Source organism: Candidatus Macondimonas diazotrophica (assembly GCF_004684205.1).
GTDB classification, from domain to species: Bacteria; Pseudomonadota; Gammaproteobacteria; order UBA5335; family UBA5335; genus Macondimonas; species Macondimonas diazotrophica.
On the sequence record NZ_SRIO01000001.1, the window covers coordinates 57672 to 113391 of the forward strand.

Sequence of the window (55720 nt, forward strand, 5' to 3'; positions counted from 1 at the left end):
CGCTGCTACCGGAATCACTACGGCGAGGTTCATCCGATGGAGCCGGACATGCGCACCAGTCTCGAGGCGCTGCGCGAACTGGGAATCACGCTCGGGGTCATTTCCAATCGCAGCCGGGAATTCATGAGTCACGAAATTGCCGTGGTGGATGGCAACGGGTGGGAACATCTGTTCGACACCATGGTTTGCGGCGACGACGTGCCACACCGCAAACCCGCACCGGATGTGATTCTCAAAGCCTTGGACAACCTCGACGCCGAACCGTCAGCCGCCTGCTGGTATGTCGGGGACAGCACCACGGATGTCGTTGCGGCGAAAGAAGCGGAAGTAACGTCGGTGTTCTACAACGGCGCGCACTGGGACGCCTCCTGGATCGACAAGATCTTCCCCGGAACCATCCGTCACCCGCATCGCCCGGACGCCGTGATCGACGATCTCCCGACACTGTTGCGTATGGCGCGGCGTTTTCTGATACCCGAAAGCGATTGAGCACATCGGTGACCGATGGGTGGCCAGGATCGGATGCCTTGACCCAGATCAAGCTGGCGCCACCCAATCCAGCCGACGCTGAGCAACGCGGCGCATCATCGCAATGGACTGAAACGGAGATGCTCAAGGAGGAGTCATGTTGTATCTGGCGCTGATCATCTTCGTGATGGTATTTCTGGGTGGCTTGCTGCTGGCCTATCGCCACTTCACACACGACACTGTTCCGATCACCATGGCCATGGGGCACGGTGCAGGCGGCGTGGTGGGCTTGGTCGTCCTTTATTTTGCCGCGGGCAGCATCGGCACCACGGCCCTGTGGTGGGCCTTCTGGCTCTATGTCCTGGCGGCGTTGGGCGGCTGTAGCGTGACGATCTATAGCCGGTTCCTTGGCCACGATGCGCCCCGATTCATGATCGTGGGCCATGGTCTGGTGGCCGTGCTGGGTTGCACCGCGCTAACCCTCGGTGTATTGGGCATCGTTACCGCCTGAACCGGGCTATCGGTCTTGACCGGCCGGAATCGGCGCCGTCCCAGGCAACCCGGATATCCGGCGCCCGACCCGAAGCCGCCGCTCGAACGGGCTGCCGGGAGTCAGTTCGAGCGCATATGGCACGGCCTGGCGAGCGCAGACGCGGCGCTCGTCCTCGGGTTCGAGCAACGCGCGCTGGACGATCGTTCCGTGCACATCGATGAAGACCAGGCGCAACGGAAAGACGGTCTCTTTCATCCAAAAGCAAGCCGCTCGCGGCCGTTCGAAAACGAACAGCATGCCGGTGCCATCGGCCAGTGCTGCTCGCCGGGCAAGTCCTCGCTTGCGCGCATCCGGGGTATCCGCCACCTCGACGTTCAACACGCGGTCGTCCATCATCAGCGTGCGCCGGAGTGGATCTGCGCTGGCGGCGGACATCGTCATGACCAGCAGCATGAGCACCACGACCCCCGCGGGGCTCGGCATGGATCGGGAACGGCTGCCGAGCGCAGCAGTCTTTCGAAGACAGCGAAGCGCACTGCCGACCTTCTCGTTCGACACCCCGCCTGCGCATGGAGGATTTTCGATGACCATTCCGGTTTTGCCCTGCTATCTTGCCAACCGCCCGACGCGAACCGACGACCATCTCGAGGTTCGGGACAAATACCATGGGACGCCACGCTGGGCTGTGAGTCGCGCCGATGACTCGATGATGGAGACAGCCATTGCCCGTGCCGTCGAAGCGGCGCCGGCGGTGGCCGCGATCGCGCCACATGAGCGTCAAAGAATCCTGCGCCATTGTCTGACCCGCCTGCACGAAGAGGCCAACGAACTGGCTGCCATCCTCGTCCAGGAAGGCGGCAAGCCGCTCGGGGCCGCTCGTACCGAAATCCACCGGCTGCTGACCACCTTCGAGCTGGCCGCCGAGGAAGCCGCGCGTCCGGCAGGCGAACTGCATGATTTGCGCGGGAATGCGCAGAGTGGAAATGCCCTGGCGTTCGAGCGCCGCTTTCCCATCGGTCCCTGCGCCTTCATCACGCCGTTCAACTTTCCGCTCAACCTGGTCGCGCACAAAGTGGCGCCGGCTTTGGCCGTGGGTTGTCCTTTCGTGCTCAAACCCGCTAGTTATACACCGGTCAGCGCCTTGCGGCTGGGCGCTATCCTGGCGCAAACCGATCTGCCCGATGGCGCTTTCTCGATCCTGCCCGCCACCCGTGAGGCGGCTGATCGGCTGGTGACGGATGCGCGGCTTCGGTTTCTCAGCTTCACAGGTTCTGCTGAAGTGGGTTGGGATCTCAAGGCCCGTTCGGGGAAAAAACGGGTCACCCTGGAACTGGGCGGCAACGCCGGTTGTATCGTCGCCGCAGATGCCGACCTCGATGCGGCCGTTGCCGCGCTGGTCCAGGGCGGCTTTGGGAATTCCGGTCAGAGCTGCATCAGCGTTCAGCGGATTCTGGTTCATCGTTCCCTCGAAGAGCCGTTCCGGGAGCGTCTGCTGGCCGCCGTTTCCACACTAGCCGCCGGCGATCCCGCCAAGGAAGACACGATCATCGGTCCGTTGATCGACGAAAAGGAGGCCATGCGTCTGGAAACGTGGGTCGAAGAGGCGTTGTCCCGCGGCGCACGGCAACTCTGTGGCGGCCCGCGCCAGGGCGCGGTCTTTCCGGCCACTGTCCTTCAGTCCGTCCCGGACACGTGCCGCCTCTGGGCGGAAGAAGCCTTCGGCCCGGTGGTGATTCTGCGTTCCTTCGATACGATCGAGGAAGCATTCCGAATCATCAATGACAGTCGTTACGGCTTGCAGGCAGGCCTGTTTACACAGAACATGGATGGGCTCTTCACGGCGTGGAATCAGCTGGAAGTCGGGGCTGTAGTGGTCAATGAGTCCTCGAGCTTCCGAGCTGACGCCATGCCCTACGGCGGCATCAAGGACAGCGGGCTGGGGCGTGAAGGGGTGCGCAACGCCATGCAGGAAATGACCGAACCGCGATTGCTGGTTTTCCCGCATGCCGTACCCCGTTGATTCCGGAAAGGGCGATCCATGGCTTTCGGCACTTTGCCACTGCGATTCTATCTGCCGCTTGCGGTCCTCATCATCACCATTGGCGGCGTCTTTGTCGGCCTGCCGATCTGGCTGGCGGCCAGCCATCTCTACTGGGGCGGCGCATTGGCGCAGGCCCCATACGACTACACCGGGACCTCGCCATCCACCTGCCCAGCCGGTGTTCGGCCGACCAATCCGGATGCGCAGGATCTACGCACACCCGGGGGGATCCCGATCCGGGTCCGCACACCGGAGAACTATGACGCCGCACAGTCGCATCCGCTATTGGTCGTCTTTGCGCCGGCCGGACTGGGTCCGGCGCTGAATGAACGTTATACCGGTCTGACGCATGCTGCGACCGCATCTGGATTCATCGTGGCCTATGCCGGCAGCCGAGGTTTGACCGAACGCACGATCCGGGATCTGGGACGCGTTCCCGGCCGGGTGGCCAGCCGCTACTGCGTTGATCTGGAACGCCTGATCTACACTGGGCATTCCGATGGCGGAACGGTGAGCAGCGCCTTGGCCTTCCTGCCTGATCTTCCCCATCGGCCAGCCGCGATCATCCCGAGTGCTGCAGGGATCCGAGGCGAGGACTTGGCGCGGGAAAACTGCCCCGCCCCGCTGTCGGTTCTGGTCCTGCATGGTGATCGGGATCGGCTGTTTCCGGGCTACGGCCGGGAAGCCGCCGATTGGTGGGCGCAATGCAACCACGCCCTTGGCCAACCTGAAGGGGCATCGAACGGCTGCCTCCGTTGGCCTCCTGGGGATGGCGGCAAGGAAACGCAGTACTGTGCCCATTCGGGGCGCCATCTGGACTGGCCGGATCGGGTCGACTACATGATGGCGTTTGCCCGCAAGGCGATCAGCCCGCCACCCGGCGCATCGGCCTCAACGGCGCCATAAAAACAACAACAAGCCAATCAGGGAAAAGCCCAGCCCGCCCGCGAACACACCCAGTAAGACGACCGGGTCGGTGTACCAGTCGCGGCGAAAATTTGCGGTCACACCGGGCACGCTCGGCAAGTCTACGCTTCCGCGCCCGACCACAAGCTGGCCTTTCATTCCCTTTTCCATGTGCTGCGCCAGGTCACAGTGCACCAGATAGGTCCGATTGTCGCTCGGGACAATGAAGGTACCGGTCTTGGTGGCACCACCAGCGGCCTCCAGGTGGAACATTCCCTGCGGGTACAGGTACTTCGGAAGCTGGTGCACCATGAACTGGTGACGAACCTCATCCTCGTTGATGAACGTGACGGTGATCCGGCTGCACGGCTCGACGCGGAACTCGTGCTGACTCATCCCGAAGATGGTTCCGTTGTAGGGCTCCGCGTACTTCGTCCCGGCGTGGACCTCGAACGCGTAATCACGACTGATCGCGCTGCAATCCTCCGGCAGCGTATCCTCGTTCCAATTCATGACCATGCCTTCGGCATCCAGGGTCATTTTGTGCCCTGCATGACCGCCGTGGCCCGAATGGTCCATCTGCGAATGGTCCATCTGCGAATGGTCCATCTGCGAGTGGTCCATCTGCGAATGGTCCATCTGCGAATGGTCCATCGCAGGCCCGGAGCGCGGCGCATCAACGGAGAACGCGCGGCTCGCCAGCAGCAAACACAACAGCCCGGCCAGAGCGACGGTTGCGTAACGATGCCCTTTCATGACATCAGCCTCCAATCGCAGATCGGCGACGGGGACGCCGCAAGAGGATGAAAACAACGGCAAGCCATGCCCCGCCGATAAGGCCCAGGAGCAGAAAACGCACAGCTTCACGCGAGCTTCCGGTGGTATCGGCTAACTGACTCAGGGGATCGTAGTCGAGCCAGACCGGTACTTCACGCTGGTAATACTCTGGCGTGAAAAACTTTTTCCACTCCACGCCCTGAACCTTCGGGAACCCCCCATCATCCAGATAATCTTCATAGACGATGGCGGTCATGCTTCCACCCGGACCAATACCGGCGTTGGTTTGCGCCACTTCCTGATGATCATGTGTCAGCCAGATGCCGGGACCATAGCTGTGCAATCCGTCATTCGTGGTATTCAGGACGACGTCCACACGTTGTGCAGAGTCGATGGTCACGACATCCCTGATGACTTGCGCGGCGGGCGGCACTTCGACCCCATCGAGATGCGTGATGGTCAGTTTATGACCATGCGTATGGACAGGAACGGTCTTGTTGCCACCGTTCAGCATACGCAACTTCACCTTCTCGTCAGGCTTCACGATGACCAGTGATTCGCGCATGGTGTAAGGGAATGAACGGCCATTAAGTAGAAAATAACTGGGTTTGGCCTGAGTAATATCGAACTGTCGATGTGCGTCGCGGATGATCAAGCGCGGATCAATGCGAGTCTGGATAACTTCGCCTAGGCCTTTGTAGATATCTTCAAAATGAAGGTCATACTCTCGGTCGAATGCTTCGCGCACCGCAACGGATGAATGCCGAACCTGTCCGGCCGCGATATTGAGCGTCTGCACCCAGTTGTTGGGCCGGTTCTCCTCGACGACGAACATGCCCTGCAAGCCCATCAGGATATGGATGTTGGACTGCACATGACAGTGGTAAAACATGGTGCCCGCGTGCCGCGGCTGGATTTCATAGGTATGGCTGCGCGCAGGCATCGGTGGAACTTCGCTGGTCTCCGGCACACCATCGTTGCCGACGGGCGCCGTGTGCCCGTGAACCTCATGCTCGGACATGGATTCGTCGTGTGGCATGCCGTGATCCTGCGAAAACGGGTGATCCACCCCATGCAAATGAATCGTATGCGGCATGTAGTGGGTGTTCTCGAGCGTCAGAAAGACCTTGTCGCCCTGCTCGACACGAATCACCGGGCTCGGCGCACGCAGCAGCGGGTTGGCCTTGACGGACTCGAAGTTTTCGGTCGACATGCCAACCGATTTCGGTGTGAATACCCACAGACCCGGCCGGATGCCCGGTGCGATATCGAATTGTGTCATGGGATCCGGTCGGTCCGGTGAGCTGCCGTTGAGCTCGGTAACCTCCAGGCGGATATGCACTTCGTCTGGATCGCCGTCGCCATCGAGGTCGCGGCCCATGACCACAGCATCGGGCGTCAATCCCGACTGCATCAGCGTCGTGGGCGACACATTATTGGTGCCCTTCACGGCGGCCGCGACCAGATACGGGTTGTCGGCAATACAATTAAGAGAGGGTGCAATCTCGACGCCGTCGATCACCTGCCCCTTGCGCCACCCGAAGACATCATCCGGACAGTATTCCTCTGCCGCCAGCTCTGGACCTGAATCACTGGGTGGCCGTTCACGGTATCCACCGGGACCAAACCATTCGTACCACTGGACCTGCCACGAGAGCGGATACCACTGTCTCGGAACCAACAAAGCGGCGGAAATCGACAACACTACGAAAACCACCCACAGCACACGTCTTTGCATGGAAAACCGTCCCTCACTCCCCGGAACGGCTTCCGACGCTATTCGTCACGCCCTAGGCGGTCCGGGTCAAGATCGTTGTTGGTCTGAAAGGCCCGACTCCCCGCGGTGTTGCGAGGCGTCTCACTCATTCATTGGGCCGCTCCATGGCCACAGAAGTTCTTTCAGAAAGCTCGCACGCAGCGCAACGACCGTTTGATCGAAGTCTACTTGCGCAATGCGCGCGTGATAAAGAATGCCGCAGCAGCACCCACCAAGACGATGATCAGGCCCAAACGGGTCACGATCGGACCCCAGCGAAAAATGCCGACGGCAAATGGAAACACCGAGACATATTCCTTTCCGGTTTCCGGATGGCGCGCTGTTACGATCCCAATGAAGTGACCTTTCTCCGGAAAGGTATGAGTCGCATTAAAGGTGCCTGTCGAAAGCTGCTCGGGCGGCTTGTAGTAGATGGTCGCCTGCTCGATATCGTCCTTGGTGCCCAGGTCGTCATAGGTGGCCTTGATCCCGATATTGTTCACATCTCGAATGATGCGAAAGTCGGTTTCCATCCGCCGCAGCTCATCACTAATGAAATCGATGGCGAAAATAGCCCGGCCCGTATCCGGAATGTCTTCGCAAAACTCCTGGGTCGCCCGCCGCTCGGGGACATAGCCGGTGAAGTGAGCGCGATACGGCCCCACCTGCATGATGCACATGTCATCTTCGATGGACACGCCACCGTGACCCCATGCAGCGCCGGAAATCAAGGCCATTGAAACGGCCATAACCGCGAGAGACCGCCGCCCGCTCCGCAACATCGAAGCAATTGTCGACTTCAACATCTCGCTCTCCTTGATGTCGTACGATCGATTGTCATTGGACTAATGCCGAAAAGGCTGGCGAGGCCATTCTATGACCTCGCCAGCCCGATCCGGTCACGGAATCATCCAAAGGACGGGATCATCGGCCCCTGGATTTCGTGCAGATAGCGGGTTCCCTGATCATCGTAGAACATCAGCAGAGCGGCGAACCGACCATCCGGCTCGTTGATCAGGCTGACCAAACGATAGGTTTCCCAGAGCGCATCATCGGCATAAATGGTGATCGTACGCGTTTCACCCGGCTGAATGGGCGAATTTTCCACCCGCAATCCGGAAGACGCCACCAAGTCATGCTCATCCTGCGGTTTGATGTCGAACATCTTGGCATTGATGAAGCGAATGTTCGCTGCGGCGAATTCGCCGACCTGAACCGGATGGTCGCTGCGGTTGGTGACGGTCATCTCCACCTGGAAGCTGCGGCCCGGAATCCGATAGGTGGCCTTGTTGACTTCCACTTCCACCAAGCGGGGAGGCATCGGCAGCGGTTCGACTTCGACCTTGCCGGTTTGCAACACCGCCGTGATGGGATACTGGTAGTTCGCCCAGAAGAAGCCGCCGGCGATCACCAACATGACAAAGCCAAAGAAAAGAACCGAGACGATCATGTCCGGGATGGTGATCAACTGATTCGCCTGATCGTCGCCCAGCTCTTCAACCTTGATATAGCGCGGCATAATCACGGGAAGCTTGCGGAACCACCAGCCAAGCCAAGCGATGCCGATGACGAACCACAGCGCGTTCCACCACAAAATGGTCGACATGGCATAGGTTTCGGGGTTGATCGTCTCGCCGGTCATGGTCGTGATGGTGTGCTCGAAATCCTTCTGATCACCTGTCACCTCGACCCAGAACGCCGGCCCGATGATGGGACCAGCCCCTTCCACACTGACGACCGGGTGGACATGGTAGCGGCCCGGGGCACGCCCCTTGAGCGTGATTTCGTACTCATAGGTCTTGCCCAGATGAAAGCGGGTCGAACGGATCATCGGCACGCCGTTGACCCGCGAGTCGACTCGAACAAACGCTGGACCCGGAACGCCGATGTTCAAAAAGGCGGCTTCCTCCACCGAGCGGATATGCTCCGGCCACGATTCGGACGGCATGAAGCGGCCACTGACTTTAAGCGTCTCGTTGACCGCAATCTTGCGAGGCTGAATCTCGGTATCGAACCAGTGCATGGTCCGCATACGCAAGCTTGCCTGCTGCGCACGCTCACCGTGCGCTTCAACCGAGGGGCTATAGAAAGGCCCGGCCAAGGTAATGAGCAATGCGAGTGCAAGTGCCCCCCAATTTCCAAACCTGATGTGCTTCATCGTCTTCATAATGTTCGGCAGTCCCCGAATGGACGAGTTACGCGCGGCAACCCGTTTGTTCCTTGACTTGAAGCCCGAGCGATTCTCTCACTGGGCTCGTCTATTCCCTGAGCGCGTCTCCGCTTCGGATCAGATCAAGCGAGTCAGCCAGCGATTCTGCGTCAGAATCGATCCGATCCACACCCAAAGGTAGTAATTCAGCAGCGTGACGAACCCGGCAAAAAACGCGGTCAGCGGTGTCACGGCCTCACCGAACGTCCGAAGGGTGGATTCTTCGATGATGCGGACATATTCCGGAATCGCGGTGCGGATGTACTGATAGCCCATCAAGTCAGCCACTGTCACCAGATACCCGTTGTATTCGACCGGCACATGGAACGGCGCCATGGTGATCCAGTTCAGCGGATAAAGCACAATGGCAAAGAGAAAGGCTCCGATGAAGCCCGTAATGAAGAAGCTGCGGCTCAAGGCCAGGGTGCAGTCAAGGACAAGACCCATGCCGATGAACGTCGAAGGAGAAACGAAGTTCATCGGGAAATTGGCGAAGATGTGAAAGTTCATGTAACGGCTGACCCAGACACCGAACATGTAGCCCAGAATCATGGCCGTTGCGCCAATGGGAAGGCGGAAACGCTTCCAGAAAAAGTAATTGAAGATTGCAGCAGGGATGATCAGGGAGAACGGCGTCACCAACGGCCACCAACGGCGGTCGCGCCAATCCTGCCAGTAATCCCAGTCCCCGACCGTCAAAGCGATGAGAAAAACCGTCACCCCGCCGATCAGGATCGAGAAGATAGGGATGAGGGTGTAGTCGATGTTTTTCCAGGCGGCCATCTGCTCCTGAACATTACGTACCGCCGACTTGGTGGGTGGTCCGGCGGTATCCGGAGCCTCGCCCTTTCCATATGCTCCAGTGACTGTATTCATTGCACTAAAACTCCCAATTGCCTGAAAAATACGCCCGAACTCCCGCTTTCCCTATTCCCCGGACTGGCTGTTCAGTCCGTTCTGCGGGTACATCTGGTTTTCCAATTCCGGATCTTCTCTGTGCTGGCCTCGTCAGCACGACAGGAGCGCCACGAACAAAGCACCGCCCTTCGCCGATCCTTCGGGTGAAATTCATTGTTTTCGTCAATGCAACGGCGAAGATCAATGCGGCTGATGAAGCCCAGCCTCGCGCCATCCTTACAGGGGGACAAATGTAATTGAATCGGCTCCCCGGCACAATCCCTGAACACCCGTTCAAGAGCGCGGCCCGATTTTACCGCCATAAACGCAGCCAATGGAACCCTGTGCCGCGTCATGGTACCCCGCTCACACCAACCGGACCCGTGATGGAAATCAAATTCGGATTATCGCAACCTGACGGGACGACCGGTCGGTCAGGGTCAGCCGGCCGGGCCACCATCGGACAGAACCGGCGACGATTCACCTGCCTGGAAGGCGGGCACTGCGCCCGGCTGATCCAGCGAGACGAAGTGACTGGTCCCCCGCGTTTCGATGACCTGCCAGCGGGCACCCGCACTGCGGGCACTGCGGAGCATCGCGGCGCGATCGAGAACCCGATCACGTGCGCCGATCAGGATGGTTCCGTTGGGGATGTGGGCAAATAGGGCCGAATCGCGGCGTGCGATCCATGTTCGCATCGAGGCCAGGTTGTCCAGGACCACCTGAAAGGTTCGGGGAGCGAAATACAGGCCACGCAACAGCTCGATCTTGCGCGGATTCAAGGGCGCAAAGACGAACCCGCCGAAGCGCACCACGTCGATCTGCCGGAGCAGGGTGAACGTAAAGGGCAGCAGATACCGTCCCGGCGCCGAGAAAGCCAGCTCCAACAGCGGATGTCCCCTGCCAGCCGGCAGAACCGGAGCCTCGAGGATCACCTCGACATCCCGGAAAAGCGCCGGATTCTGCCGCGCCGCTTCCAGAATCACGGCCCCGCCGCGAGAATGGCCGTGGGCGCGCACGCGGGCGCCGGTCACCCGATGGGTCAAGGCAAGGTTGAACACAAAGGCATCATGTTCGATGCTGCCCACAGGATAGGGGTTGTCCACCTCGCTCCAAGATGCGCGCGCTGCAGGCCAACCGATGACCGGGCAGTGATAGCCGCTGTTGTTGACCAGCACCAGTTCAAGCGAGGAATCGCGATACAGTGCGGTGAAATAGCGAAAATCCTCAAGAAATCCATGGATCGCAATGACGCTCTGGTGCGGCGAGGGCCCGGCCGATCGGTAGGCGACAACGGACTCGCCAACCTGCTCGATCACACCCTCGAAGGTTTCATGGTTGCGGGCCGGGAGCCGCTGGCGCAACAGCCTGGTTCGCAGACCGTGGACCAGCGTCACCAAGACCAGGATCACAATCACGCTTTTCATCGCATCACTCCGGGTTCCCGGAATCATGGCCTGATGGAGATCGATCGGTCGCACCATAGACGAGAAGAACATTCCCCGGCGCCTGACTGAACAGGCCGTAGCCCGAGTTGAGGATGACCTGATGTCCGGCCACGATCGCCCCGCCGGCATCGATCGCTCCCCCTTGAGCCGACCGGCCATCCACCGCCTGGAACTCTCGGGCGGTGGCACTTTCCCAGCGCAATTTGCCGGTCGCGATGTCATAGGCCTGCAATCGCCCATCAAGGGTGGCCGCCAGGACCAGATCCGACAGCGCGGTCACGGCTGCCGAGAGCCCCGGGTAGCACGCCGCCGAGTCCGCGCACGTGGGCCGGACCGCGGTGGCCCAGCGCAATTCGCCCGTGGCGGCCTCCAGCGCGTAGAGTCCCGGCATCTTGGGAAGCGTAGGATCCTCCGGCTGTGGCGCCTTCAAGCCGGGGATGGGGTTCAGGTAATCGGAGATCGGCACGAACACTACGCCGTCGCGCGCCGCGAGCCCCCAGTGCACGCCACCCAGCGGTCCACCGCGACCGAGTCGGCGTGACCAGCGCACAGCGCCATCTGCGGGATCGATGCCATAGACCATGCCCGATTTCTGACCTGCCACGAGCACGTCGCGGCCGTCGGCACCCCGAACCAGCACCGGCGAGGCGCCAAAGTCGAGATCGCGGCCAGCGCTTTCAGGACAGTTGATGCCGCCCGGCAGAATGCAGCTCATGTTCCACGCATCCTTTGCCGTGAACTGGCGTGACCACAGGATGCGGCCGTCCTCGAGATCTAGCGCCAAAACGGCATCGCTGAACGCATTGGTGGGCTGGCTGTAGTTTTCCCCGGTCCCGACATAGAGCCGACCGCGCGCGATATCGATGGTCGGTGCGCTCCAGATCGGTGCGCCGGATGGGCCCCAGCGCCGGATGAACAGCGCATTGCGACCGCGAGGCTCTGGCACCTCGGCGGTGAAGGTCTGCCAGAGGCTCGCACCTGATGCGGCGTCGAAGGCATGAACTGACCCGCGGAACGTGCAGCATGGATAGAGCGGAAAGGCGGGCACTGCGACTTCAATGGAAGAGACCGGCACAAACAACCGCCCCGCATACAGGGTCGGCGCACCGGTTATCGTGGCCAGACGATGCGCGTCGGCCGAAACCTTCCAGCGTCGCGCGCCCGTCGCCGGATCCAGCGCATGCACATTACCGGCGAAGTCACCGAAATACAGCAACCGCTCGCCGCCAGGGTGTGGCGCGCCAAGGGTCATCGCTGTGCGCACCTCAGCGCCGATGAAGGATTTCCAGCGGACGCAACCGGTCCAGCGATTGAGTGCATAGACCCACCCTCGCTGACTGCCCACGTAAAGTGTGTCCGTCGTCAATGCAGGCTGTGAGCGTGCCTTGTTGGTCCACCACGGGAAACGAAAGGCCCATTGCATACCGAGCCGGGACAGGTGTTGGGGCCGAAGGCCCTGGGCCTCCTCCGGTACCGCCCGTGTGTTGGCCGGATCGAAGCCCCAACCACTCAGGACAATGGGCGCCTGCGGATCAGCGATCGCATCATCACCCTGACACACCGGCGCGGCGTGAAGATCGACCCACCCGTAGATAACGACGCCGGCCAGTACCAGGGTCGCCGCCAATAGCAGCCATTTGAAATGGGGTTTCATCCGTGAAGATCCCTGGAAACATGATATCGGTGAGACCGGAGCCCACGCTGGCCTCCAAGACGCTCGGCCTCGAAATGGCGTGTTTGCCCGCTGTGCGGTCCGAGCGAGGCCTTAGCGCTGTCACCCCGTGCGCTTGAGCCGACTCGCCTCCAACCATAGTCCACTTTGATACTCATCACGGAAGGGACGAATCAGATCGAAATCCTGCACGTCCCAAGGGTGAAAGTCGCGCCGGTAAAACTGTTTGTAATGATTCCACGGCATGCGGAAGATGCCTTGTCTGCCATAGAGGAACGACAGACCATCGCGCCAGGTGCGCCAGTTGAACAGCACGCCGTCCCGGTACAGCAAGGGGGTCATGCGCATCGGCACCAACAGCACCACCATGAAGAACGTCGCCCCGATCATTGCGCCGATGCGCCGCCGATAACTGCCATCGACCTGCTGATAAACATCGAAAGCCACGGCCTTGTGCTCGATCTCCTCGGCAGCGTGCCATTCCATCAGCGGCTTGAAGTCTTCATGGGCCAGATCGCGGAACAGATCCGAACGCGCGATGGACTGATGGGCCAGCATGGCCGTGAAATGCTCCAGCGCAACCGTCAGCGCCAGCGCAAACCTGGGAGCGATCCGGTTGGCCAATTTGAGAAACGGATCGATGATGTAGCGATTTTCTCGCTCCAGGCTGGTGTACCCCTGACGGGAGAGAATATCCAGGTGATCCTGGTGAGCGTTCGCGTGCGTGCCTTCCTGCCCCGCAAAGGCATTGATCTGTTTCAGCAGCAAGGGATCGCGGATACGGTCACGATAATGCACCACGCTGCGGACGAAGAAATTCTCCCCCGGGGGAAAGGTCGTGAAGAGTGCATTGAAAAACTGCGTTCGGAATGGGTCGTTGGCAAACCAATATCGCGGGCTGGCATCGGTGATGTTGAATCGTATCGGCCGGGGCTCTATGGTGTGCTCCTCTGGCGGCGAAGCCTGTTGTGTCGAAGACAGCATGTCCATGATCCTCCTCCCCCTGATGGCTGCTTGGCGATCAGGATGCTTACGTTCATTATTTGGCCCGAACGCTTCCCGCAGGCGATCCCTTTCTCCCGCGACGCTTACTGACTGATTGTAGATGCCACAAACGCCTCCGATCCTGAGCTTGACTGAACTTCCTGTAAGCATTTCGCTTTCCCCCGAAAAAGGCGATTTCCCAATGCCACCGCGGACTTGCAAGGCACCTTGCGCTGTACTTCGCTTGAGGAAGCGTCCGTTTGTACTGGACATTCGCCGATCGGCAACGTCCGGCCGTCCACCAATACTATTGCGCCGGTACGAATCCCTTCCAGGCGCCTGAACCGTACCGATGGCGTCGAGGGGGTCTGAGCCATGGAACATTTCGATATTCTGATCGTCGGCGCCGGCCTGTCGGGCATCGGCGCGGGCGCACGCATGAACGAGCAGTGTCCGCGGAAGTCCTATGCGATCCTGGAAGGACGCCAGGCGATCGGCGGCACATGGGATCTGTTTCGCTATCCGGGCTTGCGGTCGGACTCGGACATGTACACGCTGGGCTTTCCGTTCCGTCCCTGGAACCATCGTCAGGCCATTGCGCCGGGCGAATTGATCCGCGACTACATCCGCGAAACAGCCCAGGAACACCAAGTGGACCGCCACGTCCGCTTCGGTCATGCGGTCAGGCATGCCAGCTGGTCGAGCAAGGATGCCTGCTGGACTGTCGAAGCTCAGGTGCAAGGCGAAGTCATCCGCTATACCTGCAACTTTCTCTATATGTGCAGCGGCTACTATCGCTACGACGGCGGCTACATGCCACAGTTTCCCGGTCATGAGCGCTTTGGAGGAACATTGCTCCATCCGCAGCAATGGCCGGAGGATCTGGACTACTCGGGCAAGCGCATCGTCGTCATCGGCAGCGGCGCCACAGCCGTCACGCTTGTGCCGGCGCTGGCGGAAAAGGCGGCCCACGTCACCATGCTGCAACGCTCGCCCACTTATGTCATCGGACTGCCCGACTGGGATCCGCTGACTGAGGCCCTGCGCGTGCTGCTGCCCGGCCGAATCGGGTCTGCCGTCAACCGGTTCAAGAACGTATGGCTGGCAACCTTGTTCTTTCAGATCTCCAGACGCTGGCCCAAACTCATTCGCAAAGCGCTTCGCCTGCACATGCGGCATCAACTGGGCAATGCCTGCAATGTCGACGTGCACTTCAACCCGCAATACAACCCTTGGGAAGAACGGCTGTGCATCGCTGCCAACAACGACCTGTTCAAGGCGATTCGGTCGGGTCGCACGGAAGTGGTCACCGACCATATCGAAGGCTTCACCGAAACCGGCATCCATCTCAAGTCGGGCCGGACGCTCGAGGCCGATATCATCGTCTCAGCCACCGGACTCGATCTCGTTCCCCTCGGTGGCGTAACGTTCAGTCTTGATGGACAACCCTGGGAACCGGGTCGGAGCATCACCTACAAGGGCATGATGTTCAAGGACGTCCCCAACCTCGCCCAAGCCACCGGATACACCAACGCATCCTGGACACTCAAGTGCGACCTCACCAGTCTCTACGTCTGCCGACTGATCAACCACATGGACCGGAATGGCTACCGGTTCTGCGCACCGCACAATACCGATCCGGACCTGACTGAACTGCCCTTCGTGGACTTTTCCTCGGGCTACATCCAGCGCGCCATCGACAAGTTTCCCAAACAAGGCTCCAAAGCGCCCTGGAAACTCTATCAGAACTACGCGCGCGACATCGTAAGTCTGAAGTTTGGCGCCCTTGAGGATGGCGTGATGCGATTTACGGACGACGGCGCAACGCTTCCCGGGACCGCGTCCAGCACGGTGCCCGGCTCCTGACAGTGGACCGGCACTTCTACCCTGGGGCCATGAGCACATGCCTCGGCGCGTATCGCACCGTCGACCCGTTTCATACCCAGCTCGTCTCCGGGAGACCAGACGCATCCCGCTGGGTTTCCGGCGCAGCGGCCTGGAACGCGGCCAGCGTCATGCACGTGGCATACACCTGCCGCACCAGGGGGAATTCGGAGAGATCGACGCCCTGCTCGATGGCTTCATGCACTTCTGGTACCAGACAGGCATCAGCCAGCGTCGGGTGATCGCCGTGGCAATAGGCACCGGTCTCAGTGCTGCTGCCGAGCAGGTGCTCCACGGCCGCCAGGCCTTCTGCGATCCAGTGCGCCGACCACTGCGCGACCTGAGCGTCGTCCTGCCCATGCTGCTTGCGCAGATAGCGCAACACGCGCAGGTTGTGCAGCGGCTGGATATCCGAGATGAACAGCTGGGCCAGCGCCCGCACCCGCGCCCGACCGGGAATGTCCTTGGGTAGCACGGCACGCGTCGGCCAACGCTCTTCCAGATACTCCATGATGGCCATGGACTGGGTAATGACGTGACCTTCATCCACAAGTACCGGCGCCAGCCCTTGCGGATTTAGCGCCCGGAATTGGTAACGCTGCAGCTTGTCGCCGGCAATGTCGACAAATCGGTACTCGCAGGAAAGACCTTTGATATTCAGGACGATCCGGACGCGATGCGCAGCAACACTGCGGTGATAGGTATAAAGTTCCATCGGCTTTTGGCCCTTTTTGGAGACAGCCCGTCTGATGCGGGCAGGTAGGAGCGTCTTGAGCGGGATCTGCCCGGTCAAGCTCGCGAAAACTGAAAATCCCCGCAGTGGACGGCGCCATGGCCGCTCTTACAACCATGCTGCCGGGCCGCTGGGATCGATGCATCAGGCCCCGGAACCGTCACCCGCAACCGTCATGGACTCGACGAGAATCGAGCCGCAATGGATGCTACCGCGGGCATCCACGTCGTCGCCCACCGCCACGATCCGCCGGTACAAGTCGGCTAGATTACCGGCAATGGTGACTTCCTCGACGGCGTGAACGACCTGTCCGCGTTCCACCCAGAAACCAGCGGCGCCACGCGAATAATCCCCGGTCACGAGATTCACGCCCTGCCCCATCAGCTCAGTGACCCACAGGCCGGTATCCAGCAACCGCAGCATTTCAGCTTCGCCGCCCCCACAGGTCGGCGCCACGGCGAGATTGTGCACACCGCCGGCGTTCCCCGTGGAACGCAGACCCAACCTGCGGGCCGAATAGCTATCCAGAACGTAGCCCGCAAGGAGACCGTCGCGAACCAAGTCCCGGGGGCTGGTGGCCACCCCTTCCCCATCAAACGCGGCGCTGGCCATGGCCTGTGGCAGGTGCGGCTGTTCATGCACATGCAAGTCGGGACTCATGATTTGCTGACCCAGCTTGTCCTGCAGGAAGCTCATCTGGCGATACAGCGACCCGCCGCTCACTGCACCGACGAAATGTCGAATCAGACTGCGAGCGACTTCCGGCGCAAACAGTACCGGTACGCTGCGAGATGACAGGGCACGCGCACCCAGGCGCGCCAAGGCGCGCTCGGCGGCGTGTCGACCAACGGCTTCGGCATCCGGCAATCGACTCGCAAGCCGGGCACTTTCATACCACCCATCTCGCTGCATCTGCCCACTTGCCTGCGTTACCACACTCAAACCGAGGCCGTGGGAGGATCCGCACCGCACGCCACGAAACCCTTGGCTGTTGGCCAGAACCGAAATCCCCAACCCGGTCTGGATTCCCGCGCCTTCAGAACTCTTCACCCGCGGATCGGCGTCCAGGGCTGCCGCTTCCATGGCCAACGCCCGCTCAATGGCTTCCTCCGGCGTCAGCGCCCAAGGATGATAGAGATCGAGCTCGGGAATGGTCCATGCCAGTGTCCCCGGATCGGGCAGCCCCGCTGCCGGATCGGCCTCGGTATGGTTCGCCAGGTCGCACGCAGCCTTCACCGTCTGGTCGATCGCCTCGGGACGCAGGTCCGTGGTGCTCGCGGCCCCTTTGCGCTGCCCAAAATAGACGGTGATGCCCAAACCGCGGTCGCGTTCGTGCTCGAGGGTTTCGACTTCCCCGCTGCGGACACTGACCGAATAGCCGACTCGAAGTCCGATCTCGGCCTGAACCGCATCCGCGCCGCCCGAGCGCGCACAGGCGAGCGCCCGCTCCACAGCGGCCTCCAGTGCGGGCAATTGTAAGCGGAGGTCGGGCAGCGACCCCGGCGAAGTCGAATCATAAATCACGATGCTGCAAACCCATCCATGTCCACTCCCGGTGAATTCTAACAGCCTGCCAGCGCACTGGGCGCACCGGATCGCCGATCCCCGGTTAGCTGCCCGAACATGCCAATACAGCGTTTTTCCTATTGCCTTTGGCGATCGAATCTCCTAGCCTGATTCGTTACTCCTGAGATGTGGAGTTGCGCGGGGAATCCAAGCCAATTCGGTCTTGCGCACCCGTCGCCGAGACGGGACGCCACAACCACAGGGAAGTACACTCACCCATTATAGGGACGTAACGATGGCCTACGATTCTAGGTATCTGCGCGGCAAGGCGGCAATCGTCGGCGCCGCAGACGAGGTTTCGCCGACCGGCGAGCTTCATCTGAGCGAGCGGGAGCTCGAAGTCAAAGTCATCCATGCTGCGTTGGAAGACGCCGGACTCAAGCTGTCCGATGTGGATGGCCTGTTCTGCACCGGCATGATGATGCCGAGCATGGAATTGGCGGAGCATCTGGGCATTCGCCCGCGCTACACCGACAGCACCATGACCGGAGGCTCGAGCTTCGAGGTCCACGTGGAGCATGCGGCTGCGGCGATCGCCCTCGGCCTGTGCGAAGTCGCGGTCTCGGTCTATGCCCAGACGCCGCGTTCCAAGGGCGGACTGACCGGCGGCATGGCGGCCATGATGAACGCCTTCGACCGCAAGAACCCGCCCCCCTTCCTGGAATGGGAAATGCCGGCCGGCCTCATGCTTCCCGCAGGCGCCTATGCCCTGGCCGCCAGCCGCCACCAGCATCTGTACGGCACGACATCCGAGCAGCTAGCGCAGATTGCCGTGTCCACCCGCAAGTGGGCGGAAATGAATCCCCGCGCGCGCTATCAGGATCCCATGACCATTGAGGATGTTCTGAACTCCCCCTTGGTCTGTGACCCGCTGCACCGCTATGACTGCTGTCTCGTCACCGACGGTGCCGGCGCGGTCGTCATCACCAGCGCCGAACGCGCCCGTCATCTGAAGAAAAAGCCCGTCTACGTGCTGGGCGCCGGCACGCACCACGATCACGCCATGATGGTCTCGGAAATGCCGGAACTCACCGTGACTCCGGGTGCCGTCTCCGCACCGAAGGCCTTCGACATGGCCGGTGTGGCCCCCAAGGACATCGATCTGGTGATGACCTATGATTCCTTCACCATCACCGTGCTGATGTCGCTGGAAGACATGGGTTTCTGTCCAAAAGGCGAAGGCGGTCGCTTCGTAGAGGACGGCAAGCTCGGCCCCGGCGGCGCACTGCCGACCAACACCAACGGCGGCGGCCTTTCGTACACCCATCCGGGGATGTACGGCATGTTCCTGTTGGTCGAAGCCACCAAACAGCTGCGCGGCGAATGTGGTCCCCGGCAGGTGCCCGATGCCAAGCTGGCCGTGGCGCACGGCGTGGGCGGAGTCCTGTCCGCCTGCTCCACTGTGGTCCTGGGTACGGAGGAAACGCTATGAGCCGCATGATGATGGGCACCTCGCCCCACGCCGAACCGTTCTGGAAGGCGACCGAAGAAAAGAAGCTGATGCTCCAGTACAGTCCGGAAACGGAGCGCTACTATCACTACCCGCGCGAAGCGGTCGTGATTTCGCCGAAGACCGGCGCCGTGGAATGGCGCGAATCCCAGGGGTTGGGCGAAGTCTATGCGTTCAGCATTATGCGCAAGCCCGGCAATCCCGCGATGGGTCCGCGCGTTCCCTACGTGGTGGCCATCGTGCAGCTCGAGGAAGGTGTGCGGATGATGACTAACGTCGTCAACTGCCCTCTGGAAGAGGTGCAAGTGGGCATGAAGGTAAAGGTATCCTGGGAAGAATTGCCCAAGGGGCGCCATTTCCCGGTCTTCGAACCCGCGTGACCGATCCAGCAGGCGGGACGATCGTCCCGCCTGCACTCTTATGCCGAGCAGAGACCGTGACTATCCGTGTCGCCACTTTGAATGAGCATACGGCCCCTCCGCATCCCGGAGAACTGTTCCGACAATGGTATGATGCCGCTCGGCCACTGCACCCGCCCGAACCGGATGCGATGGCTCTGGCCACTGTGGGAATGGATGGACGGCCGAGTATTCGCATCGTGCTGCTCAAGCAGTTCGATGAGGACGGGTTTGTCTTCCATACCCATTACGGAAGCCGCAAGGGCGAGGAACTCGCGCATAATCCGTCGGCTGCGCTCCTGTTCTACTGGCCTGCTCTGCTCAGGCAGGTGCGTATTGAAGGTAGTGTCGAATGTATCGACCCGGTTGAGTCCGATGCCTATTTTCGTAGCCGTCCACGCGGCAGCCAGATCGGGGCATGGGCCTCTCCTCAAAGCCACGTCCTGAAAGGTCGAGAGGATCTGGAGTCACGAATCGCACGTTTCACTCATGAATTTGCCAACAAAGACATCCCCCGCCCCCCTAATTGGGGTGGATACCGCCTGTTCCCCCTGCGGTTCGAATTCTGGCAGGCTCAGGCAGATCGGCTGCATGATCGTTTGCTCTACCAGCGCCGAACGGACCAGACTTGGTCTCTGGAGCGCCTTGCCCCCTGAGAACCCATCGCTTGTTGCCCTGACCCGGCCCTCTTGATTTGTTCATCGGGGTGAGGAATTATCACCCACTTTTTCATTCTTCCCCACGGGACAAACGCGACCTGGAGCCCGATGTGAGACCTTCTTCGCTGGATCTAGAAGATCTGTTAGCCTGCGGCCGCGGTGAGATGTTCGGCCCCGGCAATGCGCAACTCCCTTTACCGCCGATGTTGATGTTCGACCGGATCACGCACATCAGCGAAGAAGGGGGGGGGCATAATAGAGGACAGGTCATCGCTGAACTCAACGTCAGGCCCGACCTTTGGTTTTTCCAATGTCATTTTCAGGGTGATCCCGTGATGCCGGGCTGCCTGGGCCTCGACGCCATGTGGCAGCTGATGGGCTTTTACCTGGCGTGGCTGGGCGCCCCCGGCCGAGGCCGCGCCCTGGGTGTCGGCGAGGTGAAATTCACCGGTCAGGTATTGCCCAATGCCAAGAAAGTGATCTATCAAGTGGATCTGAAACGCGTCATCCTGCGAAAACTCGTGATGGGTATCGGGGATGCTACGCTGAGCGTGGACGGCCGCCAGATTTATACCGCCAAGGATTTGCGTGCCGGGCTTTTCACCTCGACGTCCGACTTTTGAGGACTCGAATGAAATCGCACCGCACCACAGTGGAGGAAGGATACCGATGAAACGCGTCGTCGTGACCGGTCTGGGGATTGTCTCCAGTATCGGGAACAACAAGGCCGAGGTTTTGGATAGCCTGCGCGCAGGCCGTTCCGGCATTACGTTCCAGGAGACCTATGCCGAACAGGGATTGAGATCCCAGGTGGCCGGCTCCATCGGGCTAGACGTTCAGGCGCTCATCGATCGCAAGCTGATGCGCTTCATGGCCGATGGCCATGCCTACGCGTGGGTGGCCATGCAGGAGGCCATCGCCGATGCCCAGCTGACTCCCGACCTGGTGTCCAACGTCCGCACGGGACTGATCGTCGGTGCCGGCGGCGCCTCCCATGCGAGCATTCAGGAAGGGATCGACACCTTGCGAGCCAAAGGCGTCCGTCGGGTCGGCCCCTACATGGTCACCAAGGCCATGTGCAGCGGAATATCGGCCTGTCTGGCCACCGGCGCGCAGATCAAGGGCATCAATTACGCGATCAGCTCCGCTTGCGCGACCAGTGCCCATTGCATCGGCAACGCCATGGAACAGATCCAGCTCGGCAAACAGGACATCGTCTTTGCCGGTGGATCCGAGGAAGAGAACTGGACCATGGCTTTCATGTTCGATGCGATGGGCGCGCTGTCGAGCAAGTACAACGACACGCCGGAGAAGGCCTCACGGACCTACGACGCCGATCGGGATGGCTTCGTGATTTCCGGGGGGGGCGGCATCCTGGTACTGGAAGAGCGTGAACATGCCCTGCGCCGCGGCGCCCCCATTTACGCTGAATTGGTCGGCTATGGCGCCACCTCGGATGGTTACGACATGGTTGCCCCTTCCGGCGAAGGCGCCGTACGCTGCATGCGCCAAGCCTTGGAAACCGTCGCGACACCCGTCGATTACATCAATACACACGGCACCAGCACGCCGGTGGGCGATGTACGCGAGCTCGAAGCCCTGCGGGAAGTCTTCGTCGATGCCATGCCGCCGCTCGCCTCCACTAAATCCCTGACCGGACATGCGTTGGGCGCCGCTGGCGTGCACGAAGCGATCTACAGTCTGTTGATGATGCGGGAAGGGTTCATTGCTGCATCGGCAAACATTGATCGACTCGATCCGCAAGCCGAAGGCCTGCCCATCGTCCGCGAACGACGCGACGGGGTGAAGCTCAACACCATCCTGTCCAACAGCTTCGGTTTCGGCGGCACGAACGCTTCGCTGGTGTTCTCGCGCCACGACTGCTAAGCCCCATGCAGGCCGCTACGAGCGGCCTGCAATTTTGACGTAAGTCATTGTGGAAATTGGGCTATGGGCTATCCTCACAGGGAGTTTCCCAAGAGGATGGTCATTGTCCATGACGCCCGCAGACATCTTCGATGCCGCGCTGGTATCGCGCTATGATACCCGCGGGCCGCGTTACACGTCCTACCCCACGGCGGATCGCTTCCATCCCGGATTCGGCGCGGGCGAGCATCAGCGCGCCTTGCGAACCCGCGCCGCGGCCCCCCTGTCGTTGTATCTCCATATCCCCTTCTGCCCCAGCCCGTGCTTTTACTGTGGCTGCCATCGGGAAATCACCCGGCAGCCCGAGCACATCCGCCACTATCTGGACAGTCTGGCGCAGGAAATCGCACTCAAAGCAGCGATGCTGGAGAACCCCGAGGCGGTGGTTCAGGTGCACTTCGGTGGAGGCAGCCCCACCTTTCTCACGACCGAGCAACTGGCACAGGTGGTTTCCGTACTGCGCGCGCATTTCCGATTTGCCCCGACCGTCGAGATGAGCATTGAAGCTGACCCGCGCAACCTCGATGCGATGGATCTCGGGACGCTGAGCAACATCGGATTCAACCGCATCAGCATCGGCGTTCAAGACTTCGATCCGGTGGTGCAATCGGCGATCAACCGCCACCAAAGCTACGCGCAGACCGAACAGATCATCAAATCAGCCAGGAGAGCGGGTTTCGACTCCGTCAGCCTGGATCTGATTTATGGACTGCCTTATCAGGAGCCAGAACGTTTCGACGTGACGCTGAATCAAGTGGTTGAGCTGAACCCGGACCGCGTAGCCCTCTACAGCTACGCGCACCTGCCCGGTCGTTTCAAGGCACAGCGCCGCATCCCGGTCGATGCATTGCCCCATCCAGACGCAAAGCTGCGACTGTTGGCGCAGGCCGTGGCGCGGCTGACGACAGCCGATTACCGCCACATCGGCATGGATCATTTCGCCAAGCCCCACGATTCGCTCGCGATCGCGCTACTCGAAGGTCGACTACACCGGAACTTCCAAGGCTATTCGACGCTCGGGGGATGCGACCTCATTGGCCTGGGCGTCAGCGCCATCAGCCAGATCGGCTCGTGCTATGCGCAGAACACCAAAGACTTGAAAGACTATACCGCGTGCCTGAACCAGCGTGACCTGCCGATACGGCGCGGCATTGCGCTGACACGCGAGGACTTGTTGCGCCAGGATGTGATTCAGCAGCTGATGTGTCAGGGGCGTGTCGCCTATGACGACATTCGGGCGCGCCATGGCATCGATTTCTCAGCATACTTCACCGACGAGCTGCGCGCGCTGGGATCGGCCGCCGCCGATGGCCTGGTGCGAATCACGACCAAGGCGTTGGAGGTGACACCGCAAGGCCGCTATTTGCTTCGCGCAGTCGCCTTCCCGTTCGATGCCTACCTCAATCGGAACCCGACCACGACTTCGCACTCCCGACTGATCTAGCCGCAACGGCAAGCCCGCGCCGGCACAAGCGGCTTACCCTAGTGCCTGAAGGCAGTGATTGGCTCGTTCATTCAGGCCGTCAAGGTCGAGGAGGCTGACTTCACGCCGTTCGGTGTGGATCAGGCTTTCTCGCTCGAAGCGCGTGATCACCCGACTGACCGTTTCGGTCGCAAGCCGGAGATAGTTGGCGATGTCGCGCCGAGGCATGGCTAAATTGAACACGCGGTCCGAATAGCCCCGCTCGCGGTAACGATTCGACAGATCAAGCAGGAACCCCGCGACCCGCTCCTCGGCGCTGTAGTCGCCAGCCAACCAGGCATAGGCCGAAAGATCCTTGCTCAGCAACCGGAAGATCTGTTCCTGCAAACGCGGAATCTGTGACGCAAGGCGGCTCAGATCGCTGTAGGGCAGCGCGCAGACGCCACCCATGTCGAGCGCCACGACGTTCGACTGATAGACGCCGGGGTAAATCGCATCAAGCCCGATCAGCTCCCCCGGAAGGTGGAACGCCAGAACCCGCTCGCGGCCTTCACTGTCCATCCGGTAACTCTTGAAACAGCCGGAGCGAACCGCGAAAAGCGTGGTGAAACGCTCTCCGACCCGACACAGATGGGCCCCGGACTCCAGCGGCGGCTGTCGTTCCACCAATTGATCGAGTCGTTCCATATCTGCCGGGTCCAAGCCGACGGGAACACACAGCTCGCTCAAGGAACAATTGACACACGTGCGCTGGATCGCGCGGTTGGGCACGGGACGATTGGGAAACGACGCCATTTTCGAATACTCGGATGAGAAAACTTGGAATCATTGTCCCCCAAGGGGATCGGCGGTTCCCTTGATGCAGGTCAATTTCCCGGAGCCTATCTCGCCTTAGTCTAGTTCACGGGAAGATTGCTCGGCTTAGGCTTTCGCCTCGCGGCCAGCATCTTCCCGCTCTCCGGAAAGATGGCGCATTGAACAGGGAGGGATCCCCCTCCCTGTTTTTTTGCTCGGCAGCCAAATGGGTATACTGCTGTTGCCGCCGCGCCATCGGGAGAATGCCATGCGCCATCTGCCCATACCCAAAGCGCATACCAAGCTGGTGTGCACCATCGGCCCTGCGTCCCGGCGGCCGGATATTCTCCAGCGCATGCTGCGCAGCGGAATGAGTATTGCGCGACTCAACTTGGCCCATGGCGATGCCGAGAGTCATCGCAGTACCATTCACCGCTTGCGGGATGCCAGCCGGCTGACCGGATACCGGCTGGCCATCATGGCCGATCTCCCTGGGCCCAAGATGCGCGTGGGACACCTCGATCCTTCACCCATCGCCCTGCGCCGAGACCAAGAGGTCCGCCTGATCGAAGGTTCCAGCAGCGACACGAGCGGTATTCCGTATGATTTTTCTGGCCTCGCGGATGCCATCAAGCCCGGAGAAGTCATCTATCTCAATGACGGCTTCATCCAGCTGAAGGTGCGATCGATCCAGGGACGTGAAATCACCTGCCGTGTTCAGGTTGGCGGTAATCTGCTCTCCCACAATGGCATGAATGTTCCCGGCATTGATTTGGGCCGCAGCGCCTTCACTAGCCGCGATGCGCAGCTCCTGGAGATGGCGCTCGAGGCAGGCGTCGATGCCATCAGCGTGTCCTTCGTGCAGCGCGGAGACGACGTGCGCGAGGTTCGTGCGCGCGCTCGACAGCTGGGCTTCGACCCCTTTCTGATCGCCAAGATTGAACGCGCAATCGCGGTGCAGGAAATTGACGATATCCTCACCACCTGTGATGGCATCATGGTGGCACGTGGAGATCTCGGTGTCGAAACCCCTATCGAATCGATCGCACTGACGCAGAAAACGTTGATCCGGCGGGCCAAGCAGTTCGGGCGCCCGGTCATCACCGCAACCCAGATGCTTGAATCCATGGTCGAGAATCGACGTCCCACCCGCGCTGAGGCCACCGATGTGGCCAATGCCATACTCGATGGGACAGACTGCGTGATGCTGTCGGAGGAATCAGCGATCGGGCAATATCCCGTCGAGGCCGTGCGCATGCTCACACGGATTGCACTGGCGACGGAGAAATCCCGTCCTGCGCTTGATTCGGCGTGGTTTGAACCCGACAAGAAGCGTGCTCAGAAGGTAGAAGAACTGATGGCGCCAGACCTTGCCGATCTGGTTCACAAGATTCGCCCACCCGTGGTCATTGCACCGACCGATAGTGGCGCAACAGCTCGCCGGCTTGCGCGCTTCAAGTTTCCCTGCCCCGTGATTGCGTTCAGCAGCGCCGCCAAAACCTGTCAGGATCTATGCTTTTCCTACGGTGTCGTTCCCGTTCAGGTCGACAGTACCGATGTGGTCTGGCGTGAAGTGGCTCGGGCGTGGTGCACCGAGCAGGGGATTCGTCGCGGCACGGTGGTCATGACGCACGGCCCCTCTCGGGCCCATCCGGACGCCAGCAATTTCGTTGAAATCTTCAATTTGGATGAAAAGCGGGGGGAAACCGCTGCATCCGTTGCTGACCGCTCAGGAAGTCCCTGAGCAAGTTGCGCTGCGCAATCTGAAGCTCATCGAATCGAGCGCCCATTCGCCACTGATCGTTTGCCTCTGCATTCGGAAGAACCGACCGAACCTCCAGGCAGGTTTCCAGTGTTCCCAGCGGAAAACGGAGCATCGCCGGATACCGTTCATGCGGCAGCGTCGGTAAAACCGCAGATGACAACAGTACCCCCATGCCACCGAGGGACAAATCCAGCACGTCTGCTCGAACCGCACTCGGCGAAGCCGGAAACAATGTCAGCTGCACGGGCGCGGCGTGACCGAGTTTGATTCGGCCTTCATCACGCATTTGCGCATACCGCATATAAGTCGGGCGGCCCAAGTGAAAGCAGCACGCCCGCTGGCTCGTCTGCCGACAACTGACCTCCAGGCGCTGCCCGCCTCGCTTCAATACGAGACGAGGCTGCGGGCCTTCCACCATCACGGCATCCGGAATTGCATCGAGCCGACGAATCACCCATTCATCTGCAAGCGGCACCAGCCTGGCGGGTAGCTCCGTCGAATCCTCCACACAAACGGTCACATTGGTAAGGTCGGAAGCCCACTCCGCCAACAGATCATGGATACGCTGCTGCCCTCGGATGACTTCGTAGCCACGCCCTCCAAGGTGTTTATGGCCTTGGCCCATCGCAACCATCCGAACTCGAACGACTCATTACGTCGAGCACCAAAAGACCATCACGTGGTTTCACTCCGTTGCTGATTCATGAATTTCGCCGCCATACGCTGCGCATCCGGCCGATAAGCCTTGGCCATCACCAGGTCGCGAAGATGTGCGATTCGCTGAGCCTCCGACCAACGCTCCCCCAATTGCTGCAACAGTGAAACAACCACCAGACCCCCAGCGGACTGAGGAGCAGTCGTGCACACCTGTTCCTGAATTCCGGCAGTTCCAACAATGCGTTTTCCTTGCATGGCCCTTGTCCTCAGTTAACCCAACCGAAGAGTGTATCGGTCAGCTTTCCGTCAACTTGAGGATTTCCGCGCCAATCAATTGTCAGTTCGCCAGTTTTTTGACAACCCGGGATTTTCTGTTGACGGTTACCTGACCCAATCCGCCATTCGGCTCCGGATACGCTTTACCGCCTGGCTGTGAATTTGGCAGGCGCGCGACTCACTGACTCCCATGACCGCGCCGATTTGGCGCAGATTCAAATCCTGCTCGTAGTACAACGACATCACCAGGCATTCCTTTTCCGGAAGACCCGCCATCACTTCTGCCAGAACCGCCCGAAAGCCATCCGCTTCGATCTGCTCAGCCGGATCGTCCCGATCGCCATCGCCGGGGATCTCGCCCGCATCGACAACGCCATTATCCGGCTCATCCAGGCTCAATACGCGACATCCGGCCGCGTCTTCGACGATCTGATAGTACTGATCAAGATCGATCTGCATGGCGGCCGCCACCTCGGCTGGCTTGGCCACGCGCCCCAGTTGATGCTCCAACTCATGCACGAACGTCGCCATCTCACGCGCTTTTCGATGTACGGACCGAGGTGCCCAGTCCACCTTGCGTGTTTCATCGAGCATTGCGCCGCGAATGCGGATTCCGGCGTAGGTCTCGAAGCTCGCACCTTGATTGGCATCGTAGTTCCGCGCAGCCTCCAGCAACCCGATCATGCCTGCCTGAATCAGATCGTCGATCTGGACGCTGGCCGGCAATCGGCTGGCCAGGTGTTGTGCAATCCGCCGTACCAGCGGGGCATGCTGGACAACGAGATCATGCTGTTGACGGGCTTCATTGTGAGCGGGCTGCATCATGGCTCTTCTCCATTTTGGAACCCCCTCTTTATTTCCAGTTTGCAGAGAGGGCTTAGGTTGTCTCCCGAACGCCGAATTTCCGACAGCAGTTGCTGTGGCTCTTTCGGCGGCCATCTAAAGCAGGAAACGTTCCAAGCAGAGAAGAAGGGCAAATGAAAAATATAATTTATTGTTTTTATTTATCTTTTATAGGGGCACTGCAAACCAAGCAAACGCCGATGGCGTGCGGACCGCCAGAATTCTGACGCGCTGGACGCGAGCACGAGCGCCAAGCGCCAAGTTTCGATCCAAGGAGAAGGCAGAACAGGAGGCGGAAGGAATCGTGGTCAATGATCGGTCGGGAGATCCGATCGCATCAGGCCGTACTTCCGTAGTTTTTCAACCAGCGTGGTTCGGCCAAGCCGCAACAACTTTGCGGCTTGGGATACCACCCCGTCACTGGCCTCCAACGCTTGCCGAATCAGGTGCATTTCCATATCCGCCAAGTGCTGCTTGAGGTCCAATCCTTCGCGCGGCAACCGCGGCATGGCCGATCCATCGCTGCCGGACAAAGACTCCAAGGCAGGGTGAATCGCGGGCAGTTTCTCGGCCTCATCGTCGCTCGCCACTTTACCGCGATAATTCTCCGGTAAATCGGCCAAGTCGACGCTACCGAAAGGATGAAGAATGGCGAGCCGCTCGACCAGATTGGCCAACTCCCGAACATTTCCGGGCCAGCGCGACTGGCACAACGCTATTACTGCGGCCGGCGTCAGGCGGACGGAGGTGCCGCGCTCATGCTCCAGGCGGGCAACAATCTCCTCCAGCAACAGCGGCAGATCCTCGATCCGATCGCGCAACGGCGGCATTTGGATTGGAAATACATTCAAGCGATAATAAAGGTCTTCACGGAACAGTCCTTTTGCAATCTGGTCTTCCAATACCCGATGCGTCGCCGCGACGATCCGAACATCGGCCGGAACGCTGCGATTGCTGCCCACGCGCTCGAAGACCCGCTCTTGCAAGACCCGCAACAGCTTGACCTGCATCGGCAAACTCATGTCGCCGATCTCGTCCAGAAATAGCGTCCCGCCCTGCGCTGCCTCGAATCGCCCCTCCCGGCTAGTCACCGCACCCGTAAAAGCACCCTTTTCATGACCGAAAAGTTCAGACTCCAGCAGTTCCCCGGGAATGGCTCCACAGTTCACGGCCACGAACGGTGCGTTGCGGCGCGTCGAGTAATAATGGATATTGCGCGCAACGACTTCCTTCCCCGTGCCCGATTCACCCAGAATCAATACATTGGCATCGGAGCCTGCGACCTGACTGATCAGCTTTCGGACATTGCGAATCGCCCGGGAATTACCGACCAGACTGCGGAACAACTCGACGTTACGCGGCCGCCCTTTCATATCGGTGCCTTGCCGATACAGATCGACCTGACGCAGCGTTTCGACCAACTGTTCGTGGCGCACGGGTTGTTTCACGGGCCAAAGTGGATGATTGGCTGGTCCCGGCGATCCTGAATCCAGCCAAAGGATCGGCAGGTGGGGTGCCTGCTGATGCAGACGAGCCAGAGAAGCGTCGCGCAGCTCAAGAGAATCGAGTTGGCCGACGCAAACCGCAGCCCATTCCTTGCGTTCCCACTGCGACCAGTCCCAATTGGCCGGGTCACGAACCTGTTCGGCCTGAAGATCGATGAAACCGAGGATGGTTTTCAGGAGTTCTGCTTGGCGCGGATCATCATTCAGAATTAGGATTTTTGCCTGACCCATGCCCCTTTTGCCTCCAGAACCCATCAACTGAACGTCTTGTTTTCAGAATTGGGGTTATCTTGGGCAGCGGGGGACGAAATTGTCAATTTTTTGTCTACTGCGATGTAGCCGCCTTCGCCCCACTGACGAGTCGCTCGGCGAGAATCAGTCAGTAGGCTACAATACGCGGGCCGAGCGCCCGGGTGGCGAAATCGGTAGACGCAAGGGACTTAAAATCCCTCGGGCTTGTCCCATGCCGGTTCGAGTCCGGCCCCGGGCACCAAAGTCGCCTCGGCTCCCCCATGCACCATGACTCCTGCGGCCACTCCGGCCAAGGCGTTTCAGCGCGCGGCTGTCCGACGTTGCGATCGCCACCTTGCGCCGTGCTGCGCTGCGGACCCAGTGTGCCGACACATCCTGTTCATATCCCGCTGGCATCTTGGAAGCGCCAGCCGGGCGAGCGAACTGGGCACGGCACGAGGAACCAATGCGTGCGCACCCTCGCAATGCGTCCTTCGCCGCATTCCCGGCCTTGCATTTTCAGTGCCGTTCTGACATACAAGGGCGAGCTTCAGGAAGAGACGGGTCTGCCGCCAGGGGTACCCCATGCACGACTTGAATCAACATGTTCTGCGCACCGACGCCAGTGGCATGCCGCTGGAATGGATCGATTACCAGCAGGCGGCGCGCCTGCACCACCTCGGAGAAGTGGCCTACGCTCTGGGGGCGTCGCTCTATTGCATTCGCGGCGGCTTCAACGCTCTAACCGGTCAGCGCAGCGTGATCGAAATTCATTCCATCCTGGCCACCTTTGGCCACAACCATGTCATTCACGAGCTCCGCGACCGCTACACGCCACCCCTCGGCAACCGCACTTTGTTTCGTCGCGATGGGCACCTATGCCTCTACTGTGGTGGGCGCTTCCCGGTCAGCGACCTGTCACGGGATCATGTCACGCCGATCAGTCAGGGCGGGAAAGACGTTTGGACCAATGTCGTTGCCGCATGCAAACGATGCAACAACCACAAGGCGGGGCGGACGCCGGAACAAGCCGGGATGCAGCTGCTCGCGGTGCCCTTTACGCCGACTCATGCGGAATATATCTATCTGAAAGGCCGCCGTGTGCTGGCGGACCAGATGGCGTTTCTGCGCAGCCACTTCCCCCGCTCGAGCCCTTTGCATGCACGGATGACACGCCATCCCTTCGACTGATCGTCACGCCCGCCACGGCATCGTACGGCAAGTCACCAGATCTGCAAGAAATTCCATGTGATCAGGCGCATCGTTGAGCGCCGGAATGTAGCGCAGCGTGCCGTTCATTTTTTGGAACTCCCCGGCATAGCGGATTGCGATCTCCTCCAGCGTTTCGAGGCAATCGGTCGCGAACCCAGGACACAGCGCATCCACAGTCCGCACCCCGTGAGTCGCCCATTCCACCAGCACGTCGTCGGTATAGGGGCCGAGCCACCGGGTGGGTCCGAAGCGGGACTGAAACGCCATCGTCCATTGATCCGGTTCGAGTGCGAGCGCCGCAGCTAGGGCCTGCGCTGTCATCTGGCATTGCACTGGATAGGGATCGCCCAGATCCGCGTAGCGCTGAGGAATGCCATGGAAGGACATCAACAGGCGTTCGCCCTGACCCATCCGGTCCCAATAGGCGCGGACACTGGCGGCAAGCGCCGCAATATAGCCGGGCGCGCAGGCATACTGGTTGACCCACTGCACTTCCGGGAGCGCGCGCTGAGCGCTCAGCCAAGCCCCGACCGAATCGATCACCGACGCGGTTGTCGTCGCCGAATATTGAGGATAGAGCGGCAGCACCAGAATGCGCTCGCAACCCGAGGCGCACAGGCGATCGAGCGCTACCGTCATCGGCGGGCTGCCGTACCGCATGGCCACGGCGACCTGATACACGCCCGGGGCTTGCCGGTCCAAGATCCCTTGTAGCGCAGTGGCCTGGCGCCGGGAATACACCAACAGGGGTGATCCTTCCGTCATCCAGACACTATCATAGGCCTCCGCGCTGCGACGCGGCCGGACGCGCAGAATCACGCCGTGCAAGATCGGCCACCATAACCAGCGCGGCGCCTCGATAACCCGTGGATCACTCAGAAATTCCGCCAGATAGCGACGGACCGCGCCGGCTTCAGGTGCCGCGGGACTCCCCAAGTTCACCAGCAGGACGCCGATCGGCGAGTGTTGCAATGGAGCAGCTGAATTCATGTTGATTTGCGCCAGTGGCCAACGGTCACATTCCGGAGATGAAAGATCGGCCATTCGTGGTTTAAGGTTAAGACGGGATCACCATCACTCGATGATCTCTTCGGGGCATGGATCGCCATCTGGTAAAATAATCTGGCACATGTCTTGCGTCTCAGACGCCAGCAAGGCTATACACAGAACACCGCGTGAAGCTTTGCGAAGACACCGACAGGAGTGCACCATGAAACCGCATTCTATCTTCCCTGTAGCGCTTTTGGCCGCCCCCGCCCTCGCAACCGCCCAGCCCGTCGAAATGAGCGATCACGAATTATCGGGCGTTACCGGACAGGCCTACATCATCGAACTCGGCCCGTTCCAGAAACCCGTCGCCGATCTCACCGAACGCGATGTGGTTCTGGTCAGCGATCTCGCCCGTGGAGTGGAAGCCGAAGCGCCGCTGTTGACATATGTGGCGCGCCAAAGCGCCGTCAAGGGCGTCAACCTGACGGTCACCGCCACCAAGACGACAGTCATCGCGGGTGTCGCCACGGTGCCGGGGGTCGGCACGGTAATCGCACCGATTCTCTCGCTGACGCCCACGCCGAAAGTTCGCTTCGAGTAATGGATTTGCAGGCCGGAGCCGTGCTGACCACAGCCCCTCCGGCCTCTTCCTAACGCCCCATCACCTGCCTCAAATCCACCTCCCAATGTTCGTATCCTGCCTCGGGCGGAATACGCATCCGCTTGCCTTGCGGCGTATCGACCAGCCGCGGCAACACGGTGACGATCGGGGCCGATCCGGTTGCCGCCCATAGGCTATCGATCGTCGGGTGACCGGTCAGTTTCTGTAGGTTCATCAACGTCGGCCAAATGATGGTATGGCGGCCATCCTGCGCCGCGACGATGGCGTCACCCGGAGTAATCCACAGAGAATCGACGGTCTCACCGCCATCGTGGCGCAACTGCGCATCGCCCCGCATCCGCGCCAGAAAAAAATGGGTATCGAACCGCTTGGGCATCATCTCTGGCGTGATCCAGTGCGCAAAGGGCAACAGCGCATCGAGTTCTAGAACAGCCCCAACTGCCTCAAGCAGCTCCTCGAAACTCGCCCCCGCCTGCGCCAGCTCCGTGCGCAGCCGGTCGACGGATGCATCGGCCTCTCCGTTACCTGCCGCGCGAGGCTTGGCCAGCAGCAACCCACTTTCCTCGAACAGCTCCCGAATTGCCGCGACCCGAAATGCTGCCAATGGATCATCCGGCGCCCATTTCCGGGCCAGCTGCTCGTCGTCCGGCGCCACCTTGCCGCCGGGAAACACCAATGCGCCGCCCGCAAAATCGATTTGATGGTGACGGCGCACCATGAACACTTCCACGCCTTGCGGGCCATCGCGCAACAACACGACAGTAGCGGCGGGATAGGGCTTGACAACTTCCATGCGTCCTCCTCCGCAGATGATTTTCCTCATTGAGTCTAGCGAGCTTTCGGTCCGGGGCGATCCGTAGCGATCCCCGCCGTCAACAGGAGTGCACCGGCAAACATGAATAAGACCACCGATAACCCGATCCGTTGACTACCGCTGGCGGCCGTAAGCGCGGCCACGAGAAACGGGCCCAGAAACGTTGTGGCCTTGCCCGAAAAAGCCATCAAGCCGAACAACTCGTTGCGCTGCGCCGCGGGCGCCATGCGCACCAGATAGGATCGGCTGGCGGCCTGCGCCGGGCCCACGAAAATCCCCAGCAACGCCCCCCAGACCCAAAAGGATCGAGCATCCGGTGCCAACAGGAGCGCACTGCCCGTGAGCAGAAGCCCGATCAGACTCCAGATCATGGCCGAGCGAGCGCCGAGATGATCATCCAGCCAGGCAAATCCAATGGCACCCACGGCCGACGTCAGGTTCAGCACGATGGCGAACAGCAACACCGATCGTTCATCGAAGCCGAAAGTCCCAGCAGCGAACAGACCCCCGAAGGCGAATACCGTCGTCAGTCCGTCGATCAACAACAGCCGGCCCAGGAAAAACCGCAGCAATGATCTTTCGCGCATCAGCCCGCGCAGCGAACGCCACAGATCACGGAACGCGGCCTGCACCACGAAACCGCCGGTCCTGCCGGTCGCCGCTCGCACCGGGTCGCGCACCATCAAGAGCAGCGGAAGCGCAAACAGCGCCGTCCATCCCGCCGCCAGCAGGAAGGTTGCCCGGACCGGTTCGGCCGCCTCCGGATCCAGGCCAAATGGCGGGGGATCGGCCTGCACGAATCCGATCAGCGCTAGGAGCAGACAGGCCAGGCCGCCCAGATAGCCCAGACCCCAGGCCCAGCCGGACCAGCGGCCGACACGCTGGGGAGTGGCCAGATCGCCGAGCTGTGCGTTGTAGAAGACGAAGGCGAGCTCCAGCGCCACCGTACCGATCCCCGCCAACAGCAATGCGCGCAGCGCCAGATCTGCCTCGGGACGGACGGTCCAGAGCGCTGCGGTCGCCAGCACGTTGATGAGCGTGAGCAGCGCAAGAAACATCCGGCGGTGCCCGCCGCGATCGGCGATCGCCCCCAACAACGGGGCCGAAACCGCAATGGTCAATCCGGCGATCCCCATCGCATTGCCCCACCAAGCCGTTCCGGTGGCCGCATCCGGCGCAATCGCCCGCGCGAAATAGGCCGGAAACAGGAAGGTCTGGATCAGCGCGGCGTAGGCACTGGTCGCCCAGTCGTAAAACGCCCAGGCAATCAACGCGCCACGGCGCTCATGAGTCGTCGACATGGTGGCATCCATCAGCATTGGAAAGACGCGATCGCCCGCAGTTCGGCAAGGTCGGCCGTGATCACTCCCCCCACCGGGGCAGCAGATGATGCGGCACGTCCAGCAAATCCAGGATACGGGCTACCATGAAATCGACCAGATCCTCGACCTGGCCTGGTCGATGGTAGAAACCGGGGTTGGCCGGCGCAATGACGGCACCGAGCCGGGTCAGGGTGAGCATATTGTCGAGATGGATCGCGGAAAACGGGGTCTCGCGCGGCACGAGGATCAATCGGCGCTGCTCCTTGAGCGTGACATCCGCCGCCCGCTCGATCAGGCTGCGGCTGGCCCCACTGGCGATCGCTGACAATGTTGCCATGCTGCAGGGACAGACCACCATCGCCCGAAACCGGGCCGAGCCACTGGCGACGGGCGCCGTCCATTCGGCTTGCCCGAATACCCGCAATTGCCCCGGGGCTGCACCGAAGCGCGTGGCCAGATGTCGCTGCGCATCGGCAGCGCGGGCCGGCAGGCCGAGATCGGTCTCGCCATTGATCACCATCAGCCCCGGCTGCGACACGATGAGATAAACCCGCTCGCCGGCGCCCAGCAGACATTCGAGCAATCGCACGCCATACGCAGCACCGGACGCCCCGGTCCACGCCAGCACTACCGGTGGCCGCGAGCCGCCCGTCATCGCTCGCCCGCCAAGGCCGCTAGCAATCGATCGTGAAAGCCGTCGAATCCGCCGTTGCTCATGACCAGTACCTGATCTCCCGCCCTGAGTCGGGGCACCAGACCCGCTAGAATCGTCCCGGCGTCCGGCGCCAGCTGCGCTGCACTGCCCAGCACGGCAAGGCTATCCACCACATTCCAGTTGAGTGAAGCCGGCGCCGCGATCCAAGCCTCGTCTGCATCCCGCAACGCATCGGCCAAGGAAGCCTGGTGCGTACCCAGGCGCATGGTGTTGGATCGCAATTCCACCACGGCCACCAGCCGAGTGGACCCGATCCGGCGCCGCAAGGCGCCCACCGTGGCCGCGATCGCCGTCGGATGATGTGCGAAATCGTCATAGACCGTGATGCCAGCCACCTCGCCGCGCCGTTCCAGACGTCGGCGTACGCCGGCAAACGCGGCCAGCGCCGCGCAACCCACCTCCAGCGGTACCCCCACATGCCGTGCAGCCAGCAGCGCGGCCAGCGCATTGCCGACGTTGTGCGCACCGAACATCGTCCATGCCACCGTTCCCTCGCGACGGTCCGCATTCCAGACCTCGAACCGGCTGCCGTCTTGGCTCAGCAACCGTGCATGCCAACCCGAGTCCACACCGAACGGCGTCACCGGCGTCCAGCAGCCCATGGCCAAGGTCTCGGCAAGTGCCGCATCGCGACCGTTGACAATGAGCGCACCCTGCCCGGGAACAGTCCGGATCAGATGATGGAATTGCCGCTGGATGGCCGCAAGATCGGGATAGATATCCGCATGATCATATTCGAGATTGTTCAAGACCAGTGTGCGCGGGCGGTAATGGACGAACTTGGCCCGCTTGTCGAAAAACGCCGTGTCGTACTCATCGGCCTCGACCACGAAGAACGGCGTTCCTCCCAGCCGAGCCGTCTCACCGAAATTGCCCGGCACACCGCCGATGAGGAAACCCGGCGCCATCCCCGCTGACTCCAGGATGTGCGCCAGCAGGCTGCTCGTCGTGGTCTTGCCATGCGTCCCGGCAACCGCCAGCACCCACCGGTCCTGCAGCACATGGCGGGCCAGCCATTCGGGCCCGGACAGATAGGGCAGGTCGCGATCGAGCACCGCTTCGAGCAAGGCATTACCGCGACTGATCACATTGCCAACCACGACGCAATCCGGCACATCATCGAGATGCGCCGGATCAAAGCCCTCGCGAACCTCGATCCCAAGCGCCGACAACTGGTCGCTCATCGGCGGATACACATGCTGATCCGAGCCGGTGACCCGGTGGCCGGCTGCCTGTGCCAAGGCCGCAACGCCCCCCATGAACGTGCCGCAAATCCCCAGTATGTGCAGATGCACCGCGCTTGATCTCCCCGTATGCCGTCACGGCCATGGCATCATAGCAAAGCCCCTCTTGGCTCTTGTACGATCGAACCCATGCCCGACTTCATCCTTATTGACCAGCCCAGTGCGCTCGAGGATCTGATCGCCGACTGGACCGGCCAGCCTTGGCTCGGCCTCGACACCGAGTTCGTGCGCGAACGGACCTACCATGCCCGGCTGTGCCTGATCCAGCTCGCCAGCCCAAAGGGCCTGGCCTTGATCGATCCGATCGCGCTTGGTGACTGGCGCATGCTCTTCGCCCTGCTCGATGCCCCGGAGACCGTCAAGATCCTCCACGCCGCAGGCCAGGATCTAGAGCTGTTCCACGATGCCCGGCCCGATCGCCTGCCGGCACCGCTATTCGATACCCAGATCGCGGCAGGGCTTCTGGGCCATCCACCGCAAACCGGTTACGCGGCCCTGGCGCAACAACTGCTGGACATCAGCCTGCCCAAGCTGCACGCACGCAGCGACTGGTCGCGGCGCCCGCTCGGCCAATCCGAGCTGGCCTACGCTGCCGACGATGTACGTCATCTGGCCGCGCTGCATGACCAGCTGAGCCAGTCACTGTCGGACAAGAATCGCCTGCACTGGGCACAAGCCGATCATGCAGCCCTGAGCGATCCGGCCCGCTATCGCATCGAGCCCGAACGGGCTTGGTTGCGCATCGGCGCCGGCCGCATGCTGGCGCCGCCCGAGCAGGGTGTACTGCGTGCGCTTGCCGCCTGGCGCGAGCGAGAAGCCCAGGCGCGCGACTTGCCGCGCCAATGGCTGCTCAAGGACGAGGTTCTACTGCGCTGGGCCGAACAGAAGCCCGACAGCGTGGCCGAGCTGACGGCCTCGACGGCCATTGGGGCGAAGATGATCGAGCGTCACGCCGAGGCGTGGATCACCGCCATTCGCGAAGGAGCCGCACAACCTCCGCAAGCCGTTCCGCCGCCCTATCCACTCTTACCCGAACAGGAAAGAACCATCAAACGGTTGGGCCGCATTGTGCAGGCTCGCGCCTCGGAACTGGGTGTGGATCGGGCCGTTCTGGCGCCGCGACGGGAAATAGAGGCACTGGTGCTGGGCGCACGTGACGGGCAAGTGCTGCGTGGCTGGCGATGTGAGGTGATCGGTACGGATCTGTTGGCCGCGCTGGAAGACGAGCCGGCCGGCGAACCCCATCGGGCTCAGCCAGCCAACTGACGGGCTCAGACCGACAGCGCTTCGATGATGCGCCGCAGGATCTCGGTGACCTCACCGCTACCGGAAACCGTCGCCAGCTTGCCTTGGCGCTCGTAGTACTCGATCAGCGGCTGGGTCTGATCTTCATACACGCGAAGCCGGCGGGAAATGGTCTGCTCGTTATCGTCGTCGCGCTGCATTAGCGCACCGCCGCAGCGATCGCAAACCCCGTCCTGCTTGGGAGGCGAGAAATAGACATTGTAGAGGGCCCCACACTGCGTGCAGGTGCGCCGCCCGGTCAGGCGCTTGAGCAGTTCGTCGAACGGCACCTGGATATGAATGGCGCGATCGATGTCTTGGTTCAGCTCGGCGAGCAAGGTGTCCAGTGCCGTGGCTTGCGCGCTGTTGCGCGGAAATCCGTCCAGAATGAATCCGGCCTTGGCATCGGCTTGCGCAATTCGTTCGCGAATCATGCCGAGCACGATGTCGTCGCTGACCAGTTCGCCGGCGTCCATTGCCGCCTTGGCCTTGAGACCCAGCGGGCTTTGCGCCGCTACGGCAGCCCTAAGCAAATCGCCTGTGGAAATCTGGGGAACCCCCAGCCGTTCCACCAGCAGCTTGGCCTGGGTGCCTTTACCGGAACCCGGAGCACCCAACAGCACGATGCGCATTGATATCCTCTCTGTCGCGCCGCCCTGTGGCAGCGTCCCTGTTGCCCAAACGGGTAAAGTACCCGCCGCCCGCATGGGACGTCAATCGACACGGCGCTCCGGCATAAGCCGGCTCACGGTATATAATGAGCACCCCTGTACCGGCCTGCCGCGCCGTGATGCGCGTTTGGCCTTGGTTTTTCCCCCATCCGCCATGGAGCTGTCACCTCATGAATCTGGACCGTATCCCCGCCGGCGACGACCTCCCCAAGTCGGTCAACGTCCTCATCGAAATCCCCATGCTGGGCGATCCGGTCAAATACGAAGTGGACAAGGACAGCGGCGCCCTGTTCGTCGACCGGCTGATGTCGACAGCCATGCACTACCCGTGCAACTACGGCTACATTCCCCATACCCTGGCCGACGATGGCGATCCGGTCGATGTTCTGGTGATCACCCCCTTCCCGCTGGTCGCTGGCTGCGTGATCAAGTGCCGCCCCATCGGCATGCTGAACATGAGCGACGAAGCCGGTCAGGACCAGAAGCTGCTCGCCGTGCCGGTCGACAAGACGTCTGGCGGACTGTACAGCCAGATCCAGAGCACGGACGACCTGCCTGAACTCACATTGCGGCAAATCGCCCACTTCTTCGAACATTACAAAGACTTGGAAAAAGGCAAGTGGGTGAAGGTCGAAGGCTGGCAAGACCTCAAGGCCGCCGAAGCCGAAATCCTGGCCGGTATCGAACGCGCCAAGGCCAAGGGATAAGCCACGCGGTTCGCGCGCGAACGGGTCATTCCCGAGCGGGGGTATTGACGGCAACCCAGGCCGCCGTACCGTCCGCCCGGGACTCCCGCTTCCAGAAGGGCGCCTGGTGCTTAACGGCTTCGACCAGATGGCGACAGGCCGCGAACGCCTCGGCGCGATGCGGCGTCCAGACCGCGGCGACAATGAGCGTTTCCCCCGGCAGCACCCATCCCACCCGATGAACCAGCACCAGTTGCCGAACCGGCCAGCGCGCGCAGGTCTGCTCGGCGATACGGGCCAGCATCCGCTCCGTCATCCCCGGATAGTGTTCCAGCTGCAGGCCGACCACGCGGTTCGGACCATCCCCGGCGCGCATCGTGCCCACGAATAGACTGCTCGCGCCGCACTGATCCCGCTGCCCGGGATCGATCTCGTGTTCCGCCTCGGTCAGGAGCGGCCAAGGCAAAAAGGCGGCGCTCTTCAGACCAACGATCACGACGCGCCCCCGGTCACGGGCGGAAAGAACGCCACCTCATCGCCATCGGTCACCGGCGCGTCCAAATCCGCATAGTCGAGATTGATCGCAGCCAGCAGGTGCGTCGGCATTGGGGCGCCGTTGGTGACAATCTCCCATACGGCGCGGACGCTATCGGGTCCAGCGGGTATCTGTCGAATCTCCCAGCCCATCTGCTCACGCAAACCGGCGAAGCACCGTACTGTGATCATATCCCGCCTCGCATCTATCCATCTCCATCTACCATGCTATGTTAATCCGGTTCGTTGAACCGAAACGATGTCGCTATGAAGTGCTCCAACCATTTCGATGCCGAGGGCAACGCCCGAATGGTGGATGTGGGCGCCAAGCCCACCACCGCACGCCGCGCCGTGGCCGAAGGTCATATCCTGCTTGATGCGCAAACGCGGGCCAGCTTGGCCGCACACACGACACCCAAAGGAGATGTGCTGTCGATCGCGCAGCTCGCCGGCATCATGGCCGCGAAACGCACCGCCGATCTGATCCCCCTGTGCCATCCCTTGCCACTGACCCACGTGGCCGTACACCTGGCGCTCGACGAACACGGCGTGCGCTGCGAGGCTATCTGCCAGACGAGCGGGCCCACCGGCGTCGAAATGGAAGCGCTCACGGCCGTCCAGGTAGCCTTGTTGACCGTCTATGACATGTGCAAGAGCCTGGATCGCGGCATGGTGATCCAAGGCGTGAGACTCCTGGAAAAAAGCGGCGGCCGGTCCGGCGACTGGCGTTTCACAGCGGAGTAAGCGTCTTGGCCCACGACCATTCTCATGCCGGACACGATCATGGCGACAACCGGCTGGGCTGGGCCACCGGGCTGACCTTCGCCTTCGCAGCCGTCGAAGCAGCCACCGGTTATTGGGCCAACTCCCTGGCCCTGCTGGGCGACGCGGGTCACATGGTGACCGACGCCGGTGCACTCATCCTGGCTGCTGCCGCCGCTCGACTCGCGCGCCGTCCGGCCAGTGCCCAGCACTCCTATGGATTCGGGCGCGCCGAGGTCATCGCGGCGCTCATCAATGCGCTGCTCATCCTCGGACTGGCCGGCGCCCTGCTGGTCAGCGCCGTGCGCCGGCTTCAGAATCCCGAACCGGTTGCCGGCATGGCCGTCCTGCTCGTCGCCCTGGTCGGCCTCCTCTTTAACCTGGGCGTGCTGGCGCTACTGATCCGGGGAACCCAAACCCTCAACATCCGCGCCGCCGTCCTGCATGTCGTAGGCGACGCACTAGGCTCGATCGCGGCGTTAATATCCGGCGCCGTCGTGCTCGCGACCGGTTGGATGCCCATCGACCCACTGCTGACGCTGGTGATCTGTGCCTTACTGCTGACCGGAAGCATCCGGGTGCTGCGCGAAGGGCTGCAGGTGGTGATGGAAGGCGTCCCCGCCCATGTCGATCTGGCGCTGGTCGGGCGCACGCTGGCCGCGGTCCCCGGTGTGCACGGCATTCACGATCTGCATATCTGGAGCCTCTCCAGCGGCCGTATCGCATTATCCGCCCACGTCGACCTCGACACGCTGGAGGAATGGCCCGCGCTCCTGACGCGACTGCGTCATCTGTTGGCCGAACGCTTCGAGATCGATCATGTGACCCTGCAGCCCGAACCCCAGGGGCAGATCCTGCATCGCCGGCCCTATGATCCGGCTCGTCGGGTCGAGTCGCGATCGTTGCCGAACCAATCCGATTCCACGGCGCAAGGAGAGCGCACACATGACCACGGACATTCTCATTGAGCGCGATGCTGCGGTCTGGACGATCCGATTCAACCGACCAAACAAGCGCAACGCACTGACTCATGCCATGTATACCGCCTTGGTGGACGCCCTTGCGGCAGCCGCAGCCGATCCGTTCGTCCGGGTCGTCATCCTGAGCGGGGCCGGCGACTGTTTCACGGCCGGCAACGATCTGCAGGACTTTCTGCAAACGCCGCCGACGAGTCCGGAGAGTCCGGTGGTTCGCTTCCTGCGTGCGCTCGTCGACTTCCCCAAACCCCTTCTGGCAGCGGTGCCGGGCGTGGCGGTCGGCATCGGAACCACCCTGCTCTTGCATTGCGATCTGGCCTGGGCAGCGCCGAATGCCCGCTTCCAATTGCCGTTTGCGCAGCTGGCCTTGGTACCCGAAGGCGCCGCCTCCTATCTTCTGCCGCTGGCGGTGGGCGCCAAACAGGCTAATGCAATGCTTCTGGCTGGGGAGGCCCTTGACGCCGAAGCGGCCGCCAAGGCCGGGTTGATCAATGCCGTGATCCCGGCCGACGTCCTGCAGCAGCACGTGCGCGAACAAGCCCAGAAGCTGGCCGATCTGCCACCCGATGCCCTGCGTCAGACCAAGGCGCTGCTGCGCGCGCCACACCGCGCCGCAACCGAGACCGCCCTGTTGACCGAGGTACAAGCGTTCGGCCGTCAGCTACAATCAGCAGAATGTCGCGCGGCCATGCAAGCGTTTTTCCAACGGCCTGCGTCGGCGGCAGCGACACGTCGCGATGCGGCACCGTCCACCCCTCGTCCTCAGGAGACCAACCGTTCATGAAATACAAGCTGATCTTCCTCGCCTGCTTGCCTGTGCTGCTCGCGGCCTGTTCCTTCATTCCCCAGAGCCCGGGCGCCGATCGCGTCCTACTGCTACCGCTCGCCCGGGTGAAAACCTGTACGGAAATCGGCCAGACCAAAGTGCAGGTTCTGGACCGGATCGGCTTCATCACCCGCCGCGGCGCCTCGATTGACCGGGATCTGCAACGGGTCGCCAAGAACAACGCCATCGACATGGGCGGCGACACCATTTCGGCCCTGACCGATGTGGTTAATGGCCGGCAGACCTTCGGCGTCTACAAGTGTCTGTGAGCTTTGAAGTTATCTGGGGCGAGCTGCGCCGATAGCGCAGCCGTCCGGCCCGGCGCCTCAAGTCAGAAGCCCGCCCGCGCCATCAGCCGGGCGGGAATCCATGGCATCGCCCAGCGCGCCAACATCCACGGCCAACGCGGCACGATGACGCTGGGCGTCTGACGCTCGATCGCACGGACAATCAGCACCGCCGCCCGATCCGCTGCAATGGCGAACGGCGTGCGTGGCACCCCTTCGACGATGGGCGTCTTGACGAAACCCGGATAGAGCACGGTCACGCGGATGTTGTCCCGCCAACCTTCCGCGCGCAACCCTTCGAGATAGGTCGCAAATCCGATCTTGGAGACCGAATAGGCCACGTTTCCAGGCATGGCGCGAAAGGCGGCCACCGAACAGGTACCGATGACCTGGCCACCACCCTGAGCCCGAAAGTGGCGGACGGCCGCATCGGTGATAGCCATGGCACCAAGCAGATTGGTTTCGATGGTGCAGCGCTGCTTGTCGAAGGTCTTCCCGCCAATGCGTCCGCCCAGGCCGATGCCCGCGTTGACGAACACCGCGCCCAGCCCCCCCAGCGCCTCGGCCGCCGATGCGATCAACGCGTCGCTTTCGGGATAGTCCGTGACGTCATGGACATGCACGCTGATGCGCAGGGCCGGATACTGCGCCCGCAATTCCGTTGCCAAAGCCTCGAGTTCGTCCTGGCGGCGGGCCGACAAGGCCAGATGCCAACCTTGCCGCGCCAATTCCCGTGCGACCGCCGCGCCGATCCCGGAACTTGCCCCTGTAATCAGCATCGTGCGGATCATGCCGTCCTCCATCCGGTCTGCTGCTTTTGATGAGCCATTGAGCCAGGCTGGCGATGTATGGCCGGCTCCAAGAGAAGGGCCATCCCCCAACCGGTGTCACCGCTCACGACGCCGAGGCAACCGCCCGCCGCGCCATCGCATCAACACTGAGAACCATCGCCAAGCGCATCATCCCAAAACGTCTCCGCATCCTGACACATACCCCGTTTTCGAGCCACAATCGCGTCAGCACTCGCCGCGCCGGAACGATCCATGAGCCAGATCACACATCACGAGACCCTTCGGGAGCGCCTGCGGCGCATTATTTTCGGGACCAATACACCTGCCGGGCAGTACTTCGACGAAGCGCTGATCGTTGTTATCCTGCTCAGTGTGATTGCCGTGATGCTGGACAGCGTCCAGTCGCTGCACGCGCAGTATGGCGTCTGGCTGTATCGCGCCGAATGGTGTTTCACGCTCATTTTCACCGTGGAGTACCTGGTACGACTGTGGATCAGCGACCGGCCCTTGCGCTATGCGCGAAGTTTTTTCGGCATCGTCGATCTGGTCTCGGTCCTGCCGACCTACCTGAGCCTGCTGGTGCCCGGCGCGCACTACCTGCTCAGCATCCGCCTACTGCGCGCACTGCGCATCTTCCGGGTGCTGCGGCTGCTGAGCCTGATTCACGAAGCCAACTTCCTGACCCAGGCGCTGGTTGCGGCGCGCCGCAAAATCGGCATTTTCCTGTTTACCGTCGTCATCCTGATGGTCATCTTCGGAACGCTAATGTACGTGGTGGAAGGCCCTGACAACGGATTCACCAGCATCCCGGTCAGCATCTACTGGGCCATCGTCACGGTGACCACTGTCGGCTACGGCGACATTTCGCCATCCACCGGCCTGGGTCGTGCCATTGCCGCCGTCGCCATGCTGACGGGTTACGCCATCATCGCGGTCCCCACCGGAATCGTCACGGCCGAGATGACCGTACTGGCACAGCGCGAGCGCAATCGCCGCACCTGCCCGCAATGCCGTCTCCGGGAACATGAAGCCGATGCGGCCTACTGCCGCCGCTGTGGCACGTCACTTCCCGCAAACGGGCCACCTGCTGCCATGCCGTAATCCCGCTGTAGTGGCATCCTGGTGCCGGCATCGATGCCCGGATAATGGCTAGTGCTGACGCCCGGCGCTGCGCCGCCTGGCATGTTGAAGGAACCCATCATCCGTGGCACGGTCTCCCATAAAGAAAAACCATTTTTTTCCGTCCCGGTCGCTGCCCTGTCCAGCGCGCCGAACGGCGCAACAATCAACGCAAAGGCCCATGGAACGGTATGGCCGGCTGAACCCGCGCTCCCCGTAAGCGCGGGTGCGTTCTCTCTCACCCGGGCCGGATTGTGTGCCACACCGGCCCGACCGATGACCGCTCGATTCCAGCCGGTAAGCGCGCCGATTCACCACCGCACTTCGGAGAAAATTGCATGACATGGAACGAAATCAACTGGGCTGAGCTGGGCCCGCTCGGCTGGCTGGAACTGGTGATCCTGGGCAACGAACTGAGAGCCTGGTTGATCGCTCTGGGGCTCACGCTCATCGTCATGGCCGCGCTTCCTGCAATCAAGGCCCAGATCAAGCGCCGCCTGCAGGCGAGAGCAGCGCAGCAAGATGCGGTGATCAGCCGTTACGCCGTAGAAATTGTGGGCGGAACGCGCCGCAGCATCATGCTCCTCGTGGCGATTTTCGTGGGTGCCAGAGCGCTCGTCCTGCCCGCAAAGATTGACGCCACCCTGACGACACTGACCGCGGTCGCGCTGCTGCTTCAGACCACGTTGTGGGCCCTTGAAGCCTTCGACGTCTGGGTAACGCGCTACGAGCAACGCGCCCGGGCCCGCGATGCGGGAGATGCCACGATCGTCGGCTTGATCAGTTTTGTCGGACGCACCGCGATCTGCGCGATTGCGGTGTTAATGATTCTCGACAACCTGGGCTTCAACATCACCACCCTGGTGGCCAGCTTGGGCATCGGCGGCATCGCCATTGCCCTGGCCGTCCAGAACGTATTGGCGGATCTGTTTGCCTCGCTGTCGATCGGCTTGGACAAACCCTTCGTCGTAGGCGATTTCATCATCGTCGGTGACATGATGGGTACCGTCGAACACGTCGGCCTCAAAACCACGCGCCTGCGCAGCCTGTCGGGCGAACAACTGGTCTTCTCGAACACCGATCTGCTGCAAAGCCGCATTCGCAACTACAAGCGCATGTACGAGCGCCGCATCGTATTCAAGTTCGGCGTGCTCTACGACACCCCGCGCGATGCGTTGGGCCGTCTTCCCGGTATCGTCCGCGAAATCATCGAATCCCAGGATGGCGTGCGTTTCGATCGCGCCCATTTCTTCAGCTTCGGGGATTCTTCGCTGGACTTCGAAGTGGTCTATTACGTGCTCGATCCAGACTACACCCATTACATGGACATCCAGCAAGCCATCAATCTGGCCATGATCGACCGGTTTGCCGAACTCGGCGTCGAGTTTGCTTTCCCGACCCGCACCCTGCATATCGAATCCATGCCCGGCGCTGCACCCGCTGCTCAGAAACCCACCTCGAGCTGAAGCGACCCATCCGGCGGACTTGCCGAACGCCGGGGATGGCCTGCATGTCCGCCCCCGGCGTTGATGGAACCGCGCCGCCGCGCCATGATGGCGCCATACCGCTCAAGGGAGGGACGGCATGGAGCCACACATGGACCGGCAAGACGACGCCACGACGACCGAACCGGCGCCACCATCCGATTGGCCGGCGCTGGCCAAGGCGTTTCGGGCGCGCGAGGTGCAGGACCTCGGGCCGCTGGTGCGGCGTGTCACGGCGCGCAACGCCGGCATGATGACCGGCCCCGGCACCAACAGCTATCTCATCGGCCGCCACGATGTCGTGGTGATCGACCCCGGCCCCGCCGACGCGGACCATGTGCAACGCATTGAGGCCGCCGCGCGCGGCCCGATCCGCCAGATCCTGCTCACCCACCGCCATCCCGACCACGCTCCCGGCGCCGCGCTCCTGGCCGAGCGCACCGGCGCGCCCGTGCGTGTGTTTCCCAGGGGACCGCATGGCCTGCGCCATCCGGTCGGAACCCCACTGGCCGACGGCGAGCGGATCGAAACGGCGGAGTTTCGCCTGCAAGCCATCCACACGCCCGGCCATGCCGCCGACCATGTGTGCTTCCTGCTGGAAAACGAAGGTTTACTGTTTGCCGGCGACCAAGTGATGGAAGGCGCGACGGTCGTCATCGCCCCACCCGATGGGCACATGGGGCAATACCTGGCGGCGCTGGAGCGCTTGCAAACGCTCGATCTGGTGGCCATCGCCCCTGCGCACGGCCGCGTCCTGTGCGAACCCCAGCGCCTGTTGGCCGCCATCGTCACCCATCGCCGTCAGCGCGAGGCCAAGGTCCTTGCGGCGCTGCAGCGCGCCGGCCACGGCACCCCCGAAACCCTCGTCGCCGAGGTCTACGCCGACACGCCCGCCTTCCTGCATCTCGCCGCCCGCCTGTCGCTGCAGGCCCACCTCATCCATCTGGTCGAAAGCGGACAAGCCCTGTTCCGGGACGGGACTTGGCACGCGCTCACCGCGGTATGAGATCGGCGTCAGTATGCTTGGCTCAGGCAAACCAACGGAGAATGGGGCAGCCCCGCGCTGAACATGGCATCGAAGGCAGGCGTCGTCCAATGCCGGCCGCCCAGCGAACCCAACCGACTCGGAGACCCGCATGATTGACCATACATGAATCGTTGCCAGCGACTTTCAGAAGAGCAAAGCGTTCTATACTCAAGCCCTGTCGGCAATCGGCTATAGCCTGCTTGCCGAGTGGCCGGCCTCTGTCACCGGGCACACCGATGTGGCTGGGTTTGGTGAACCACCCAAACCGGATTTCTGGATCAGCCGGGGCGCACCCAATAATCCACCCGTTCACGTCGCGTTTCGTGTTCATTCACGCTCATTGGTGCATGCGTTTTATCAGGCCGCCATTGCGGCAGGCGGTCGCGACAATGGCGCACCGGGTTTGCGCGCTCACTATCATCCCAATTACTACGGCGCGTTTGTGCTTGATCCAGACGGCCATAACATCGAAGCGGTGTGTCACGAGCCTGACTCACAATAGCCAACACGACACCCGAGCAGGACAACCGCCAAGGGAACCGTGGTCTGTCCCCGTTGTACGCAAATTCTAACGTTTGCGCTGAGGCCGTGGCCCGTCACGGCCTCAGCGCCAGCAGCGAATTGTTGGAACCGCCATCACGGTTCGGAATTTTGCACTTTCAGCAAGATGGCCGCCAGCGCATCAGCCTCTTCTTCCGTGAGGTGAGTGGAGAAATGCTGCTCCACGGATCGCTTATAGACCGGCCACATGTCACGGCGCATCGCTGCACCTTTCTGCGTCAGCACGGCATATAGCCCCCGACGATCCACCGCGCACTGCTCACGCGAGATGAAGCCATCCTTCTCCAAGCGATCGCACAGCCGTGTCAGGTTGCTGCGACTGAGGACCATCTTCTCGCCGAGAGCGTACAGCCGCAGTCGGTTGCCTTCCGCCATGTCCAACTCCAGCAGCAGGTCGTACCACTCCAAAGGAGGCAGCCCGGCCACCGACAGATCAGCTTGCACGCTTTCCAGGAGCATCTTGTGGACCCGTAACAAGCGGGCCCAGGCAAGAAAATGCGGGGTAATGTGACGCTTATCGTTGCGCATGGAAGAATTATTGCATATGCAACTAAGTCAGACTATGATCTAAATAGTTGCGATTGCAACTATAACTATGGCAATCATCTGAGGTGCCCTATGAAGACCATCAGTCTGAACGACCTGTTCAACCTACTGCGTTCGCCCACCCCGCCGGTCCTGGTAGAGGCCCTGCCCGCTCGCTATTTCGCACAGGGACACTTGCCGGGTGCGTGCAACATCAACACTGGGGAGGTAAAGACGCTCGCGCCGCAACTGCTGCCTGACAAAGACGCCGGTATTGTCGTGTACTGCGCCAGCGTTACCTGCACGAACTCGGATCAGGTCGCGGTGCAATTGCACGCTTTGGGCTACAGCGATGTAACGGTATTCAAGGGTGGTAAGGCGGAATGGCAAGCCGCCGGCCATGCGCTGGAGGGGGTCGCCGCATGAGCCGCAATTTCAGTGACCGATACCTGAATCCTGCCCTTGCCGCGATGCTGCTGCGGGTCGCTCTCGGCAGCATGTGGATTGCCCATGCGATGCTCAAATATGTGACGTTCACGATTCCGGGCTTTTCCAGCTGGCTCGAAAGCCAGGGCTTACCTGGATTCATGGCTTGGCCCGTCTTCATCCTCGAACTGCTTGGCGGCATTACGATTCTTGTTGGCTTTCACGGGCGCTGGACGTCCCTTGCCCTGCTGCCGATCATGGTGGTAGCCACCTCGACGCACGTCGCCAACGGCTGGGTACATAGCAGCCAAGGCGGTGGCTGGGAGTACCCGGCCTTTCTCGCAATCGCGTCGATGGCGCATTTTTTTGCTGGAGACGGCATGCTTCGCTTGGGACGCCAATCCCGTTTGAAAATGCCCTGAAATGGCTTGTCCAGACATACCAGCCCGCGGCGCGATGCCTTCACAATACGGCTCGCGTCGCGGCGTGCGTGTAGTCAGGGTGACCTGGTTGCTTGAGAATTGACTGCTCACGCTCATGACCGATGTCATAGGCGCCACACATAAATATTAAGCGGCATCACGTAGCGACATCCGCTTGAACACGGGTAGGTACTACGCCCAACCCGAGCAATCGGGGACAGACCACGGTTTCCCTTTCTTGGCTAGGGTAGCTGCCCGCTTCCTCACGCCATACGCCGCGGCGGCCTTGAGCAAATCGCCCAAGACATTGGCGTTGTTTCTCCTGCCCATCAGCCCCTCGCGATCGATGCCGATCTTCGGCCACGAGACGAAACAAGGCCGTCGAAAAGTTATCGGCTCCGTTTGGCTTGGCGGTCGCTGAATGCGGTGGGCTTCGAGTCGATTCGGCGAGGTCTCCGGCTGACTCATAACTCCAAGAGGCCGCAGCCTCGACGGCGCAATCGACGCGGCGCAAGATGGCCACGAATATGCATGAATAACCCGTGACAGCTGCTGGCGTGCGGACGGATTGGTGCGAGCAGGACTTGAAAGTCAACGACTTGGCTTGACCTTGGGGACAGCGACGGGCCAGCGCGCGCCTTCGTCCCTGTCACAGACCGGACAAAGCTGACAGGCATGACATCGCGAGGAGGCATCAATGGGACTGAATCACGGACAGATGGGCGACATGGTGTTCGCCGCAAAGGCCATCCACAACGACGGCAGCCTGCCGGAGCATGACGCCGATGGCCTGCTGGTGCCGGCGGGCGGGCGGGGCGTGATCGTGAATGTCGGTCATCTGGAAAGCGATCCCGCGCAAGTGCTGTATCTGGTCCGCTTCGAGAACCCGGACGGGGTACTTGGTCCACCGCTGGGTTGCTGGCCGGGTGATCTGGCTAGCTCGCCGCCCGATGCGGCATGAGCGAAGCCGCGGTCGGCATCACGCCCTGGGAGTACCACCAGCGCACCTGGCATCATCTCGACCGCTACGCCGCGGGGCCCCAGACGCTGGACTGGGACGCCCAGCCCGATCCCTTCCGGCGCTATGACGGGTGCCCGGAAATCCCGCTGTCGCTCACGCCCACCTCCGCCAACGTGTCCTTCGGGAATCTGCACCGGCCGGGGGCGGTGCTTCCAGCACCGCTGGATCGGGCCGGGTTGGGCCGTCTGCTGGAACTCGCGCTCGGCCTGTCGGCCTGGAAACAATACGGGCCGGACCGCTGGGCGCTGCGCTGCAACCCGTCCAGCGGCAATCTGCACCCGACGGAGGGCTATCTCGTCTGCCGCGCGCTGCCCGATCTCGCGGATGGGGTGTATCACTACCGGGCGGACGCGCATCTGCTGGAACAGCGGGCGGCCGTTGGATCGGGCCCATCCGCGGACGGGTCGGTCGCGCTGCTCGGGTTGACCTCCATCCACTGGCGCGAGGCGTGGAAATACGGCGAGCGTGCCTATCGCTATTGCCAGCTCGACGTCGGCCACGCGGTGGCGGCGCTGTCGTATGCGGCGGCGCTGCTGGGCTGGCGGCTGCAGTCCCTCACGCATTGGCCGGATGCGGCGGTCGCCGCGCTGCTCGGTGTGGATCGACCCACGGACGGCGCCGAGGCGGAGCATCCGGATCTGCTGCTGGCGGTAGACACCGGGCCCGCGGGCGCGCCGCCCGAGGCGGATGCGTGGCTGGCCTGGGCGCGCGACGCCGAGTGGCAGGGTCGGCCGAATGTGCTGGACCATCGCCCGCTCTATCAATGGCCGGTGATCGAGGCGGTGAGCCACGCAGCTGACAAGCCCGCCACGCCTGTGTTTTTCCCAATGATGCACGATGCGCCGGCCGTGCGCCCGGCCGCTGGGGACGAACGCCCGGCAATGGCGGTGATTCGCGAGCGTCGCTCGGCGCAGGCCTACGATCCGGCCGGGACCATGCCGCTCGCCACACTCGAGGCGCTGCTGGACCGGTTCGTCCCGCGCGCCGACGTGCCACCGTGGGCGGCTTTGCCCGAATCCGACCGGCTGCATCTGCTGCTGTTCGTGCACCGGGTGGACGGCCTGACGCCGGGGCTCTACGCACTGCCCCGCTCGGCCGCGGGGCGGGCACTGCTGCTCGGCGCGCTGGATGCGCGCTTTGCCTGGAAGTCCTGCCCCGAATTGAATCTGGGCGAGGCGCCGCTTTACCGGTTGGCAAGTGGCGACATGCGGCGCACGGCCGGGCTGCTGTGTTGCCATCAGGCGATTGCGGCGCAAGGCGCGGTCACCTTCATGCTGCTTGGCGAGTGGGGCACCGACCTCGATGACGAGCCCTGGCGCTATCGCTGGCGGCACTGGGAGGCCGGCGCGCTGGGACAGACGCTTTACCTCAACGCCGAAGCCGCGAGTCTGCGCGGCACGGGGATCGGCTGCTACTTCGACCCGGCGGTGCATGAGATCCTGGGTCTGTCCGACCGGCGCCTGCAGAGCTTCTATCACTTCACCATCGGCCGGCCGCTGCTCGATGTGCGCATCCAGTCCCTGCCGCCCTATGCGCATCTGCGACGCGAGTGAGACCGCTGCGCGGTTTCAGCAGCAGCGGTTAACGCCGCTGGAAAAATCGCTCGGGATGATGCCGACGGATGAAGCGCACCGGAACACCGGCGGCCGCTCGGGGCAAGCGGCATGGTGGTGGGCGAGATAGCGCTCATCAGCGTCGTCCTCGCTCCGTTGGCGGAACAGCGCCCACGCCCGTCGCAACCAGTCGCGTGCGGGTTTGATCGGTCCTGCCCTTGGGGGTCTCTCTCGATCAGTTCGAGGATCGACGCGGCAGCGCTTTCGCGCAGCGGCAACACCGGCCATCCGATGATCACGCCCCAGACGGTGTAGGCCATGTCGAGCACGATGATCCACAACAGCGCTGCAAAAAATACCGTCAGCCCGCCATCGATCTGTCGATTGAGAACGAGCTGCGGCGCCACGGCGGCCTTTTCGGGCGGCAACGCGCCGGCGGCCAGACGTTCGGACAGGTCGCGCGCGCCGGCAAAAGCCCGATGCGCGGATCGGCTCAGCACCTTTTACGCGGCTGCCGTAGTGATCGCGATCATGAACCATGGCGAGGCAACCCGGTCACCCATACCTACCGCAACCGCCCGGACTCGACGAGGATGCCAGTGGCGACCGACAGCGCGATGGCAGCCAGAGGATGCTTACGCCGCTGTTGGGATCGACCACACCCCTGCGCAGGAATAGCCCCAGGCCACGACCATCGCGCTGAACTGAGCAGCAACCGACGGCGTCGGCCCAGCGGTTCCCATATAGCCCCCAGTAGGTCTTGGAGCAGGAAGCCGCCAACGCGCCTTCCAGCAACGGCTTCGACCATGATGACGAAGTGAAGCCACAATGCATGCAGGCTCTCGCCGAAAGCACTGCTGAAGATGCTGGCCATGCCGATCGCCAGCGACGGCGCGTCACCGGTGCGGAAAAAGAGCAAGGTCCGCCCATGTCATGCGTCAGGTCTGCCATCGCGCGGTGCTCACCGGGTAGCCCGAGCCGCCAATGGTCGTGTCGATCAGGCCGGCCGGGCTGATGATGGCGCAATAGAGTCCCGGGGTCGAGCATGCTCCCGGCCATCAGGGCCATCAGGCCACAACTGACGCCATAATCATGGCCCCATAGCCCACCCGCGAGACGAGCGCATCGCTGTCGAGCAGCTCGGGGGTCGTACCCGAGGCCACCATGGCGTGAAAGCCCGAGACGGCACCGCAGGCTGATGGTGATGAAGACGACGGGGAACACAGGACCGGCAAAGATGGGACCGGAGCCGTCCACGAACGGGGTAATCGCGCGGCGCGAGCAGCCGCCAGACCGGCCGGATCGCTGCCGCAAAGCCGTAGGCCATGATCATCCAGGCCACGGATGCGCCGTCCCAGTCGAATCAGGTTCGAACCACCGCGTGCGTGTCGATCCAGTCGCCTCCATGGTTGATCAGCAGCAAGGCCCGCCCGATCAGCGCGACTTCCAGAACGCGTCCGGGGCGAATCTGATTCCTATAGAGGCCGATCAGCATAGCAATGGGTATGCTCGCGGCCACCGTCGCCGTCCCCCATGGACTGTGCTTCATGGCATCGAGCCGTCAGGCCCAGCGCCGAAATCAGTGCGATGAGGATCATGAAGGTGCCGGTAAAAAGCAGCACTGCCGGTGTGGTCCGATCGGTGTCGAACATCAGCATGCGGGCAGCAATCCAGGCCGCATCAAGCCGGTAAACCAAGGCATACAAGCAGACGGCCGCAACGATCAGCCACGCGTGTTGATGGACTCACCGCAGTGCAGCGCCACACCGCCGAGCGTGAACGCGCCAAGAGCGGCGGGCAATGACCAAATACGGGGCGCAAGACGAAATGGCATGGGCAGCCAAGCCTCGTGCACGGAACAACGCGCCCGCCCGCACGGTATGCATCCAGGCGGTCGCCAGCGAGAATAACCCCACGGGTACAGTGCGCCAAACCGGCCCGTCTTCTTGGTGTGATCGACGATCGACTGACGTCAACGTCATGCCGTGTGCTGGCCCCAGTCGGGGAATCAGGCGCAGGACACTCCGGTTCCCCGTAAGCCGCAATAGCCGTTGGGATGATGCGCGAGGTACTGCTGATGTTCGGGCTCCGCAAAATAGAACGGGCCCGGGGGAGCGATCTCGGTGGTCACCGCCCCGTATCCTGCCTTGTCCAGGCGTTTGTTGTAGGACTCCAGGCTGTTCTGGACCGCAATTCGCTGGATATCGTCACTGACCTGAATCAGCGATCGATACTGCGTGCCGACATCGTTGCCCTGGCGCATGCCCTGTGTCGGATCGTGCGCCTCCCAGAAGATCCGGAGCAGATCCTCATAGGCGATTCGGGTCGGATCGAACACCACTTGAACCACCTCGGCATGCCCGGTGCGCCCGCTGCAAACCTCGTCATAGGTGGGATTGGGCGTCAGACCGCCCGCGTATCCAGCGGCGGTCACATAGACGCCAGACTCGGTCCAGAAACGGCGCTCTGCCCCCCAGAAACAGCCCATGCCGAAGCGGGCGATCGACAGACCCGGTGGATAGGGCGGGACGAGCGGGACATCCAGCACGGCATGGCGCGTAGGAATCGCAACCGCTTGCTCGCGCCCGGGCAGTGCTTCACTGGTGGTTGGCAACCGCAGCTTGTAGGGGTGAATGAATCGCATGGCTTTGGCCTCCGCTTGCGCCGTCCCTAAGTATTCAGACCGATGCAAACCCCGGGAGTGCGATTTTGTCTTTGTGAAACGCTTCTGGAAACATCGATCTGGAGACAAAAAACCCCGATCGGGTAAACCGATCGGGGTTGCGTGAGCCAAACATGGCTGAAAGCAAAGTTCTCGTGTGCACTGAACGACCGATTGATGACTCGCCTCGCCGGCTTCCTGCCATCCGATCCCCTCGTCCATGACCGGAAGGGAGCCTCAATCTTCAGTGGCCTTCCTGGCCAACAACAATCTTCCTGATTGCCGGTCCGTTTTTTCGTCCTTGAACTCTTCCATGAGCAGTGGCTTCCTGCCACCATTCATCCCTGACCCGGCCAATCCTTTGGCCCCGTGGTATCCGTACCACAATGTCTTCGGACGGTTTCAATGATCTCTCATCGAGGTGACGCAAACAGTCAGACAATGCCAAAATGCGATGTAAGCATTTTCTTAATACCTACTATTGATGCCACAACGGCCTCATGGAGACGAGTCGGATACTGACATGATTGGCTTCCTGCAACGCGTCCGGTCTGCCTGGGTGGACGTCGACGGCGAACGCATCGCCCACATCCAGGGGGGATTGCTGGTCCTGATCGGCATGGAGCGCCTCGATAGCCTCGCGACCGCCGCCCGCTTGCTGCAGCGCATCCTCGACTACCGGGTCTTTTCCGATTCCAGCCAGCGCATGAATCTCAGCTTGCGGGATGTGCGAGGTGAATTGCTTCTGGTGCCCCAGTTTACCTTGGCTGCCGACACACGCAAAGGCAACCGGCCAGGATTTTCACCGGCCATGGCGCCGGAGCAGGCCAGGCCGCTCTATGCGGAATTGGTGAAGCAGGCCCGTGCGCTGCACCCGCGTGTGGAAAGCGGATCATTCGGTGCGAACATGCAGGTCAGTCTGACCAATGACGGCCCGGTCAGCTTCTGGCTCGAGGTGAGCCCCCACGGCCAGGACCCAGACCCGACCTGAGACAGCACACCGAAGCGAGCGGGCATCAACATGGCAATGGAGTGGTGGGCCGTGCAGGACTCGAACCTGCAACCCGCGGATTATGAGTCCGACGCTCTAACCATTGAGCTAACGGCCCGTAAAACGAAATTACATTGGAACGCGGCGAGAAAAAGCCCGCTCTCCGGGTGAGCGGGCTCTCGTGGGTTTCCCAGTGACGCCTGCCGTCCTCACTCCTCCAGAAAGCTGCGCAGCATTTCCGAACGAGACGGATGACGCAGCTTGCGCAGCGCCTTGGCTTCGATCTGGCGAATACGCTCACGGGTCACGTCGAACTGTTTGCCGACCTCTTCCAAGGTATGGTCGGTATTCATCTCGATGCCAAAGCGCATGCGGAGCACCTTGGCTTCGCGCGGCGTCAGGGTGGCGAGCATGGCGTGGGCCGCTTCAC

At 61.8% G+C, this 55720-nt stretch carries 61 protein-coding genes, 2 tRNA genes and 1 pseudogene (2 of these 64 only partly in view); 30 read left to right on the top strand and 34 right to left on the bottom strand.

Annotation, left to right across the window (positions count from 1 at the left end; genetic code table 11):
* Both E4680_RS00275 and E4680_RS00280 read left to right on the top strand, forming a co-directional pair.
* Positions 1-489, top strand: partial view of an HAD family hydrolase gene (locus tag E4680_RS00275; protein ID WP_135280379.1) — the 3' portion only. The gene continues 324 nt to the left of window position 1, outside the view; 489 of the gene's 813 nt are visible here — the last part of the coding sequence; the start codon falls outside the window, past its left edge; it ends in the stop codon at positions 487-489.
* A 136-nt stretch (positions 490-625) separates the two neighbouring features.
* On the top strand, positions 626-979 hold the full coding sequence (locus tag E4680_RS00280; RefSeq protein ID WP_135280380.1) for a hypothetical protein: 354 nt from the start codon (positions 626-628) through the stop codon (positions 977-979).
* Positions 980-985: 6 nt separating this feature from the next.
* On the opposite strand, the gene E4680_RS00285 is transcribed toward E4680_RS00280, so the two are convergent.
* Positions 986-1444, bottom strand: coding sequence for a DUF192 domain-containing protein (locus E4680_RS00285; protein WP_135280381.1), 459 nt, complete (start codon positions 1442-1444; stop codon positions 986-988).
* A 100-nt stretch (positions 1445-1544) separates the two neighbouring features.
* Here E4680_RS00285 and E4680_RS00290 point away from each other — a divergent pair, with 100 nt between their 5' ends.
* Positions 1545-2981, top strand: coding sequence for an aldehyde dehydrogenase family protein (locus E4680_RS00290; RefSeq protein ID WP_135280382.1), 1437 nt, complete (start codon positions 1545-1547; stop codon positions 2979-2981).
* Between the two features lie 18 nt (positions 2982-2999).
* On the top strand, positions 3000-3908 hold the full coding sequence (locus tag E4680_RS00295; RefSeq protein WP_135280383.1) for an alpha/beta hydrolase family protein: 909 nt from the start codon (positions 3000-3002) through the stop codon (positions 3906-3908).
* On the opposite strand, the gene E4680_RS00300 is transcribed toward E4680_RS00295, so the two are convergent.
* The 8 genes from E4680_RS00300 to E4680_RS00335 all read right to left on the bottom strand — a co-directional run bounded on the left by E4680_RS00300 (position 3894) and on the right by E4680_RS00335 (position 14035).
* Entirely contained in the window at positions 3894-4664 is a 771-nt protein-coding gene (locus E4680_RS00300; protein WP_135280384.1) for a cupredoxin domain-containing protein, read from the bottom strand. The genes E4680_RS00295 and E4680_RS00300 overlap by 15 nt on opposite strands.
* 4 nt (positions 4665-4668) lie before the next feature.
* Complete coding sequence (locus E4680_RS00305) at positions 4669-6423, bottom strand: multicopper oxidase domain-containing protein (RefSeq protein ID WP_135280385.1); 1755 nt, start codon at positions 6421-6423, stop codon at positions 4669-4671.
* Positions 6424-6626: 203 nt separating this feature from the next.
* The gene (locus E4680_RS00310) at positions 6627-7247 is read right to left on the bottom strand and encodes a hypothetical protein (protein WP_135280386.1); all 621 of its coding nucleotides are present in this window, start codon (positions 7245-7247) and stop codon (positions 6627-6629) included.
* A gap of 101 nt (positions 7248-7348) precedes the next feature.
* Positions 7349-8608, bottom strand: a complete 1260-nt coding sequence (gene amoB / locus E4680_RS00315) for a bacterial ammonia monooxygenase, subunit AmoB (RefSeq protein ID WP_135280387.1) — start codon at positions 8606-8608, stop codon at positions 7349-7351.
* Between the two features lie 120 nt (positions 8609-8728).
* Positions 8729-9526 (bottom strand): methane monooxygenase/ammonia monooxygenase subunit A, encoded by a 798-nt coding sequence (locus tag E4680_RS00320; RefSeq protein ID WP_135280388.1) that lies wholly within the window; start codon positions 9524-9526, stop codon positions 8729-8731.
* A 461-nt stretch (positions 9527-9987) separates the two neighbouring features.
* Complete coding sequence (locus tag E4680_RS00325; protein WP_167792297.1) at positions 9988-10974, bottom strand: alpha/beta hydrolase; 987 nt, start codon at positions 10972-10974, stop codon at positions 9988-9990.
* A gap of 4 nt (positions 10975-10978) precedes the next feature.
* Positions 10979-12649, bottom strand: coding sequence for an outer membrane protein assembly factor BamB family protein (locus E4680_RS00330; protein WP_135280390.1), 1671 nt, complete (start codon positions 12647-12649; stop codon positions 10979-10981).
* A gap of 120 nt (positions 12650-12769) precedes the next feature.
* A complete protein-coding gene (locus tag E4680_RS00335; RefSeq protein ID WP_135280391.1) occupies positions 12770-14035 on the bottom strand; it encodes a metal-dependent hydrolase in 1266 nt (421 codons plus the stop codon).
* Here E4680_RS00335 and E4680_RS00340 point away from each other — a divergent pair.
* Positions 14027-15517, top strand: a complete 1491-nt coding sequence (locus E4680_RS00340; RefSeq protein WP_135280392.1) for a flavin-containing monooxygenase — start codon at positions 14027-14029, stop codon at positions 15515-15517. The two genes, E4680_RS00335 and E4680_RS00340, sit on opposite strands and share 9 nt — an antisense overlap.
* 70 nt (positions 15518-15587) lie before the next feature.
* On the opposite strand, the gene maiA is transcribed toward E4680_RS00340, so the two are convergent.
* Together maiA and pmbA are read right to left on the bottom strand one after the other, a co-directional pair.
* Positions 15588-16250 (bottom strand): maleylacetoacetate isomerase, encoded by a 663-nt coding sequence (gene maiA / locus E4680_RS00345; RefSeq protein WP_135280393.1) that lies wholly within the window; start codon positions 16248-16250, stop codon positions 15588-15590.
* A 162-nt stretch (positions 16251-16412) separates the two neighbouring features.
* Positions 16413-17789, bottom strand: a complete 1377-nt coding sequence (gene pmbA / locus E4680_RS00350) for a metalloprotease PmbA (RefSeq protein WP_276605599.1) — start codon at positions 17787-17789, stop codon at positions 16413-16415.
* A 280-nt stretch (positions 17790-18069) separates the two neighbouring features.
* Between pmbA and E4680_RS00355 the strand changes: the two genes are divergently transcribed.
* The 6 genes from E4680_RS00355 (at position 18070) to hemN (ending at position 23711) form a co-directional block, all read left to right on the top strand.
* Entirely contained in the window at positions 18070-19266 is a 1197-nt protein-coding gene (locus E4680_RS00355; protein WP_135280394.1) for an acetyl-CoA acetyltransferase, read from the top strand.
* Positions 19263-19664 carry a Zn-ribbon domain-containing OB-fold protein gene (locus tag E4680_RS00360; protein ID WP_167792298.1) on the top strand — a complete coding sequence of 134 codons (402 nt, stop codon included), beginning with the start codon at positions 19263-19265 and terminating at the stop codon, positions 19662-19664. The genes E4680_RS00355 and E4680_RS00360 overlap by 4 nt, the downstream gene beginning before the upstream one ends.
* Positions 19665-19720: 56 nt before the next feature.
* Entirely contained in the window at positions 19721-20338 is a 618-nt protein-coding gene (pdxH, locus tag E4680_RS00365) for a pyridoxamine 5'-phosphate oxidase (RefSeq protein ID WP_135280396.1), read from the top strand.
* A gap of 113 nt (positions 20339-20451) precedes the next feature.
* The gene (gene fabA, locus E4680_RS00370; RefSeq protein ID WP_135280604.1) at positions 20452-20964 is read left to right on the top strand and encodes a 3-hydroxyacyl-[acyl-carrier-protein] dehydratase FabA; all 513 of its coding nucleotides are present in this window, start codon (positions 20452-20454) and stop codon (positions 20962-20964) included.
* 46 nt (positions 20965-21010) lie between these two features.
* Positions 21011-22228 (top strand): beta-ketoacyl-ACP synthase I, encoded by a 1218-nt coding sequence (gene fabB, locus E4680_RS00375; RefSeq protein WP_135280397.1) that lies wholly within the window; start codon positions 21011-21013, stop codon positions 22226-22228.
* Positions 22229-22337: 109 nt separating this feature from the next.
* Positions 22338-23711 carry an oxygen-independent coproporphyrinogen III oxidase gene (hemN, locus tag E4680_RS00380; protein ID WP_135280398.1) on the top strand — a complete coding sequence of 458 codons (1374 nt, stop codon included), beginning with the start codon at positions 22338-22340 and terminating at the stop codon, positions 23709-23711.
* A 33-nt stretch (positions 23712-23744) separates the two neighbouring features.
* Here the strand turns inward: hemN and E4680_RS00385 are convergent, their stop codons facing one another.
* On the bottom strand, positions 23745-24377 hold the full coding sequence (locus tag E4680_RS00385; RefSeq protein ID WP_167792299.1) for a helix-turn-helix domain-containing protein: 633 nt from the start codon (positions 24375-24377) through the stop codon (positions 23745-23747).
* Between the two features lie 385 nt (positions 24378-24762).
* Here E4680_RS00385 and pyk point away from each other — a divergent pair, with 385 nt between their 5' ends.
* Positions 24763-26229, top strand: coding sequence for a pyruvate kinase (gene pyk / locus E4680_RS00390; RefSeq protein ID WP_422666657.1), 1467 nt, complete (start codon positions 24763-24765; stop codon positions 26227-26229).
* On the opposite strand, the gene E4680_RS00395 is transcribed toward pyk, so the two are convergent.
* The 4 genes from E4680_RS00395 to E4680_RS00410 form a co-directional block, all read right to left on the bottom strand.
* Positions 26165-26875 (bottom strand): PilZ domain-containing protein, encoded by a 711-nt coding sequence (locus tag E4680_RS00395; protein WP_167792300.1) that lies wholly within the window; start codon positions 26873-26875, stop codon positions 26165-26167. The two genes, pyk and E4680_RS00395, sit on opposite strands and share 65 nt — an antisense overlap.
* Before the next feature lie 50 nt (positions 26876-26925).
* Positions 26926-27162, bottom strand: coding sequence for a hypothetical protein (locus E4680_RS00400; RefSeq protein ID WP_135280401.1), 237 nt, complete (start codon positions 27160-27162; stop codon positions 26926-26928).
* A gap of 126 nt (positions 27163-27288) precedes the next feature.
* Entirely contained in the window at positions 27289-28008 is a 720-nt protein-coding gene (locus tag E4680_RS00405; protein WP_135280402.1) for an RNA polymerase sigma factor FliA, read from the bottom strand.
* A 326-nt stretch (positions 28009-28334) separates the two neighbouring features.
* Positions 28335-29762 carry a sigma-54 dependent transcriptional regulator gene (locus E4680_RS00410; RefSeq protein ID WP_135280403.1) on the bottom strand — a complete coding sequence of 476 codons (1428 nt, stop codon included), beginning with the start codon at positions 29760-29762 and terminating at the stop codon, positions 28335-28337.
* A 176-nt stretch (positions 29763-29938) separates the two neighbouring features.
* Here E4680_RS00410 and E4680_RS00415 point away from each other — a divergent pair.
* Positions 29939-30024 (top strand) — tRNA-Leu (locus E4680_RS00415).
* Between the two features lie 323 nt (positions 30025-30347).
* Positions 30348-30953 (top strand): HNH endonuclease, encoded by a 606-nt coding sequence (locus E4680_RS00420; protein WP_135280404.1) that lies wholly within the window; start codon positions 30348-30350, stop codon positions 30951-30953.
* 3 nt (positions 30954-30956) lie between these two features.
* Here the strand turns inward: E4680_RS00420 and hemH are convergent, their stop codons facing one another.
* Positions 30957-31964 (bottom strand): ferrochelatase, encoded by a 1008-nt coding sequence (gene hemH, locus E4680_RS00425; protein WP_135280405.1) that lies wholly within the window; start codon positions 31962-31964, stop codon positions 30957-30959.
* 220 nt (positions 31965-32184) lie between these two features.
* Between hemH and E4680_RS00430 the strand changes: the two genes are divergently transcribed.
* Positions 32185-32565 carry a hypothetical protein gene (locus tag E4680_RS00430; protein ID WP_135280406.1) on the top strand — a complete coding sequence of 127 codons (381 nt, stop codon included), beginning with the start codon at positions 32185-32187 and terminating at the stop codon, positions 32563-32565.
* 49 nt (positions 32566-32614) lie between these two features.
* Here E4680_RS00430 and E4680_RS00435 read toward each other — a convergent pair whose 3' ends face one another.
* The 4 genes from E4680_RS00435 to mpl form a co-directional block, all read right to left on the bottom strand.
* Positions 32615-33379 (bottom strand): NUDIX hydrolase, encoded by a 765-nt coding sequence (locus tag E4680_RS00435; protein WP_135280407.1) that lies wholly within the window; start codon positions 33377-33379, stop codon positions 32615-32617.
* Between the two features lie 35 nt (positions 33380-33414).
* On the bottom strand, positions 33415-34701 hold the full coding sequence (locus tag E4680_RS00440; protein ID WP_240696059.1) for an MFS transporter: 1287 nt from the start codon (positions 34699-34701) through the stop codon (positions 33415-33417).
* Between the two features lie 61 nt (positions 34702-34762).
* Positions 34763-35377, bottom strand: a complete 615-nt coding sequence (locus E4680_RS00445) for a flavin prenyltransferase UbiX (RefSeq protein WP_135280408.1) — start codon at positions 35375-35377, stop codon at positions 34763-34765.
* Entirely contained in the window at positions 35374-36732 is a 1359-nt protein-coding gene (gene mpl, locus E4680_RS00450; protein ID WP_135280409.1) for a UDP-N-acetylmuramate:L-alanyl-gamma-D-glutamyl-meso-diaminopimelate ligase, read from the bottom strand. Before mpl ends, E4680_RS00445 begins: the two co-directional genes overlap by 4 nt.
* Positions 36733-36810: 78 nt before the next feature.
* Between mpl and rnd the strand changes: the two genes are divergently transcribed.
* Positions 36811-37947, top strand: coding sequence for a ribonuclease D (gene rnd, locus E4680_RS00455; protein WP_167792301.1), 1137 nt, complete (start codon positions 36811-36813; stop codon positions 37945-37947).
* A 5-nt stretch (positions 37948-37952) separates the two neighbouring features.
* Here the strand turns inward: rnd and E4680_RS00460 are convergent, their stop codons facing one another.
* Positions 37953-38597, bottom strand: a complete 645-nt coding sequence (locus tag E4680_RS00460) for an adenylate kinase (RefSeq protein WP_135280411.1) — start codon at positions 38595-38597, stop codon at positions 37953-37955.
* Positions 38598-38806: 209 nt separating this feature from the next.
* Between E4680_RS00460 and ppa the strand changes: the two genes are divergently transcribed.
* Positions 38807-39343, top strand: a complete 537-nt coding sequence (gene ppa, locus E4680_RS00465) for an inorganic diphosphatase (RefSeq protein WP_135280412.1) — start codon at positions 38807-38809, stop codon at positions 39341-39343.
* Positions 39344-39368: 25 nt separating this feature from the next.
* On the opposite strand, the gene E4680_RS00470 is transcribed toward ppa, so the two are convergent.
* Together E4680_RS00470 and E4680_RS00475 are read right to left on the bottom strand one after the other, a co-directional pair.
* Positions 39369-39818: a molybdenum cofactor biosynthesis protein MoaE gene (locus tag E4680_RS00470; RefSeq protein WP_135280413.1), complete on the bottom strand. Its 450-nt coding sequence runs from the start codon at positions 39816-39818 to the stop codon at positions 39369-39371.
* Positions 39815-40048 carry a MoaD/ThiS family protein gene (locus E4680_RS00475; protein ID WP_135280414.1) on the bottom strand — a complete coding sequence of 78 codons (234 nt, stop codon included), beginning with the start codon at positions 40046-40048 and terminating at the stop codon, positions 39815-39817. Before E4680_RS00475 ends, E4680_RS00470 begins: the two co-directional genes overlap by 4 nt.
* A 75-nt stretch (positions 40049-40123) precedes the next feature.
* Here E4680_RS00475 and moaC point away from each other — a divergent pair, with 75 nt between their 5' ends.
* From moaC to E4680_RS00495, 4 genes are read left to right on the top strand one after another with little or no spacing between them, the layout of a single operon-like run.
* The gene (moaC, locus tag E4680_RS00480; RefSeq protein ID WP_135280415.1) at positions 40124-40600 is read left to right on the top strand and encodes a cyclic pyranopterin monophosphate synthase MoaC; all 477 of its coding nucleotides are present in this window, start codon (positions 40124-40126) and stop codon (positions 40598-40600) included.
* A gap of 5 nt (positions 40601-40605) precedes the next feature.
* Positions 40606-41586 carry a cation diffusion facilitator family transporter gene (locus E4680_RS00485; protein ID WP_135280416.1) on the top strand — a complete coding sequence of 327 codons (981 nt, stop codon included), beginning with the start codon at positions 40606-40608 and terminating at the stop codon, positions 41584-41586.
* Positions 41564-42379 carry an enoyl-CoA hydratase-related protein gene (locus tag E4680_RS00490; protein WP_135280417.1) on the top strand — a complete coding sequence of 272 codons (816 nt, stop codon included), beginning with the start codon at positions 41564-41566 and terminating at the stop codon, positions 42377-42379. Before E4680_RS00485 ends, E4680_RS00490 begins: the two co-directional genes overlap by 23 nt.
* Positions 42376-42690, top strand: coding sequence for a DUF4156 domain-containing protein (locus E4680_RS00495; RefSeq protein WP_167792302.1), 315 nt, complete (start codon positions 42376-42378; stop codon positions 42688-42690). The genes E4680_RS00490 and E4680_RS00495 overlap by 4 nt, the downstream gene beginning before the upstream one ends.
* Positions 42691-42752: 62 nt before the next feature.
* On the opposite strand, the gene E4680_RS00500 is transcribed toward E4680_RS00495, so the two are convergent.
* Entirely contained in the window at positions 42753-43499 is a 747-nt protein-coding gene (locus E4680_RS00500) for an SDR family NAD(P)-dependent oxidoreductase (protein ID WP_167792303.1), read from the bottom strand.
* Positions 43500-43751: 252 nt separating this feature from the next.
* On the opposite strand from E4680_RS00500, the gene E4680_RS00505 reads away from it, so the two are divergent.
* The 4 genes from E4680_RS00505 (at position 43752) to E4680_RS14585 (ending at position 47631) form a co-directional block, all read left to right on the top strand.
* Positions 43752-44600, top strand: a complete 849-nt coding sequence (locus E4680_RS00505; RefSeq protein WP_135280420.1) for an ion transporter — start codon at positions 43752-43754, stop codon at positions 44598-44600.
* A 356-nt stretch (positions 44601-44956) separates the two neighbouring features.
* A complete protein-coding gene (locus tag E4680_RS00510; protein WP_135280421.1) occupies positions 44957-46084 on the top strand; it encodes a mechanosensitive ion channel family protein in 1128 nt (375 codons plus the stop codon).
* A 130-nt stretch (positions 46085-46214) separates the two neighbouring features.
* The gene (locus E4680_RS00515; RefSeq protein WP_135280422.1) at positions 46215-47108 is read left to right on the top strand and encodes an MBL fold metallo-hydrolase; all 894 of its coding nucleotides are present in this window, start codon (positions 46215-46217) and stop codon (positions 47106-47108) included.
* 148 nt (positions 47109-47256) lie between these two features.
* Complete coding sequence (locus tag E4680_RS14585; RefSeq protein ID WP_205688700.1) at positions 47257-47631, top strand: VOC family protein; 375 nt, start codon at positions 47257-47259, stop codon at positions 47629-47631.
* A 134-nt stretch (positions 47632-47765) separates the two neighbouring features.
* Here the strand turns inward: E4680_RS14585 and E4680_RS00525 are convergent, their stop codons facing one another.
* Positions 47766-48218 carry a MarR family winged helix-turn-helix transcriptional regulator gene (locus tag E4680_RS00525; RefSeq protein ID WP_135280423.1) on the bottom strand — a complete coding sequence of 151 codons (453 nt, stop codon included), beginning with the start codon at positions 48216-48218 and terminating at the stop codon, positions 47766-47768.
* Between the two features lie 90 nt (positions 48219-48308).
* On the opposite strand from E4680_RS00525, the gene E4680_RS00530 reads away from it, so the two are divergent.
* The 4 genes from E4680_RS00530 to E4680_RS00545 all read left to right on the top strand — a co-directional run bounded on the left by E4680_RS00530 (position 48309) and on the right by E4680_RS00545 (position 51637).
* A complete protein-coding gene (locus E4680_RS00530; protein ID WP_135280424.1) occupies positions 48309-48641 on the top strand; it encodes a rhodanese-like domain-containing protein in 333 nt (110 codons plus the stop codon).
* Positions 48638-49063: a DoxX family protein gene (locus E4680_RS00535; RefSeq protein WP_135280425.1), complete on the top strand. Its 426-nt coding sequence runs from the start codon at positions 48638-48640 to the stop codon at positions 49061-49063. Before E4680_RS00530 ends, E4680_RS00535 begins: the two co-directional genes overlap by 4 nt.
* 697 nt (positions 49064-49760) lie before the next feature.
* Positions 49761-50024, top strand: a complete 264-nt coding sequence (locus E4680_RS00540) for a nitrogen fixation protein NifZ (RefSeq protein WP_135280426.1) — start codon at positions 49761-49763, stop codon at positions 50022-50024.
* Positions 50021-51637 carry a nitroreductase family protein gene (locus E4680_RS00545; protein ID WP_135280427.1) on the top strand — a complete coding sequence of 539 codons (1617 nt, stop codon included), beginning with the start codon at positions 50021-50023 and terminating at the stop codon, positions 51635-51637. Before E4680_RS00540 ends, E4680_RS00545 begins: the two co-directional genes overlap by 4 nt.
* On the opposite strand, the gene E4680_RS00550 is transcribed toward E4680_RS00545, so the two are convergent.
* The 6 genes and pseudogenes from E4680_RS00550 to msrA all read right to left on the bottom strand — a co-directional run bounded on the left by E4680_RS00550 (position 51613) and on the right by msrA (position 54281).
* Positions 51613-52137 carry a hypothetical protein gene (locus tag E4680_RS00550; RefSeq protein WP_135280428.1) on the bottom strand — a complete coding sequence of 175 codons (525 nt, stop codon included), beginning with the start codon at positions 52135-52137 and terminating at the stop codon, positions 51613-51615. The two genes, E4680_RS00545 and E4680_RS00550, sit on opposite strands and share 25 nt — an antisense overlap.
* 65 nt (positions 52138-52202) lie before the next feature.
* On the bottom strand, positions 52203-52556 hold the full coding sequence (locus E4680_RS00555; protein WP_422666652.1) for a carbon starvation CstA family protein: 354 nt from the start codon (positions 52554-52556) through the stop codon (positions 52203-52205).
* Between the two features lie 148 nt (positions 52557-52704).
* Positions 52705-52872, bottom strand: a complete 168-nt coding sequence (locus E4680_RS14590) for a carbon starvation CstA family protein (RefSeq protein ID WP_422666653.1) — start codon at positions 52870-52872, stop codon at positions 52705-52707.
* 41 nt (positions 52873-52913) lie between these two features.
* Positions 52914-53186 (bottom strand): annotated as a pseudogene (locus E4680_RS14520) (carbon starvation CstA family protein); the annotation flags it as partial.
* Positions 53113-53364 (bottom strand): hypothetical protein, encoded by a 252-nt coding sequence (locus tag E4680_RS14595; RefSeq protein WP_135280607.1) that lies wholly within the window; start codon positions 53362-53364, stop codon positions 53113-53115. The gene E4680_RS14595 and the pseudogene E4680_RS14520, both read right to left, overlap by 74 nt.
* A gap of 281 nt (positions 53365-53645) precedes the next feature.
* A complete protein-coding gene (msrA, locus tag E4680_RS00575) occupies positions 53646-54281 on the bottom strand; it encodes a peptide-methionine (S)-S-oxide reductase MsrA (RefSeq protein ID WP_135280432.1) in 636 nt (211 codons plus the stop codon).
* A 541-nt stretch (positions 54282-54822) separates the two neighbouring features.
* Between msrA and dtd the strand changes: the two genes are divergently transcribed.
* Complete coding sequence (gene dtd, locus E4680_RS00580; RefSeq protein ID WP_135280433.1) at positions 54823-55290, top strand: D-aminoacyl-tRNA deacylase; 468 nt, start codon at positions 54823-54825, stop codon at positions 55288-55290.
* Positions 55291-55332: 42 nt separating this feature from the next.
* On the opposite strand, the gene E4680_RS00585 is transcribed toward dtd, so the two are convergent.
* Both E4680_RS00585 and rpoD read right to left on the bottom strand, forming a co-directional pair.
* Positions 55333-55408 (bottom strand) — tRNA-Ile (locus tag E4680_RS00585).
* 91 nt (positions 55409-55499) lie between these two features.
* Positions 55500-55720, bottom strand: the 3' portion of a protein-coding gene (gene rpoD / locus E4680_RS00590) for an RNA polymerase sigma factor RpoD (RefSeq protein WP_135280434.1). It continues 1627 nt past the right edge of the window; only the last 221 of its 1848 coding nucleotides appear in the window; its start codon lies off the right edge, out of view; the stop codon is at positions 55500-55502.

Bases quoted from the DNA above. Each gene is read 5' to 3' on its own strand.
- E4680_RS00280 (WP_135280380.1), top strand. From the start codon at position 626: ATGTTGTATCTGGCGCTGATCATCTTCGTGATGGTATTTCTGGGTGGC.
- E4680_RS00475 (WP_135280414.1), bottom strand. From the start codon at position 40,048: ATGATCACAGTACGGTGCTTCGCCGGTTTGCGTGAGCAGATGGGCTGG.
- moaC (WP_135280415.1), top strand. From the start codon at position 40,124: ATGAAGTGCTCCAACCATTTCGATGCCGAGGGCAACGCCCGAATGGTG.
- E4680_RS00305 (WP_135280385.1), bottom strand. From the start codon at position 6,423: ATGCAAAGACGTGTGCTGTGGGTGGTTTTCGTAGTGTTGTCGATTTCC.
- E4680_RS00545 (WP_135280427.1), top strand. From the start codon at position 50,021: ATGAGCGAAGCCGCGGTCGGCATCACGCCCTGGGAGTACCACCAGCGC.
- E4680_RS00445 (WP_135280408.1), bottom strand. From the start codon at position 35,377: ATGACGGGCGGCTCGCGGCCACCGGTAGTGCTGGCGTGGACCGGGGCG.
- msrA (WP_135280432.1), bottom strand. From the start codon at position 54,281: ATGCGATTCATTCACCCCTACAAGCTGCGGTTGCCAACCACCAGTGAA.
- E4680_RS00295 (WP_135280383.1), top strand. From the start codon at position 3,000: ATGGCTTTCGGCACTTTGCCACTGCGATTCTATCTGCCGCTTGCGGTC.
- E4680_RS00340 (WP_135280392.1), top strand. From the start codon at position 14,027: ATGGAACATTTCGATATTCTGATCGTCGGCGCCGGCCTGTCGGGCATC.
- amoB (WP_135280387.1), bottom strand. From the start codon at position 8,608: ATGAAGACGATGAAGCACATCAGGTTTGGAAATTGGGGGGCACTTGCA.
- E4680_RS00540 (WP_135280426.1), top strand. From the start codon at position 49,761: ATGGGACTGAATCACGGACAGATGGGCGACATGGTGTTCGCCGCAAAG.
- E4680_RS00510 (WP_135280421.1), top strand. From the start codon at position 44,957: ATGACATGGAACGAAATCAACTGGGCTGAGCTGGGCCCGCTCGGCTGG.
- E4680_RS00505 (WP_135280420.1), top strand. From the start codon at position 43,752: ATGAGCCAGATCACACATCACGAGACCCTTCGGGAGCGCCTGCGGCGC.
- E4680_RS00490 (WP_135280417.1), top strand. From the start codon at position 41,564: ATGACCACGGACATTCTCATTGAGCGCGATGCTGCGGTCTGGACGATC.
- E4680_RS00285 (WP_135280381.1), bottom strand. From the start codon at position 1,444: ATGCCGAGCCCCGCGGGGGTCGTGGTGCTCATGCTGCTGGTCATGACG.
- hemN (WP_135280398.1), top strand. From the start codon at position 22,338: ATGACGCCCGCAGACATCTTCGATGCCGCGCTGGTATCGCGCTATGAT.
- E4680_RS00500 (WP_167792303.1), bottom strand. From the start codon at position 43,499: ATGATCCGCACGATGCTGATTACAGGGGCAAGTTCCGGGATCGGCGCG.
- fabB (WP_135280397.1), top strand. From the start codon at position 21,011: ATGAAACGCGTCGTCGTGACCGGTCTGGGGATTGTCTCCAGTATCGGG.
- E4680_RS00495 (WP_167792302.1), top strand. From the start codon at position 42,376: ATGAAATACAAGCTGATCTTCCTCGCCTGCTTGCCTGTGCTGCTCGCG.
- E4680_RS00525 (WP_135280423.1), bottom strand. From the start codon at position 48,218: ATGCGCAACGATAAGCGTCACATTACCCCGCATTTTCTTGCCTGGGCC.
- E4680_RS00460 (WP_135280411.1), bottom strand. From the start codon at position 38,597: ATGCGCATCGTGCTGTTGGGTGCTCCGGGTTCCGGTAAAGGCACCCAG.
- E4680_RS00400 (WP_135280401.1), bottom strand. From the start codon at position 27,162: ATGCAAGGAAAACGCATTGTTGGAACTGCCGGAATTCAGGAACAGGTG.
- E4680_RS00410 (WP_135280403.1), bottom strand. From the start codon at position 29,762: ATGGGTCAGGCAAAAATCCTAATTCTGAATGATGATCCGCGCCAAGCA.
- E4680_RS00430 (WP_135280406.1), top strand. From the start codon at position 32,185: ATGAAACCGCATTCTATCTTCCCTGTAGCGCTTTTGGCCGCCCCCGCC.
- E4680_RS00515 (WP_135280422.1), top strand. From the start codon at position 46,215: ATGGACCGGCAAGACGACGCCACGACGACCGAACCGGCGCCACCATCC.
- E4680_RS00320 (WP_135280388.1), bottom strand. From the start codon at position 9,526: ATGAATACAGTCACTGGAGCATATGGAAAGGGCGAGGCTCCGGATACC.
- E4680_RS00310 (WP_135280386.1), bottom strand. From the start codon at position 7,247: ATGTTGAAGTCGACAATTGCTTCGATGTTGCGGAGCGGGCGGCGGTCT.
- E4680_RS00395 (WP_167792300.1), bottom strand. From the start codon at position 26,875: ATGGGCCAAGGCCATAAACACCTTGGAGGGCGTGGCTACGAAGTCATC.
- E4680_RS00530 (WP_135280424.1), top strand. From the start codon at position 48,309: ATGAAGACCATCAGTCTGAACGACCTGTTCAACCTACTGCGTTCGCCC.
- hemH (WP_135280405.1), bottom strand. From the start codon at position 31,964: ATGAATTCAGCTGCTCCATTGCAACACTCGCCGATCGGCGTCCTGCTG.
- E4680_RS00355 (WP_135280394.1), top strand. From the start codon at position 18,070: ATGGCCTACGATTCTAGGTATCTGCGCGGCAAGGCGGCAATCGTCGGC.
- E4680_RS00330 (WP_135280390.1), bottom strand. From the start codon at position 12,649: ATGAAACCCCATTTCAAATGGCTGCTATTGGCGGCGACCCTGGTACTG.
- ppa (WP_135280412.1), top strand. From the start codon at position 38,807: ATGAATCTGGACCGTATCCCCGCCGGCGACGACCTCCCCAAGTCGGTC.
- E4680_RS00440 (WP_240696059.1), bottom strand. From the start codon at position 34,701: ATGTCGACGACTCATGAGCGCCGTGGCGCGTTGATTGCCTGGGCGTTT.
- E4680_RS00535 (WP_135280425.1), top strand. From the start codon at position 48,638: ATGAGCCGCAATTTCAGTGACCGATACCTGAATCCTGCCCTTGCCGCG.
- E4680_RS00290 (WP_135280382.1), top strand. From the start codon at position 1,545: ATGACCATTCCGGTTTTGCCCTGCTATCTTGCCAACCGCCCGACGCGA.
- E4680_RS00360 (WP_167792298.1), top strand. From the start codon at position 19,263: ATGAGCCGCATGATGATGGGCACCTCGCCCCACGCCGAACCGTTCTGG.
- maiA (WP_135280393.1), bottom strand. From the start codon at position 16,250: ATGGAACTTTATACCTATCACCGCAGTGTTGCTGCGCATCGCGTCCGG.
- E4680_RS00385 (WP_167792299.1), bottom strand. From the start codon at position 24,377: ATGGAACGACTCGATCAATTGGTGGAACGACAGCCGCCGCTGGAGTCC.
- E4680_RS00325 (WP_167792297.1), bottom strand. From the start codon at position 10,974: ATGAAAAGCGTGATTGTGATCCTGGTCTTGGTGACGCTGGTCCACGGT.
- E4680_RS00420 (WP_135280404.1), top strand. From the start codon at position 30,348: ATGCACGACTTGAATCAACATGTTCTGCGCACCGACGCCAGTGGCATG.
- E4680_RS00435 (WP_135280407.1), bottom strand. From the start codon at position 33,379: ATGGAAGTTGTCAAGCCCTATCCCGCCGCTACTGTCGTGTTGTTGCGC.
- E4680_RS00335 (WP_135280391.1), bottom strand. From the start codon at position 14,035: ATGTTCCATGGCTCAGACCCCCTCGACGCCATCGGTACGGTTCAGGCG.
- dtd (WP_135280433.1), top strand. From the start codon at position 54,823: ATGATTGGCTTCCTGCAACGCGTCCGGTCTGCCTGGGTGGACGTCGAC.
- E4680_RS00300 (WP_135280384.1), bottom strand. From the start codon at position 4,664: ATGAAAGGGCATCGTTACGCAACCGTCGCTCTGGCCGGGCTGTTGTGT.
- rnd (WP_167792301.1), top strand. From the start codon at position 36,811: ATGCCCGACTTCATCCTTATTGACCAGCCCAGTGCGCTCGAGGATCTG.
- E4680_RS00405 (WP_135280402.1), bottom strand. From the start codon at position 28,008: ATGATGCAGCCCGCTCACAATGAAGCCCGTCAACAGCATGATCTCGTT.